This is a genomic window from Streptomyces sp. NRRL F-5755, assembly GCF_001279365.1.
Lineage (GTDB): Bacteria > Actinomycetota > Actinomycetes > Streptomycetales > Streptomycetaceae > Streptomyces > Streptomyces rimosus.
In genome coordinates this window covers 1-57,671 of record NZ_LGCW01000271.1, presented here as the reverse complement: position 1 = coordinate 57,671, position 57,671 = coordinate 1, and the positions used below count along the sequence as shown (strand labels likewise).

The 57,671-nt window shown below is 73.5% G+C and carries 41 protein-coding genes, 1 other RNA gene and 1 pseudogene (1 of these 43 running past the window's edge); 25 read left to right on the top strand and 18 right to left on the bottom strand.

Features of this window, described 5'->3' with window-relative positions:
* Positions 1 to 2,103 carry the 3' portion of a PIG-L family deacetylase gene (locus ADK86_RS25360; protein ID WP_234346024.1) on the top strand. 105 nt of this gene lie to the left of the window's left edge, so the window shows 2,103 of its 2,208 coding nt (coding positions 106-2,208); its start codon lies beyond the left edge, outside the window; it ends in the stop codon at positions 2,101 to 2,103.
* A 218-nt stretch (positions 2,104 to 2,321) separates the two neighbouring features.
* Here ADK86_RS25360 and ADK86_RS44755 read toward each other — a convergent pair.
* From ADK86_RS44755 to ADK86_RS25345, 3 genes and pseudogenes are all read right to left on the bottom strand, one after another.
* A pseudogene (locus tag ADK86_RS44755) lies at positions 2,322 to 2,693 on the bottom strand (GtrA family protein); the annotation flags it as partial.
* Positions 2,690 to 3,661 carry a glycosyltransferase family 2 protein gene (locus tag ADK86_RS25350; protein ID WP_033022740.1) on the bottom strand — a complete coding sequence of 324 codons (972 nt, stop codon included), beginning with the start codon at positions 3,659 to 3,661 and terminating at the stop codon, positions 2,690 to 2,692. The pseudogene ADK86_RS44755 and the gene ADK86_RS25350, both read right to left, overlap by 4 nt.
* A 67-nt stretch (positions 3,662 to 3,728) precedes the next feature.
* Positions 3,729 to 6,653 carry a YfhO family protein gene (locus ADK86_RS25345; protein ID WP_234346023.1) on the bottom strand — a complete coding sequence of 975 codons (2,925 nt, stop codon included), beginning with the start codon at positions 6,651 to 6,653 and terminating at the stop codon, positions 3,729 to 3,731.
* A gap of 247 nt (positions 6,654 to 6,900) precedes the next feature.
* Here ADK86_RS25345 and ADK86_RS25340 point away from each other — a divergent pair, with 247 nt between their 5' ends.
* The 3 genes from ADK86_RS25340 (at position 6,901) to ADK86_RS25330 (ending at position 12,173) form a co-directional block, all read left to right on the top strand.
* The gene (locus ADK86_RS25340) at positions 6,901 to 9,867 is read left to right on the top strand and encodes a bifunctional glycosyltransferase/CDP-glycerol:glycerophosphate glycerophosphotransferase (RefSeq protein WP_234346022.1); all 2,967 of its coding nucleotides are present in this window, start codon (positions 6,901 to 6,903) and stop codon (positions 9,865 to 9,867) included.
* Positions 9,864 to 11,018, top strand: coding sequence for a glycosyltransferase family 4 protein (locus ADK86_RS25335; protein ID WP_053698649.1), 1,155 nt, complete (start codon positions 9,864 to 9,866; stop codon positions 11,016 to 11,018). The genes ADK86_RS25340 and ADK86_RS25335 overlap by 4 nt, the downstream gene beginning before the upstream one ends.
* 66 nt (positions 11,019 to 11,084) lie before the next feature.
* Positions 11,085 to 12,173: a glycosyltransferase family 2 protein gene (locus tag ADK86_RS25330; RefSeq protein ID WP_078952264.1), complete on the top strand. Its 1,089-nt coding sequence runs from the start codon at positions 11,085 to 11,087 to the stop codon at positions 12,171 to 12,173.
* 51 nt (positions 12,174 to 12,224) lie between these two features.
* Here the strand turns inward: ADK86_RS25330 and galE are convergent, their stop codons facing one another.
* Both galE and ADK86_RS25320 read right to left on the bottom strand, forming a co-directional pair.
* Complete coding sequence (galE, locus tag ADK86_RS25325; RefSeq protein ID WP_030653110.1) at positions 12,225 to 13,202, bottom strand: UDP-glucose 4-epimerase GalE; 978 nt, start codon at positions 13,200 to 13,202, stop codon at positions 12,225 to 12,227.
* A gap of 164 nt (positions 13,203 to 13,366) precedes the next feature.
* On the bottom strand, positions 13,367 to 15,013 hold the full coding sequence (locus ADK86_RS25320) for a glycosyltransferase family 2 protein (RefSeq protein WP_234346021.1): 1,647 nt from the start codon (positions 15,011 to 15,013) through the stop codon (positions 13,367 to 13,369).
* A 318-nt stretch (positions 15,014 to 15,331) separates the two neighbouring features.
* On the opposite strand from ADK86_RS25320, the gene ADK86_RS25315 reads away from it, so the two are divergent.
* A complete protein-coding gene (locus tag ADK86_RS25315; protein ID WP_063789082.1) occupies positions 15,332 to 17,635 on the top strand; it encodes a bifunctional glycosyltransferase/CDP-glycerol:glycerophosphate glycerophosphotransferase in 2,304 nt (767 codons plus the stop codon).
* A 9-nt stretch (positions 17,636 to 17,644) separates the two neighbouring features.
* Here ADK86_RS25315 and ADK86_RS25310 read toward each other — a convergent pair whose 3' ends face one another.
* From ADK86_RS25310 to ADK86_RS25290, 5 genes are all read right to left on the bottom strand, one after another.
* Positions 17,645 to 18,613 carry a class I SAM-dependent methyltransferase gene (locus ADK86_RS25310; RefSeq protein ID WP_053698647.1) on the bottom strand — a complete coding sequence of 323 codons (969 nt, stop codon included), beginning with the start codon at positions 18,611 to 18,613 and terminating at the stop codon, positions 17,645 to 17,647.
* Positions 18,614 to 18,763: 150 nt separating this feature from the next.
* Positions 18,764 to 19,645: a carbohydrate ABC transporter permease gene (locus ADK86_RS25305; protein WP_030376343.1), complete on the bottom strand. Its 882-nt coding sequence runs from the start codon at positions 19,643 to 19,645 to the stop codon at positions 18,764 to 18,766.
* Complete coding sequence (locus tag ADK86_RS25300) at positions 19,642 to 20,994, bottom strand: carbohydrate ABC transporter permease (RefSeq protein ID WP_053698655.1); 1,353 nt, start codon at positions 20,992 to 20,994, stop codon at positions 19,642 to 19,644. Before ADK86_RS25300 ends, ADK86_RS25305 begins: the two co-directional genes overlap by 4 nt.
* 100 nt (positions 20,995 to 21,094) lie before the next feature.
* Entirely contained in the window at positions 21,095 to 22,531 is a 1,437-nt protein-coding gene (locus ADK86_RS25295) for an ABC transporter substrate-binding protein (RefSeq protein WP_078952262.1), read from the bottom strand.
* 228 nt (positions 22,532 to 22,759) lie between these two features.
* Positions 22,760 to 26,167, bottom strand: a complete 3,408-nt coding sequence (locus tag ADK86_RS25290; RefSeq protein WP_053698646.1) for an FtsK/SpoIIIE domain-containing protein — start codon at positions 26,165 to 26,167, stop codon at positions 22,760 to 22,762.
* A 480-nt stretch (positions 26,168 to 26,647) separates the two neighbouring features.
* Between ADK86_RS25290 and ADK86_RS25285 the strand changes: the two genes are divergently transcribed.
* The 4 genes from ADK86_RS25285 to ADK86_RS25270 all read left to right on the top strand — a co-directional run bounded on the left by ADK86_RS25285 (position 26,648) and on the right by ADK86_RS25270 (position 32,547).
* Positions 26,648 to 28,399, top strand: a complete 1,752-nt coding sequence (locus ADK86_RS25285) for a serine/threonine-protein kinase (protein ID WP_053698645.1) — start codon at positions 26,648 to 26,650, stop codon at positions 28,397 to 28,399.
* Positions 28,400 to 28,625: 226 nt separating this feature from the next.
* Complete coding sequence (locus ADK86_RS25280; protein ID WP_053698644.1) at positions 28,626 to 29,966, top strand: serine/threonine-protein kinase; 1,341 nt, start codon at positions 28,626 to 28,628, stop codon at positions 29,964 to 29,966.
* A gap of 167 nt (positions 29,967 to 30,133) precedes the next feature.
* Positions 30,134 to 31,246, top strand: a complete 1,113-nt coding sequence (gene prfB, locus ADK86_RS25275) for a peptide chain release factor 2 (protein ID WP_030600186.1) — start codon at positions 30,134 to 30,136, stop codon at positions 31,244 to 31,246.
* Between the two features lie 347 nt (positions 31,247 to 31,593).
* Positions 31,594 to 32,547 carry a hypothetical protein gene (locus ADK86_RS25270; protein WP_053698643.1) on the top strand — a complete coding sequence of 318 codons (954 nt, stop codon included), beginning with the start codon at positions 31,594 to 31,596 and terminating at the stop codon, positions 32,545 to 32,547.
* Positions 32,548 to 32,716: 169 nt separating this feature from the next.
* Here the strand turns inward: ADK86_RS25270 and ADK86_RS25265 are convergent, their stop codons facing one another.
* Positions 32,717 to 32,905 (bottom strand): hypothetical protein, encoded by a 189-nt coding sequence (locus ADK86_RS25265; protein ID WP_003986515.1) that lies wholly within the window; start codon positions 32,903 to 32,905, stop codon positions 32,717 to 32,719.
* A gap of 294 nt (positions 32,906 to 33,199) precedes the next feature.
* Between ADK86_RS25265 and ftsE the strand changes: the two genes are divergently transcribed.
* The 5 genes from ftsE (at position 33,200) to ssrA (ending at position 37,107) form a co-directional block, all read left to right on the top strand.
* On the top strand, positions 33,200 to 33,889 hold the full coding sequence (gene ftsE / locus ADK86_RS25260; protein ID WP_003986514.1) for a cell division ATP-binding protein FtsE: 690 nt from the start codon (positions 33,200 to 33,202) through the stop codon (positions 33,887 to 33,889).
* A gap of 32 nt (positions 33,890 to 33,921) precedes the next feature.
* On the top strand, positions 33,922 to 34,833 hold the full coding sequence (gene ftsX / locus ADK86_RS25255) for a permease-like cell division protein FtsX (protein ID WP_003986513.1): 912 nt from the start codon (positions 33,922 to 33,924) through the stop codon (positions 34,831 to 34,833).
* A 67-nt stretch (positions 34,834 to 34,900) separates the two neighbouring features.
* Positions 34,901 to 36,100: a S41 family peptidase gene (locus ADK86_RS25250; protein ID WP_053698642.1), complete on the top strand. Its 1,200-nt coding sequence runs from the start codon at positions 34,901 to 34,903 to the stop codon at positions 36,098 to 36,100.
* Positions 36,101 to 36,118: 18 nt separating this feature from the next.
* Complete coding sequence (gene smpB, locus ADK86_RS25245) at positions 36,119 to 36,628, top strand: SsrA-binding protein SmpB (RefSeq protein ID WP_053698641.1); 510 nt, start codon at positions 36,119 to 36,121, stop codon at positions 36,626 to 36,628.
* A gap of 109 nt (positions 36,629 to 36,737) precedes the next feature.
* Positions 36,738 to 37,107, top strand: a transfer-messenger RNA (tmRNA) gene (ssrA, locus tag ADK86_RS40205).
* Positions 37,108 to 37,203: 96 nt separating this feature from the next.
* Here the strand turns inward: ssrA and ADK86_RS25240 are convergent.
* Positions 37,204 to 38,499, bottom strand: coding sequence for an MFS transporter (locus ADK86_RS25240; RefSeq protein ID WP_053698640.1), 1,296 nt, complete (start codon positions 38,497 to 38,499; stop codon positions 37,204 to 37,206).
* A gap of 108 nt (positions 38,500 to 38,607) precedes the next feature.
* Here ADK86_RS25240 and ADK86_RS25235 point away from each other — a divergent pair, with 108 nt between their 5' ends.
* Together ADK86_RS25235 and ADK86_RS25230 are read left to right on the top strand one after the other, a co-directional pair.
* Entirely contained in the window at positions 38,608 to 39,579 is a 972-nt protein-coding gene (locus ADK86_RS25235; RefSeq protein ID WP_053698653.1) for a LysR family transcriptional regulator, read from the top strand.
* A gap of 91 nt (positions 39,580 to 39,670) precedes the next feature.
* The gene (locus ADK86_RS25230; protein WP_053698639.1) at positions 39,671 to 40,195 is read left to right on the top strand and encodes a DUF4232 domain-containing protein; all 525 of its coding nucleotides are present in this window, start codon (positions 39,671 to 39,673) and stop codon (positions 40,193 to 40,195) included.
* A gap of 34 nt (positions 40,196 to 40,229) precedes the next feature.
* Here the strand turns inward: ADK86_RS25230 and ADK86_RS25225 are convergent, their stop codons facing one another.
* The 4 genes from ADK86_RS25225 to ADK86_RS42525 form a co-directional block, all read right to left on the bottom strand.
* Complete coding sequence (locus ADK86_RS25225) at positions 40,230 to 40,640, bottom strand: lasso peptide biosynthesis B2 protein (RefSeq protein WP_053698638.1); 411 nt, start codon at positions 40,638 to 40,640, stop codon at positions 40,230 to 40,232.
* Entirely contained in the window at positions 40,637 to 40,894 is a 258-nt protein-coding gene (locus tag ADK86_RS25220; protein WP_053698637.1) for a lasso peptide biosynthesis PqqD family chaperone, read from the bottom strand. Before ADK86_RS25220 ends, ADK86_RS25225 begins: the two co-directional genes overlap by 4 nt.
* A 5-nt stretch (positions 40,895 to 40,899) precedes the next feature.
* Complete coding sequence (locus ADK86_RS25215; protein WP_053698636.1) at positions 40,900 to 42,777, bottom strand: asparagine synthase-related protein; 1,878 nt, start codon at positions 42,775 to 42,777, stop codon at positions 40,900 to 40,902.
* Positions 42,778 to 43,120: 343 nt separating this feature from the next.
* Positions 43,121 to 43,264 carry a lasso RiPP family leader peptide-containing protein gene (locus tag ADK86_RS42525; RefSeq protein ID WP_107088550.1) on the bottom strand — a complete coding sequence of 48 codons (144 nt, stop codon included), beginning with the start codon at positions 43,262 to 43,264 and terminating at the stop codon, positions 43,121 to 43,123.
* Between the two features lie 332 nt (positions 43,265 to 43,596).
* Between ADK86_RS42525 and ADK86_RS25210 the strand changes: the two genes are divergently transcribed.
* Both ADK86_RS25210 and ADK86_RS25205 read left to right on the top strand, forming a co-directional pair.
* Positions 43,597 to 44,997, top strand: coding sequence for a nitrate/nitrite transporter (locus tag ADK86_RS25210; protein ID WP_053698635.1), 1,401 nt, complete (start codon positions 43,597 to 43,599; stop codon positions 44,995 to 44,997).
* 140 nt (positions 44,998 to 45,137) lie between these two features.
* Positions 45,138 to 46,379, top strand: a complete 1,242-nt coding sequence (locus tag ADK86_RS25205) for a uroporphyrinogen-III synthase (protein ID WP_234346020.1) — start codon at positions 45,138 to 45,140, stop codon at positions 46,377 to 46,379.
* A gap of 69 nt (positions 46,380 to 46,448) precedes the next feature.
* Here the strand turns inward: ADK86_RS25205 and ADK86_RS25200 are convergent, their stop codons facing one another.
* Complete coding sequence (locus ADK86_RS25200) at positions 46,449 to 47,225, bottom strand: methyltransferase (RefSeq protein WP_053698634.1); 777 nt, start codon at positions 47,223 to 47,225, stop codon at positions 46,449 to 46,451.
* A 142-nt stretch (positions 47,226 to 47,367) separates the two neighbouring features.
* On the opposite strand from ADK86_RS25200, the gene ADK86_RS25195 reads away from it, so the two are divergent.
* The 6 genes from ADK86_RS25195 (at position 47,368) to ADK86_RS25170 (ending at position 54,789) form a co-directional block, all read left to right on the top strand.
* Positions 47,368 to 48,003 (top strand): CGNR zinc finger domain-containing protein, encoded by a 636-nt coding sequence (locus ADK86_RS25195; protein ID WP_053698633.1) that lies wholly within the window; start codon positions 47,368 to 47,370, stop codon positions 48,001 to 48,003.
* Positions 48,004 to 48,265: 262 nt separating this feature from the next.
* A complete protein-coding gene (locus ADK86_RS25190; RefSeq protein WP_078575623.1) occupies positions 48,266 to 48,850 on the top strand; it encodes a sigma-70 family RNA polymerase sigma factor in 585 nt (194 codons plus the stop codon).
* Positions 48,847 to 49,587: an anti-sigma factor family protein gene (locus tag ADK86_RS25185; RefSeq protein ID WP_030600160.1), complete on the top strand. Its 741-nt coding sequence runs from the start codon at positions 48,847 to 48,849 to the stop codon at positions 49,585 to 49,587. The genes ADK86_RS25190 and ADK86_RS25185 overlap by 4 nt, the downstream gene beginning before the upstream one ends.
* A gap of 256 nt (positions 49,588 to 49,843) precedes the next feature.
* Positions 49,844 to 52,267, top strand: a complete 2,424-nt coding sequence (locus tag ADK86_RS25180; protein WP_078952259.1) for a HelD family protein — start codon at positions 49,844 to 49,846, stop codon at positions 52,265 to 52,267.
* A gap of 501 nt (positions 52,268 to 52,768) precedes the next feature.
* Positions 52,769 to 54,202: an NAD-dependent malic enzyme gene (locus tag ADK86_RS25175; protein ID WP_053698632.1), complete on the top strand. Its 1,434-nt coding sequence runs from the start codon at positions 52,769 to 52,771 to the stop codon at positions 54,200 to 54,202.
* 305 nt (positions 54,203 to 54,507) lie between these two features.
* Complete coding sequence (locus tag ADK86_RS25170) at positions 54,508 to 54,789, top strand: HU family DNA-binding protein (protein WP_004571953.1); 282 nt, start codon at positions 54,508 to 54,510, stop codon at positions 54,787 to 54,789.
* Between the two features lie 501 nt (positions 54,790 to 55,290).
* On the opposite strand, the gene murA is transcribed toward ADK86_RS25170, so the two are convergent.
* Positions 55,291 to 56,637: a UDP-N-acetylglucosamine 1-carboxyvinyltransferase gene (murA, locus tag ADK86_RS25165; protein WP_030600154.1), complete on the bottom strand. Its 1,347-nt coding sequence runs from the start codon at positions 56,635 to 56,637 to the stop codon at positions 55,291 to 55,293.
* 298 nt (positions 56,638 to 56,935) lie between these two features.
* Here murA and ADK86_RS25160 point away from each other — a divergent pair, with 298 nt between their 5' ends.
* Positions 56,936 to 57,526: a YqgE/AlgH family protein gene (locus ADK86_RS25160; RefSeq protein ID WP_030600151.1), complete on the top strand. Its 591-nt coding sequence runs from the start codon at positions 56,936 to 56,938 to the stop codon at positions 57,524 to 57,526.
* Positions 57,527 to 57,671: the final 145 nt, after the last annotated feature.

The following is a 57,671-nucleotide window of genomic DNA, read 5'->3' as shown; positions in this document are numbered from 1 at the left end:
GTCGCCGCGCCGGCGCTGGAGCGGGAGGCTGCCGCGTCCGGTGCGGAGCAGGCGTTCCTGCACGTCATCGCGCACGCCGACGACTCCCTGTACTTCATGAACCCGGCCCTGGAGCAGTCGGTGCGCAGCGGCGCCCGTTCGGTGACGGTGTGCCTGACCGGCGGTGAGTCGGACGGCCGCAACACCGCCGAGCACGGGCGCGGGGACCGGCTGCCGCCGCGCGACCGCGCCGCCTTCGCGCGGGCCCGTACCAACGGGCTGCGGGCCGCGCACGCGGTGATGGCCACCGGCGACCCGCTCAGCCCCTGGGACGTGGAGGCCATCTCGCTGCTGCCCGGCTTCCAGGTCGAGGTGCAGAGCCTGCGGGCCGCGCCGCACAACCAGCTGGTCTTCATGGAGCTGGTCGAGGCGCGTACCGTCTCCGAGCCCCGCGCGCACAGCCTGCGCGGCCTGTGGCTGGGCGCCACCGGCACGCTGTCCACGCTGCGCCCCGAGGCCACCCCCGTACAGCGCACCTTCGAGTACACCCGCGACCAGGTCGTCGATTCGCTGATCGCGCTCCTGGAGCGGGTCCGCCCGACCGTGGTCCGCACCCTCGACCCGAACGCGGTGCACGCCCCGCACCCGGCGCCGCGCACCGACGACCCCAGACTGCGCGGGCTCTTCTACTACGACCACCAGGACCACACGGCCTCGGCGTACTTCGCGCAGGCGGCGCTCGCGGGCTACTGGGGGCGCGAGCACAACCGTCCCACCGTCGTGGAGAGCTACCTCGGGTACGAGACGGAGGCCCTGCCCAACAACCTCGATCTGCCGGCCGCCCGGCGCAAGGCCCGCCTGCTGTCCGTCTACGGCTGGGCCGACGGCCGCGACTGCGGCGACCGGGCGGGCTGCGGCGACCGCAAGGTGGGCGGTTCGGCGCTGGACGGCTGGTCCCGTAACTGGACGCGCAGCACCCGGCTGCGCGCCCCCGGCTCCAACAGCTGGCTGCGGCCCCTGAAGGACGGCCGGCTCGCGGCCTTCGCCGTACTGGACGGGGCCGCGGTGTGCTGGGCCGAGACCGCGCCGGGCAACGGTAGGTTCAGCGGCCCGCACCTGCTCGGCGGCCGGATGTTCCAGGGGCAGATCCACGCCGTCAGCCACCCCGGCGGCGCCCTCCAGCTCTTCGTTTCCCGTACGGTCCTGCCTGCCCGTAACCAGGCGCACCGCCGCGAGCTGCTGACCGCTCTTCAGAACGGCACCGCCCGCGACGGTGTGCCGACCTTCGGCGCGTGGGAGTCGCTGGGTGTCCCGGACGCCGCGCCGGTCAGGTCGCTGGAGACGGGCTTCCCGGCTGCCACCGTCGATCAGGAGGGCACGGTGCATGTCTTCGCCCGCGACTGGCAGGGCGGCGTCGGCTACCGCAGCGGCGCGCGCGGTACGGACTGGTCCCTGTGGCGGCGGCTGGCACCGCCGACGGTCCCCGGCGGCCCGGCGGGCCGGGTGCCGGGCGTCGTCGACGGGCTGGACGCGTGCGTGGACTCCGAGGGGCTGGTGCACGTCGTGGCGCCGGGCAAGGAGGTGCACCACTGGGTCTCGAAGGAGCCGGGGGAACTGCCCGAGCCCACCGGCGGTACCAGCCTGCCCGACCCCGCCGGGCCGCTGAGCCTGGTCCCGCTGGGCGACGGCGCGGTGCGCCTGGCCTACCGGCAGAGCGCCACGGCGCGGGTCCTGCTCGCCGAGCGGCAGGGGTCCGCGTCCTGGCGGCTCGCGGCCCGGTACGAGCCGGTCGGCGGGTACGGGCGGGTGGCGGCGGCGGCCGTCGGCAAGCCCGCCCGTACGGTCGTGCTCGCGGCCCGGGACGGTGCGGGGGAGCTGCGGTACGCGCTCAACGACGCGGACCAGGACGGGCCGGGGCGTTGGCAGACCGGAAAGGTGCCGCATTCGGGTGCGGCGGCCATCGGACAGGACCCCGACGGGCGCGCCGTCCTGGCCGTCCTCGGCAACGACGCGCGGCTGCACGCGGTGCGGCAGCGGGACACCGGGGCGGACGGCCCGTTCCAGAAGTGGACGGTCCAGCAGCCGAGACGGGGTCAGGCCGGCCCGCCGGACCGCACCGGCTGAGTCTCGTCCCCCGTACGGCCGTCGTCCCCCGTACGGCCGTCATCGCTCGTACGGCCGTCAACACCCGTATGGCCCCCGTCCTCACCGGTCCGACAGGAGGCGCCGCCTGCACGGCCACCGTCACCTGCACGGCTGTCATCCTCCGTACAGCCATCGCCCCCCGTACGGCCGCCCCCCGTCCCGCCTTCCACACCCCCCACGGACGCCGCAACCCGCCCCGGCACCAAGATGCGCGTCGAGACCAGATAGGTGAACGGGATCGCCAGTACCGCCGCGAGCAGCGGCGCGATGCGGGTGCCCAGGCCGCACCAGTTCACCAGCACCACCAGGCCCGCGCTCTGCACCACGTAGTTGGTGACCTGGGTCAGCGGGAAGAGGAGGAACTTCTTCCAGCTGGGGCGGGTGCGGTAGGTGAAGTAGGTGTTCAGGAAGAACGAGCCCACCATGCTGAAGAGGAACGCGATCGTGTAGGCGGCGAAGTACGGCAGCCAGGGGTGCAGGGCCAGGTAGCACCCGTAGAACGTGAGGGTGTTGACGCCGCCGACGACGGCGAAGCGCAGCAGCCGGGCCAGCTGGGGGAGCCGGTTCATCGACGGGCCCGGCCCGCGACCCGGGCCGTGGGGGTGTGGGCGGGTGTGGTCCCGTTGGTCTCCTTGACCAGGAAGTGCGGGCGCCGCTTCGTCTCGTAGTAGATGCGGCCGATGTACTCGCCAATCAGGCCGAGCATCACCATCTGGAGGCCGCCCAGGCCCACGATGATCGCCACGAGGGTGACATAGCCGGGCGCGGTGATCCCGCCGACGACCGCCGCGCCGATGATCCACAGGGCGTACGCGGCGGCCAGCGCGGCCAGGCTCAGGCCCGTGTAGATCGCCACCCGCAGCGGGCGGCTGTTGAACGAGATCATGCCGTCGATGCCGTAGTTGACCAGGGAGCCGAAGCGCCACTTGGTCTCGCCGCCCTCGCGCCGGGCGTTGCGGTAGTCGAAGGTGACGGTGTCGAAGCCTATCCAGGAGAACAGCCCCTTGGAGAAGCGGTTGTACTCGGGCAGCGAGACCAGCGCGTCCACGGCGGTGCGCGACAGCAGCCGGAAGTCGCCGACGCCGTCGGTCAGTTCCACGTCCACCCACTTGTTGATCGCCCGGTAGTACAGCCTGCTGCACACGCTGCGCAGCGGCGCGTCGCCGTCCCGGCTGCGCTTGGCGATGACCTGGTCGTGGCCGAGCTGGTAGAGGTCGAGCATCTTCTCGATCAGCCGGGGCGGGTGCTGGAGGTCGGCGTCCATGAGGATGACGGCGTCGCCGGTGGCCTCCTTCAGGCCCGCGAGCATCGCGGACTCCTTGCCGAAGTTCCGGCTGAAGGAGAGGTAGCGGGTGGTCGGCCGGTAGCGCTGGGCGAGGGTGCGTATCCGGTGCAGCGTGCCGTCCGAGCTGCCGTCGTCCACGTAGCACAGCTCGTACTCGACGGCGAGTCCTCCGAGCACCTGGCGGATCTCCTCGTCGAAGCGGCCGATGACTTCCTCTTCGTTGTAACAGGGGACGACGACCGAGAGCTTCATGAAGGGGCCCTTTCGCCGGGGCGGAGCGCGGCGCGGTGAGACCACCACGCCCCAAGCAGCAATTCTACTAATGAGATGAGATGTCACGATTTGGGCGAACGGGTTGGGCGTGATTCCCGGCCCGGCGGCACGCTCGGTCCCCGCCCCACCGCGGCGCCCGGTCCCAGTTCCGGTACCGGTCCCGGCTTCGGCCCTGGACCCGGCCCCGCCGCCCCCGTGCGCCGCATGTGACGGCCACGGCGGCCAGTGCCAGCACGGCGCCGCCGCTCGCCGCCAGGCCCGGCAGCAGCCCCGGCGGGCGGTACGAGCAGTCCAGCCGCGAGGCGCCCGGCCCCAGCGGTACGGCGATCAGGCCGCCGAACGTGCGCGGGGCGCGGGCCGGGCCGCCGTCCACCCGGCAGCTCCAGCCGGTGACGGCCGGTACGGCCAGGACGGCGGTACCGGTGCTGTGCGCGGGCAGCTCGGCGGACAGCCCGTGCCCGCTCGCCGAGAGCCGCACCGGGCCCTGCGCGCGCAGCTTCGCCACGGCGGCGGCGAGCTTCTTCGGGGCCAGGCAGCCGAGCGGGTGTTCCGGGATGCGCTGGGCCTTCGGGTTGCTGAAGGAGACTGTCAGCCGCCCGTCGGCGGGGACCCTGCCCAGCCCCCTGATCGGATTAGCGGTCGTCTCCCGGCTGCCGAACCCGGGGGAGGTATGGCCGGCCGCCCGCACCTTGCCGTGGTACCAGGGCGCGTACCAGAAGACGTCCGAACCGGGCGCGCACTGGACCGTGAATACGGCGGCCCCGCCCCGGCGGGTGGCCGGCAGCCGCCACTCCCCGTCCACCAGGCGCGGCACCGGCCGCACGGACACGGCGGAGGCACCGGGCACGGCGGGACCGCTACCAACAGGGCCGGGCACGGCGGGACCGCGACCGACAGGGCCAGGAACGGCAGCCCCCGGCGCCGCAGGCCAGCTCCCCTGGGGACGGCCCTCCTGAGAGCCCCCCGGCCCCGACACCGAATGCCCTCCCGCCGCCGGACCGCCTCCCGAGCCCCCGCCCCCGTCACCCGTCAGGCGCAGCGTCGGCACCTCGTACACGCGCGCGCCCAGCAGCCGTTCCTGGCGGGCGAAGACCGTGCCGCCGCCGACCCGCGGATCGTCGCGCACGTCGATGCCCCGCGCGGCGGCCCCGTGCCGCCGCTGGTCGAGGTCGTCCGCCTTCAGGCCGGGCCGTACGGTCAGCAGCGGCGCGGCGGCGGCCCGCCCCACGTCGACAGGGCCGGCCTGCGGGCCGGTCTGGAAGCTGCTCACGCCCATGATCGCGCGGCTTACGGGGTCCTCCAGGCTGCGCGTGTGGCGGCCCTGGATGTACCAGCCGCCGCCCAGTTCGCGCAGCGTGCGCGCGGTGTGCTCCGGCAGGTAGCTGCTGTAGTACGCGCCGCCCTCGCCGCCCAGCAGCAGCGGGTCGTTGTTGGCGAACTCGTGCGGTCCGGGGTCGGTGCGGGAGTGCGGCCAGTCCGCGCGCTGCTGGATGCCCCGGTGTGCGGCGAGGGCCCGCTCGTTCAGCGTGATCTTCGGCCCCCACCATTCGATCTTGTCCCGGGCGGCCGTCACGGAGAACGCCGCATACGCAGACCCGAGGAAGACCGCGCAGGTCAGCGAGGCGGCGACGGCGATCCGGGCAGCGCGTCGAGCCCGGTGCCGCGCCAGCACCAGCAGCGCAGCCAGCACCACCGCGCCGCACCCCGGCACCAGGATCCAGGTGGCCGGGCCGACCGCGCTGCGCCCGTGGCACAGCGCGGCGAGCAGGGCCACCAGCACCGCGCCGGCCGCCAGCTCGCGCGGCCGCGGCCGGTGCGCCAGCGCCAGCCAGGAGATGATCACGAGCAATGCGCTGAGCACGAAGGAGGCCCGGTACGGGCTCCCGTTGGGGACCGCCAGCCCGTGCCAGAGCAGCAGCGTCGGCTTCCACACGAAGGAGACCGCGACACAGGCGGCCAGCGCGTACCAGGCGACGCGGGCGCGTACCGGGACGGCGCGGACGAACGGGAAGGCCGCCACCAGCAGCAGGCCCAGCATCCCGATGAACAGGTGCGGCGCGGGCACCGAGCCGCGCCCGCCGGGCAGCAGCTCCGCGAGGACGTCCAGCGTCGGCGGGCGGCCCCGGAAGACGGCCTCCGGGGCGGGCCGGGACGCCTTGCTGGCCGCGAGGGTGACGGTGACGGCGGGCGCCGCCAGGAGGATGCCGGTCAGCGCCATGGTGGCGGCCCGGGCCAGGGCGCGCAGCCGGTGCCGTACGGACAGATCCGTGGCGAGCAGCAGGCGTACGGCGAGTACGAGCGCCATGGCGAGGGTGGCCATCGCCGCGGTGTAGAAGTTCCCGGCCCAGGCCACGCCGACCAGCAGCGTGCCCACCGCCCAGCGGCGCCGGTGCAGGCACCAGTCGGCGGCGATGCCGATCAGCGGCAGGGAGACCAGGCCCCACATCCACATGGGGTCGGCGGCGCCGTCGCTCACCACCCAGGCGCAGGTGCCGTACCCCACCGCGAGCAGCGCGCGCAGCCAGGCGGAGCCGGGGTGCAGCCGCCCGAGGAAGACCGTCATCAGCGCCGTGCCGAGCCCGATGCAGCCGAGCGTGACGAGAAACACCGGCAGCTCGGCCAGCTCGCGCGGGAACAGCCCGACGAGCCAGGAGAAGGGATTCATCAGATAGGTGAGGAAATCGGCCAGGAAGGGGACGCCGTAGCCGCTGTTCCAGTTGAAGGCCAGGTCACCGGTGCCGGTGCCGTGCATCAGGTCCCACAGATGGACGTGGAAGGGGACGAACTGGTTTCCGAGGTCATTGACGGCACGCGAACGGGTACCGAACGGATAGCTGCCCAGCATCGTCATACCGAGGCAATAGGCGCCCATGGCCAGCAATGCCGCGAAAGGCGGCGCGAACCGGGGTGCGGTCAGCGTCTTGATGGTCACATTCACGGGGCGCCGCGCTTCCCTGCTCACCTGCGTCATGAACGAGTAGATGCCGCTTTCAGGCGATGGGTTCCCTATGTCGGAAATGCCGTAACCCGGTTCCCGATGCGGGTGATCGTCCCCGGGCCGAGAGTCCCACGGTAAGCCAAATGTCCGCAATAATGCGGTTTGACAAGAGGAAGGTCCGGCGGCGAACGTGCGCTCGTGCGCCGGTCGGCGGCGTGCCGGGCCGGTCGCGGACCAAGGTAGCTTTGGGGTCTCGCAGCGCTATGAAAAGAGGATTGGGGTGCCCGTGCCTGACGTCTCCGTAGTCGTGATCGTCTACAACGACGCCGACCGGCTACCGACGGCCGTCCGGTCCGTACTGGACCAGACGCTCCACGGAGTCGAAGTTCTGATCGTCGACGACTGCAGCACGGACAGATCCTTCGAGGTGGCCCAGCAGCTCGCCGCCGCCCACCCGGACCGGGTCCGGGCGCTCCAGCTGCCCGAGAACAGCGGCGGCTGCGGCGCGCCCCGCAACCACGGCGTCCAGCACGCGGCCGGCTCGTACGTGATGTTCCTGGACAGCGACGACGTGCTGGAGCCGAACGCCTGCCGCAACATGCTGGAGGCGGCCGAGCGGACCGGCGCCGACCTGGTCTCCGGCATGTGCGTACGGGTCAACGTCGACTCGCGCAACCAGAAGCAGACCGAGTGGTACCCCTGGCTCTACTCCCGCACCCGCACCATCGAGTCCGTCTCCGAGCTGCCCGACCTGCTGGTCTTCGACACGCTCTCGACGAACAAGTGCTACCGGCGCGAGTTCCTGCTGGAGGCCGGGCTGGTCTTCCCGGTCGGCATCCACTACGAGGACCTGCTCTTCTCCGCGCAGGCGTATGTGGCCGCCAAGCGCATCACGCTGATCCCCAACCACGTCTACTTCTGGAACGTCTTCGAGAAGGCGGCCACGAAGTCGATCAGCAACCGGCGCCACGAGATCGCCAACTTCGCGCACCGCATGGAGATCCACCGCCGGGTGGACGAGCTGCTGGAGCGCGAGGGCCTGGCCGAGCTGAAGTTCCACAAGGACGTCAAGTTCCTCAAGCACGACCTCGTGCTGCATCTGCGTGATCTTCCTCTGCTGGACGAGGACTACCGCCGCGAGTTCGCGGCGATGGCCAACGGCTACCTCGCCGGCATCTCCCCGGAGGCGTACGAGCGGGTCCAGCCCATCCAGGCCATCTGCGCCTACCTCCTGGCCCAGGAGGACTGGCACAACCTGATGCCCGCGGTGGACACCCTGATCAACCGCGACAAGCTCTCCTCCCCGCTCGCCGAGCGCGACGGCCGCATCTACTGGTGCGCCGAACACCTCGACGACCCCGAGGGCCGCCGCGTCCTGGACGTCACCGACGCCGGCTACCACACCCGCTCGGTCGGCAAGCTGTTCCTGCGCAACCAGCTCACCTCCTACGAGGACGACGGGCGCGGCACGGTCAGGCTGGCCGGCACGGTCGTCAACCCGCTCGGCAAGGTCACCCCCGGCACGCCGCTGCGCGGCCGGCTGGAGCTCAAGGCCCGCCGCAAGAGCCTCCAGGCGTTCTCCTTCCCGCTGACCTCGCTGCGCATCGCGGACGACGGCCTGCACTGGGACGCCGAACTGGACCTGGCCCGCCGGCTGCGCCCGCTCGGCGTCATCGACGCCGTCTGGGACGTCCGGCTGATCCTGGACGTGGACGGCGTCACCACCCGTACCCGCCTGACCGTCGGCGGCGTCGACCTGGACAGCGCCCACGCGCTGCGGGTGCGCCCCCGCCTCACCCGGCTGGTCTCCGACCGCGTCGAGCCCGCCACCTCCAAGCGCGGCCACCTCACCTTCGTCCTGGACGCCCAGGGCAAGGCGGCCAGGCGCACCAACGAGATGCTGCGGCAGGCGCTGCGCAGCCCCGCCGCCGACCTCGCCAAGAGCAGCGTGCGCAAGGCCCGCAAGGCCAAGCGCGACCTGAACTCCGGCGAGACCAAGCTGCGCGTCTACAACGAGGTCTTCAGCAAGCTGCCCGTCCACAAGGGACTGGTCGTCTTCGAGAGCCACCTCGGCAAGCAGTACAGCGACAGCCCCCGCGCCATCTACGAGGAGATGCGCCGCCAGGGCGTCGACTTCGAGGCGGTGTGGGCCTACGACGGCAAGAAGCCGGACGGCTTCCCCAAGGACGCCACCCTCGTCAAGCGCTGGAGCTGGCCGTATCTGCGCGCCCTCGCCCAGGCCGAGTTCTGGATCGACAACCAGGGCTTCCCGCTGCGCCTGAACAAGCGCCCGGAGACCACCTACATCCAGACCTGGCACGGCTCCGCGCTCAAGCGCATGGGCTTCGACGAGCCGCGCATGAAGCTCAAGACGCGGGCCGCCAAGGACGAGTTCCAGAAGGTCCTGGACCGCTTCGACCACTTCCTGGTCCGCTCCGAACACGACGTACGGACCCTGGCCCGCGCCTTCCGCCTGCGCGACGAGGTGCTGCTGCGCAGCGGCTACCCGCGCAACGACGCGCTGGTCGCCGCGCGGGTCGCCGAGGAGGCGAGCGGTGTGCGCGAGCGCGGCCCGCTCGCCGAGGAACTGGGCATCGGCGCCGACAAGACGGTGCTGCTGTACGCGCCGACCTTCCGCGCCAACCCCAACGGCTCGGTCCGCGGCTTCGAGCTGCCCTTCGACGTGGACGAGTTCGCCGAGCGCTTCGGCGACCGCTTCGTGCTGCTGATGCGCTCGCACTACCTGAACAACGTGGTGCTGCCGCCGTCCGTACGCGGCAAGGTCATCGACGTCACCGGGCAGCACGACATCACCCCGCTGCTCCAGCTGGCCGACGCGATGATCACGGACTACTCCTCCGTGATGTTCGACTACGCCCTGCTCGACCGGCCGATGCTGTTCTTCGCGTACGACTACGACGAGTACGCCAACGAGGCCCGCGGCACCTACTTCGACCTCAAGGAGAAGGCGCCGGGCCCGGTGCTGGGCACCGCCGAGGAGCTGTTCGAGGCGATCGACGGCCTGAAGGCGGCGGACGACGGGCACCGCGAGGCCCGGCGCCGCTTCACCGCCGAGTTCGGCGAGTACGACCAGGGCGACGCGGCCCGCATGATCGTCGAGCGGTTCTTCGGCGGCGCGCCCGCGGGCGCGGACCGCGGCACGGTGCGGGGCGGCGCCCTGCCCGGCCCCACCGTCATCACCGGCTCCGCGCCGAGCGGCGCTTCCGTGAAGGGGGAGGCCCGATGACCGGGCGTGACATCTTCTTCGTCTCCAACAACGTCGACGAGATGGGCGGGGTGACCACCTGGTCGCACCAGATGGCCCGGCTCTTCGCCGAGCGCGGCCACCGCGTGCACGTCATCGGCGTCGTACCGGCTCCTGAGGAGCTGCGCGCCGACCTCGGCGCCGACCTGCCGTACGAGACGACGACCCTGTACGACGTGCACCCGCCGAAGGCCGTACCGGCCGCCCGCGGCATCAAGGGGCGCCTGAACATCGCCGAGCAGCGCCGCCGGGCCGCCCGCCAGGCCGGCATGGAGGAGCAGGCCGCCAAGCTCAGCGCGCTGTTCCGGGCCGCGCGGCCGGGCGGCATGGTCATCGTCACGCAGGTGTGGGCCATGGAGTGGGTGGCGCTCGCGGACACCGCGGGGCTGCCGGTGGTCGGCATGACCCACGAGTCCTTCGACGCGTGCCGCAAGTCCTCGCGCTTCAACCGGGTCAAGAAGTACTACAAGGACGTGGACCGGCTGCTCGCCCTCACCCGCGAGGACGCCGACCTGTGGATCCGGCAGGGCATGGACAACGCGGACTTCATGCCCAACCCGCTGCCGGTGACGCCCGAGGTGCCCTCCGACCGCACCGCCAAGGTCGTCGCCAGCATCGGCCGGCTCTCCGACGAGAAGGGCGTCGACCTGCTCCTGGACACCTGGGCCACGGTCGCGCCGGGCCACCCCGACTGGACGCTGAGGATCTACGGCTCCGGCGAGGACGAGGAGATCCTGAAGAAGCAGGCCGACACGCTGGGGCTCGCGGACTGCGTGGAGTTCATGGGCCGCACCGACAACGTGGCGGGCGCGCTGCGCGGCGCCTCCGTCTTCGCCCAGTCCTCCCGGGCCGAGGGCTTCCCGCTCTCGCTCATGGAGGCGATGGCCAGCGGCGTGCCGTGCGCGGCGTTCGACTGCGCGCCCGGCGTCCACGAGATCATCCGGGACGGCGAGGACGGCCTGCTGGCCGTGGTCGGCAACACCGCCGAACTGGCCCGGCACATCGACGCGCTGATCTCCGACAAGGAGCTGCGCGACCGGCTCGGCACGGCGGCGCGGGAGAACGTACAGCGGTACTCCACCGACCGCATCGTCAAGCGCTGGGAGGAGCTCTTCGCTCTGCTGGAGCGCTGAGGCCCGCCGGACCGGCCCCGCCCGCGCGCGGGGCCGGTCCGTACCGGACGACGGAAGAGGCACACCGTGGCAGCAGACCGTCCGCCCGCCTCCGACGGCCAGGGCACCGGCCCGGTCGTCTCGGTCGTCGTGCCGGTGCACAACACCCGCCGCTACCTGGAACGCAGCCTGGGCTCCGTGTTCGACCAGAGTCTCGGCCCGGACGCGGTCGAGGTGATCGCCGTGGACGACGGGTCCGACGACGGCAGCGGCGCCTGGCTGGACGACGCGGCCCGTACGCACCCGAACCTCACGGTGGTCCACCAGCCGCCCTCCGGCGGCCCCGGCCGGCCCCGCAACGTCGGCATGGACCGTGCCCGCGGCCGCTATCTCTTCTTCCTGGACTCCGACGACCACCTCGGTACCGAGGCACTGGAGCGGCTCACCGCGCTGGCCGACACCTACGGCTCGGACATCGTCTACGGGCGCATAGTCGGCGCGGGCGGGCGCGGCGCCCCCGTCGACCTGCACACCACCAGCCCGCGCGTCACGCCCTTCGACTCGCCCGTCTACTGGACGCTGGCCGCCTACAAGCTCTTCCGCCGCGCCTACGTCCAGGAACGCGGGCTGCGCTTCGTCGAGGGGCGGCTGCGGGCCGAGGACCTGCCCTTCGGCATCCGGGCCCTGCTCGGCGCCGGGACCGTATCGGTCCTGGGCGACTACGACTGCTACTACCTCCAGGGCCGCGACGACGACAGCAACGCCAGCCGCCAGGACCTCGACTGGGTCGAGCACCTCGGCTACATCGGCACCGTGCTCGAAGAGGTCGCGGACCTGGTGCCGCCGGGCCCGGACCGCGACACGCTCATGGTCCGCCACTTCCACGGCGAGATCCTCGCCCAGTTCGCCGAGCCCTACCTCGCCCGCGACGCCGAGGGCCGCCGCGCCATGGCCAAGGCCGCCCGCCCCCTGGTCGACGCCTACCTCACCGACCGTGTACTGGCCGCCCTGCCGCCCCGGCTGCGGCTGCGCGCGCAGTGCCTGCAAAGGGGCGCGGTGGACGAGCTGACCGAGGTCGTACGGGCGGACATCGAGGGCGGGCCGACCGGGACCGTACGGGCGGAATCCGAGGGCGAGCCGGGCCCGCCGCCGGACGGCGCGGACGGCCGCGCCTGAAACGCCGCACGCCCCCGGCGGAACCGGGGGCGTGCGGGGAGCGTTCTCGGATCAGGCGCTCGGGCGGTGGTGCTGCCAGCCCTGCCAGGCCGAGGTGATCATGTCGCGCACGTTGTAGCGGGCCTTCCAGCCCAGCTCGTCGGCGATCCGGTCGGCGGCCGCGACCACCCGGGCCGGGTCGCCGGCGCGGCGCGGGGTGACCTCCGGGGTGGCGTCCGGGTGACCGGTGATCTCGTTGATCAGGTCGATCATCTCCTTGACGGAGACGCCCTCGCCGCGGCCGATGTTCAGCGTCAGATCGCGCACCGGGCCGGGCTCGGCCAGCTTGCGGGCGGCGGCCAGGTGGGCGTCCGCGAGGTCCGCGACGTGGATGTAGTCGCGGATGCAGGTGCCGTCCGGGGTCGGGTAGTCGTCGCCGAAGATCCGCGGCGCCGCGCCCTCGGTGAGCTTCTCGAAGACCATCGGCACGATGTTGAAGACGCCGATGTCGGCCAGCTCGGGGGTCGCGGTACCGGCCACGTTGAAGTAGCGCAGGCACGCGGTGTTGATGCCGTGCGCCTTGCCCGCGGCGCGCGCCATCCACTCGCCGACCAGCTTGGTCTCGCCGTACGGGTTGATCGGCGAGCAGGGGGTGTCCTCGGTGACCAGGTCCACGTCCGGCATGCCGTAGACGGCCGCGGAGGACGAGAAGACGAACTGGCCGACGCCGCCCGCGGCCATCGCCTCCAGCAGCGTCTGCAGGCCGTGCACGTTCTCGCGGTAGTAGTGCAGCGGCATCTCGACGGACTCGCCGACCTGCTTCTTCGCGGCCAGGTGCACCACGCCGGTGACGCCGTGCTCGGAGATCGTGCGGTCCAGCAGCGCGCGGTCCAGGGTGGAGCCCTCCACCAGCGGGACGCCCTCGGGAACCCGGGCGGCCACGCCCGTGGAGAGGTCGTCGAGCACCACGACCCGCTCGCCCGCCTGCGTCATGGCCCGTACGACGTGGGCGCCGATGTAGCCGGCGCCGCCCGTGATCAAGTAAGACATCTCGCCATCCTAAGGTGGTCGTTGTGCGTCGGGTGGAACAGGGACGGACGCCGGAGGGCGCCTTCCCGGGGGCCGTACGGCGGCCACCGGCGCGCTGACCGGGGCCGTCCCGGTGCTGCCGCCGGACCGGGCCCGCCGCCGTCGGCCGGGCCGCTGTGATGCGACTAACGGCCCAGCTTGCGGGCCGCGATGTGCCAGGCCGCGCGCAGGCCGGACGCCATGCGCAGGGCCAGCGCGCCGCCGGTCGTCGCGTACGGCTGCACCAGCAGCAGCCCGTGCCGGCCACTGGGCAGTGCGTGTCTGCGCAGCCCGGAGCCGACGGCGCGCAGCCCGCCCTCCAGGACGGAGCCGTCCGCGCAGCGCACACGGGCGGTCAGGTCCCAGGGGACGGGCGTCGCGGCGTCCTTGTCGCCGCGTCCGAGCAGGGCGCCGAGGTCGAGGGCTGTCTCGGCCGTCCAGACCGTGCCGGAGGGGCCGGGCGTGAGCGTGGCGGTGTGTACGGGGCCCGGCCGGCCGTCCGCCCGGCGGCGCAGCTCCACCTCGACGGCGGTCGGCCCGGCGTCCTTGACGCGTCCGTACAGGTCGTGCACGCGCAGCCGCAGCACGCAGCGGGTGCCGAGGACCGGCTCGGCGTCGATGGTCACCGGCAGCTCGGCGGCGGGCAGCGCGTCCAGGCCGTCCAGCTCGATCCCGGGCAGCTCGCGCGACCACACGGGCCGCCCGCCGTCGCGTACGTACGGCGGCAGCAGGCGGGCGGGGCGGGCGGCGAGCTGGGTCAGCCGGTCCGGGTCCACCGGTGCCTCGCAGGCCAGCAGCACCCGCGCCAGCCAGCGGGCGGGCGCGGTGGCGGCGAGCAGTTCGCTCTCCTCGAAGCCCGCCAGGTACGCGCGGGTCAGCCGCCACCACTCCTGCCGGTAGTCCGCGCTCCGGGTGTGCAGCTCGCGGACGTACATCCGCAGGTCGTGGTCGAGGAACTTGGTGCGCGCCGCGTGCGCGAGCCGCTTGTGCCCGGCGTCGGCGAGGATGCGCACGCTGGTGCGGTGCGCCTCGATACGGGCCTCCCAGTTGGCCACGTCGCGGCGGTCCAGCGAGATCGACTGCTTGGCCGCGGAGCGCCGCACGTGCCAGATGTAGACCTGGTCGGGGACGACCGCGAGGCTCGGCGCGGCGGCCAGCACCCTGGAGGTGAAGACGAAGTCCTCGTAGGTGAAGCGGCCGTCGGGGAAGAGGATGCCGTGGTCGAGCAGGAACGCGCGGTCGTAGAGCTTGTTGACGCACAGGGTGTCGCCGACCAGCTCCGGGTGCGCGGCGACCGGCGTGTGCACGGCGGCCTCGCGGTAGAGGTCCGGCTGCCAGGGCACCTCGCGCGGTCCGGGCAGCTCACGGCGTACGCACAGGCCGGCCGTCACCGGGGTGCCGTGGCGCAGCGCGGCGCCCAGCAGCGCGTCGACCGCGCCGCCGGGCAGGATGTCGTCGCTGTCCAGGAACATCACGAAGCGGCCGGTGGCGGCCCGCAGCCCGTCGTTGCGGGGCGTGCCGCAGCCGCCGCTGTTGTCCGCGCGGTGGATCACCCGCAGCCGTCCGTGCTCGCGCGCGAGGTCGTCCAGGACCGGCCCCGTACGGTCGGTGGAGGCGTCGTCGACCGCGATCACCTCGGCGACCGCGTCCCCCTGCGCGAGGGCCGAGCGCACCGCCTCGCCGACCAGAGCGGCGTCGTTGTAGGCGATGACGATGACGCTGACCTGCGCGGACGGTGTGACGGCAGGCACCGGCCGCGGCTCGTCTGCTTCCTTGACAGTCACTACATCCATATTTCGTGTCGGTGGTGATCGGCGGCGGACGCCCGTGGCCCCCGTCCCGCCCGTAAGGAGTCCGGAAGTCGGCCGAACGGTTGCATACGCGCCCCTGCTGCGGGCCATCTTGCCGTCCTGCGCCCGGCGGCCGGGCGCGGGCCCCCGATACCGGCTTCCCCGCACGGTACGGGCCCCGGCTCGACGCGCCGGGCACCCGGGGGCACGGCGGTGCGCTGAACGGGTGACAGTCGAGGTCGACAGCAGGTAGCGCGCTGATTACGCTCTGTGTCCGGCTGTCGCGTACGTCGGTCCGCGCGCCCCGACCTTGGGAGAGCCATGCCCCGGTTCAGCGTCATCGTCCCCGCCCGCGGCGTCCAGGGATATCTGCGCGCCTGCCTGGACTCCGTACTGGAACAGGACCGCCAGGACGGGGAGCTGCTGGAACTGATCGCCGTCGACGACTGCTCGGCGGACGCCACCGGCGCGATCATCGACGAGTACGCCCGCCGCGACCCGCGGCCGGCCGCCCTGCACCTGCGCCGCCCGAGCGGCGCAGGCCCGTCCCGCAACGCCGGCGCCGCGCTCGCCCGCGGCGACTACCTGCTCTTCCTCGACGGCGACGACACGCTGGCCCCCGGCGCGCTGGCCGCCGTCGACGCCCGGCTGCGCGCGTGCGGCGATCCGGACGTCCTGCTGTGGGACCACGAGCGGACGGATGTGTGGGAGCGGCGGCGGCCCAGCGGCGACGGCGACCTCCTGCGGGCCGCGGGCGAGGCGGTCTTCGACGTCGCGCGGCAGCCCGCCGTGCTCGGCGTGGCGCCCGCCGCGTGGAACCGCGCGGTACGCCGCGACCACTGGACCGGCCGCGGCCTCGCCTTCGCCGACGGACCGTACGAGGACATCCCGTACGTGTACGAAAGCCTGCTCACCGCCCGGCGCGTCGCGGTGCTGGACCGCGTCTGCGTCACCTGGCGCGAGCGGCGGCGGGGCAGCGCCGCCACCACCCCGGGACCCCACCATCTGGTCGCCGTCGAGCGCTACGAGGAGCTGTTCGACCGGCTCGACGGGCTGCTGCCGGAGGCGGGCGACGGCGAAGGCGAGGAGCGGGCGCCGGGGGAGGAGGACGGCGGCCGGCTGCCGCTGCTGACCGTGCTGCACGCCCGTATGACCGAACGGCTGCTGGCCGTGCTCGACGACCCCGACCGCATCCTGCCCGCCGACCGCGCCGCCTTCTTCCGCGCCGCGAGCCGCTGCATCCGGCGCCACCGCCCGGCCGGGGCGCCGCTCCCGGCGGGGCTGCGCTCCTACCGCGCGTACCGGTCGCTGCACGGCGCCCGGGACCTGCGGCGGGAGCTGGCCAGGGAACTGCGGGACCGCGGCGGGGCCGCCGCCCGCACGGCCGGCCGGCGCTACTACGGCCTGCGGCGGCACGCCTCCCTCGACCCCGACCTGGTGCTGTACGGCGCGGGCGGCAACCGCGCCGTGTCCGGCAACCCGTACGCGATCCACCGCAAGGCCCAGGAGATCGCGCCGCAGCTGCACGGCGTCTGGGCCGTCCACGAGGACGCCCGGGACGCCGTCCCGGCGGGCGCGGACCACGTCACGGTCGGCTCCCGCCGCTACTGGGAACTGCTGGCCCGCGCCACCTACCTGATCACCGACGGGGACTTCCCCGGCGCGGCCCGGCGCCCCGGACAGCTCTGCCTCCAGACCCACCGCGGCACCCCGCTGGCGGCCACCGGCCTGGACACCCACCGCCTCCCGGCCGCCGGACCGGGACCCGGCCGCGTCCTGGAGCACGCCGACCGGTGGGACTTCTGCCTGGCCGCCAACCAGTACGCAGGGGAGATCTGGCAACGCGCCCACCCCAGCGGGTACGAGACGCTGGCCAGCGGCTTCCCGCGCAACGACCGGTTCGCCACCGCCACCGCCGCCGACGTGCGCGCGGTGCGGGCCGCGCTCGGCGTCCGGCCCGGCGCGACCGCGGTCCTGTACGCGCCCGCCCACCACGACCTGCCCGGCGATGCCGCCCCACTCCTGGACATGGCCCGCCTCGCCGCGGCCCTCGGCCCGCGCTTCCAGCTCCTGGTCCGCGCCCGCCCGTACGGCCCCTGGCCGCCCGCCCTCCAGGAAGCGGGCACGGTCCTGGACGTCTCCGGCCACCCGCACGTCGAGGACCTGTGCCTGGCCGCCGACGCGCTGCTGAGCGACTTCTCCCCGGTCCTGTTCGACTACGCCAACCTGGACCGGCCGATCGTCGTGCACACCGCCGGCTGGGACGCCTTCCGGCTCACCCGCGGCGCCTACGTGGACCTGCTGTCCGGCGAGCCCGGCGACACCCCGGGCGTGCTCGCGCGGGACGAGGCGGCCGTCGCCGGGGCCTTCCACTCCGGGCGCTGGGACGGCCCGCCGGCGGCCTCGCTGCGGGCCGCCTTCCGCGAGCGCTTCTGCCGGTACGACGACGGGCTGGCCGCTGAGCGGGTGGTGCGCCGGGTCCTGCTCGGCGAGGACGACCTGCTGCCGCAGCTGCCGCCCGGCGAACGCCGGACCGCGCCGACGCCCCGCGCCGCGGAACGGGCCCTGGCCCAGGAGGACGGTGCGACGCGTACCCTCACGGGGCCCGGCGCCGTCGTCGGCTGAGCGGCCCGCTCAGCGGGCCGCGGAGCGGCGGCGGGCGGCGACGACGGCCTTGGTGATGAAGGGCGGCAGGACGTTCACCGCGAGGCGGCGGGCCGGGCTGCGGCGCGGGCGGCCTGCCGGGCGGGTCGCGGCGGAGCGGGCGGCCTGCGGGGCGGAGGCCGTGGTGGCGGGGGCCGCCGGGGTCGCGCCGCGCCGGGCCGCCGGACGGTGGCGGGAGACCGGGTGCGCGGGCTCCTCGGCGCCCTTGGCGCTCAGCCGGATCAGCGGCGCGCCGTTCACCTCCTGCACCTCGTGCCACATCCCCTCCCGGCCGGTCAGCCAGGCCAGCAGCGCGGCCTGCACGGGCGCCGGGTCGCCCCATGTGCCGTAGAACTTGGTCGGGGTGATGCACACCGGGCGCAGCGCCTGGCCGGTGACGGCCTGCCAGGTGGCGGCGGCCACCCCCGGGCAGTGCTCGGCGCGGAAGTCGTCGAGGACGACGATGCCCTGCGGCGTGAGCAGCTCGCGCACCGTGACGATGTCGCCGTGCACATGCTCGTACAGGTGCGAGGCGTCGATGTGCGCGAAGCGGCAGCTGCCCGGCTTCACATGGTCCGCGACACTGGAACTGAGCCCCTGCACGATCTCGGGCAGCTCGTCGTGGAAAGACAGGTAGTTCGCCTCGAAGGCGCGCCGCGTCAGCGTGGAGTAGGACTTCGCCATCTCCTTGGAGTTGGACGCGTCCTCGGCGGGCGAGTCGAACAGGTCGCAGACCGTGAAGCGGTCGCCGGGGCGCAGCCGCGCGCCCATGAAGATGGCGCTCTTGCCCATGTAGGCGCCCAGTTCGAGCAGGTCGCCCGGCTCGTCCCGCTCCTCCTGGCGGGCCAGGAACCAGTCGAACAGCAGCTGGTCGGCGGTGAAGAACCAGCCCTTGACGTCGGACAGCCGCTCGGGGCGCGGGAGGTGTCCGTCACTGAGGTCTGCGGTACGGGCAGTCATGTGCGGTCCGTCTCCAGACGGTCGAGGGGCGTCGTCGGCGTGGCCGCCAGCGTGGAGCAGCAACGTGAACGGAAAGTGGCGTACGGCACAGCGTTCCCTTACGTCACCGCGCCGGTTGCCGTACGCCACACCCCTCCCGTAGGACGGCCCTCACTTCACCGCGCCCGCCATCACCCCGGAGACGAACTGCCGCTGGAAGGCGAAGAAGACCACCAGCGGGATCACCATCGACAGGAACGCGCCGGGCGCCAGCACGTCGATGTTGTTGCCGAACTGCCGTACCTCCTGCTGGAGCGCGACCGTGATCGGCGGTTTGCCGCTGTCCGCGAAGATCAGCGCGACCAGCAGGTCGTTCCACACCCACAGGAACTGGAAGATGCCCAGCGACGCGATGGCGGGACCGCCCAGCGGCAGCACCACCCGGGTGAACAGCCGCAGCTCGTTCGCGCCGTCCAGCCGGGCCGCCTCCAGCAGTTCGCGCGGGATCTCGGCGAAGAAGTTGCGCAGCAGGAACACCGCGAAGGGCAGCCCGAAGGCGGTGTGGAAGAGGATCACCCCGGGCGTCGTCTCGAACAGGCCGATCGCGCCGAACAGCTTGGCCACGGGGATCAGCGCGACCTGTACGGGCACCACCAGCAGGCCGACGACGACCATGAACCACCCGTCGCGGCCGGGGAAGTCCATCCAGGCGAACGCGTACCCGGCCAGCGCCCCGATGACGACCACCAGCACCGTCGCCGGGACGGTGATCAGCGCGGTGGTCAGCAGCGAGTCCATCACCTTGGCGTTGTCCAGCAGCGCGCTGTAACTCGCCCAGGTGAGCTGGGCGGGCTCGGTGAACACCGTCCACCAGCCGGACTCGGCGATGTCCTGCGGCGAGCGCAGCGAGGACAGCAGCAGCCCGACGGTCGGCGTCAGCCAGAACAGCCCGATCAGGACCAGCGCGACGCGCAGCACGCCGCCGCCGGTGCGGGCCGCGATCCGCGCGGGCAGCGACTGCCTGGCCCGTACGACGCCCTCGGCGGTCGTCATCGGCTCCGCTCCTTCCGTAGGCGCCGGAGATTGACGTACATCACCGGCAGCACGAGCAGCAGCAGGAACACCGCGATGGCACTGCCGAGGCCCTGGTCCACGTCCGTGCCGAAGGACGACTGGAAGAGCTGGAGCGCGAGCACGTTGGCGTCCTTGAGACTGGACCCCGGCGCGATGATGTAGACGAGGTCGAAGATCTTCAGCACGTTGATCATCAGCGTGACCAGGACGACGACCAGGACGGGCGCCAGCAGCGGCACCGTCACCCGGCGGAAGACCTGCCACTCGTTGGCGCCGTCCACCCGCGCCGCCTCCAGCAGCTCCCGCGGCACGCTCGCCAGGCCTGCCGCGATCAGCACCATCGCGAAGCCCGCCCACATCCAGATGTACGAGCCGATGATGGCCGGGGTCACCAGGGCCGGGCCGAGCCAGTTCACGCCGTTGTACGCGGCGGCGAAGTTCGAGGCCGGCAGCCGCAGCTTCGCGCCGTCCGCCGCGGCGGGCAGCGAGAACCGCCCGTCCGGCCCCGTGGTCGTACTCGCCACGGTCCGGCCGTCCTTGACCGCCTCGACCGTCAGGCCCGGCAGGCCCTTCTCGGTGCGGTCGATGATGTTCGGGTGGCCGCCGCCACCGCGGGTGAAGTCCAGCCAGGCGGTGCCGGTGACCTTGCCCGGCTCCGGGCGCGCGGCGGTCGCCGGGTGCGCGGAGCCCAGGTCGCCGGGCTGCACGGCCACCAGCGGCAGGTTCGCCGGATCGCCCGCGCGCACCGGCTTCTTGGTGGTGTACGCGCCGCCGGACGCCGCCAGCCCGGCGCTGGGCCGCGGCTTGGCGCCCGGATACGGCGCGGGCTCCGCGAACGTGTCGTGGACGGAGACCCATACGGCGTTGGCGACGCCGCGCTCCGGGTCCTGGTCGTACACCAGCCGGAAGATGATGCCCGCGGCCAGCATGGAGATCGCCATCGGCATGAAGACGACCAGCTTGAAGGCGGTGCCCCAGCGGACCCGCTCGGTGAGCACCGCGAAGATCAGGCCCAGCGCCGTGGCGACGGTGGGCGCCACCACGACCCAGATGACGTTGTTCTTCAGGGCGATCCGGATGCGCTCGTCGGTGAACAGCTCGCCGTAGTTGTCCAGCCCCACGAAGCCGTTGCCGGAGGCGTCGAACAGGCTCCGGTAGACCGAGAAGCCGATGGGGTAGACCACCAGCGCCCCGAGCAGGACCAGGGCGGGCAGCAGGAAGGCGGCGGCGACCCACGGGCGGGTGCCCGCCACACTCTTGACCCGGCGCAGCGTGCCGGTGCCCGGGCGGACGGGGCCGGCCGGCCCGCCCGCGGTCGCAGCGTTCATGTCGGTCCCCCGGTCGGTGCGGTGGGCGGCGGTGCGCACCGCCGCGTGCGGTGCGCGGCCGCGGGCCGGCGGGGCCCGCGGCCGTACGAAGGGTGCCGGGTCAGCTGCCGTACGCCTTGGCGGCGTCCTGCTCCAGCTTCCTCTGGGTGCCCGCGATGTCCTTCGGGTTCTTCAGGAAGTCCTGGAGGTCCTTCCACTCGCCCTGCCCCGGCTTGCCGCCGAAGCTCGCCGGCGCCTGGTCGGACATGTCGAAGCGGAAGTCGTCGCCCGCCTTGATCAGCGCCGTGGCGATCTCGCGCATCGTGTCGTTGGCGTATGCCGCCTTGTCCAGCTCCTTGTTGGGCGAGATGTACCCGCCGGCCTGCGCCCAGATCTTCGCGGCGTCCGTGGACGCGAGGAAGGTGAGCAGCGCCTGCGCGCCCTTGGTGTCCTTCAGGGCCACCGCCGCGTCGCCGCCGGTCACCACCGGCGACCGGGAGCCCACCGCGGGGAACGGGAAGACCTTGGCGTCCTCGCCGACCTTGGCCTTGGTCTGCGCGATGTTGGTGGCGGCGAAGTCCCCCGCGGAGACCATGGCGCTCTTCGGCTGGTCGCCGCCGCTGAAGACCTGGGTGACCGAGGTGGGGAACTGCGTCTGCAGCGCGCCGCTGTTGCCGCCGGTCAGCAGGCCGGGCCTGCCGTAGAGCTGGGCGAGCGCGGTCAGCGCCTTGGTGACGGACGGATCGGTCCACTTGATCTTGTGCTGGGCCAGCAGGTCGTACTTCTCCGGACCGGACTGGGAGAGATAGACGTTCTCGAACCAGTCGGTCAGCGTCCAGCCGTCCGCGCCGCCGACCGACACCGGCGCCACCCCGGAGTCCGCGACGGTCTGCGCCGTCTTGAGGAACTCGGCCCAGTCCTTCGGCTCGGCCACCCCCGCGTTCTCGAACGCCTTGGTGTTGTACCAGATCAGCGACTTGTTGCTGGCCTTGTAATACACACCGTACTCGGTGCCCTTGTACGAGCCCAGCTCCCGCCAGCCCGGGGAGAAGTTCTTGGCGAGCTGCTCCTTGGCGTCGGGCCCCAGGGGCTTGAGCCAGCCCTTGCGGGCAAACTCCCGCAACACGCCGACCTGCGGCGGGAACGCGACGTCCGGCGGGCCGCCGCCGGCCACCTTCGAGCCGATGAAGCCGGCCATGTCGTCACCGGTGGGTACGTAGCTGACGCTGGCGCCGGTGCGCTTTTCGAACTCGTCGAGCACCTTCAGGAAGCTCGCCCGCTCCGGGCCCGTCCACACCGCCGCGACCTGCAACTTCTGGCCGTCCAGCTTGGGGAGCTGGACGGAGGTCCCGCCGCTGGGCCCGCTGCTGCCCTCGCTCTTGCCGCCGTCGCCGCCGTTGCCGCCGCACGCCGTCAGCGTCAGCGCGCCCGCGGCGGCGAGTGCCAGGGCGGCGCGGGTGGTCGCCGCGGTGCGGGTGCGGGCGGCAGGCGTGCCGCCGGTCGTGCTGCCGGGTGTCGCGATGCGCGCGGCGGCGCGCCGTATGCGTGAAGTGCCCATCCCCGTAAGCCCCTCCCGTGCGGTGCACTTGAGCGCCGAATGGCGGCCCCCGCACGCGCGGCGCGGCGCGGCCCGCCGCGCTCAGGTCTACGCCCGGATCACCGGCCCCGCAATACCGCCTCCCGCCCCAACTGGCCTTTCGTGACCGGCCCGTTACCCCTCGCGTACACCTCGCGGGCGCGCCGCGGGCGGCCCGGACCGGTTCGTACGGCGGCCGGGGCGGCCCGGTCAGAGCAGCGGCGGTACGGCGGGCGCGCCGCAGGACTGGGCGGCCCGCTGCAGGGCGCTGGCCAGCAGCGCCAGGTCGGTGGGGCCGTTGCCCAGCTCGCGCAGCGGGCGGCGGGCCGGCGGGTCGCCCATCCGCTCCCATTCCAGCGGTACGACCGTGGGGCGGAGCGTGGACGTGCGGGGTATCCGCCCGGTCACCCGGCCGGCCTGGAACGGGGTGACGGAGGAGTCCGCCGCGCGGTGCAGGCGCCCGCGCCCCGGCGGCACCGGTTCGGCCGCGTCCGCCGCCGGGCCCAGCTCCACCCGCAGTCCGGCCGCCCGGTCCGTGGCCGTGTCGCTCGTACGGTCCGGGTGGCCGGTGGCCGCTATCAGGTGCACGCCGAGCGCCGCGCCCTCCCGGGCCACTGCCTCCAGCGCGCGCACCACCGACCCGGCCGCGGGGCGGCCCGTACTGCCGAGGGCGGGGGCGACCAGCGCGTCGAAGTCGTCGACCAGCACGAACAGCCGGGGCATCGGCGCCGTCTGCGCCGCCTGTGCCTCGCCGCCGGGCCCGGGGACACTGCGCGCGCGCAGCCGCAGCGTGCCGGTGGACGAGCCGTCCCGCTCGGCCAGGGAAGAGCCGGACGCGGCCTCGGGCGAGCGGCGGGGGGCCGGGGTGCGCGGCGCCGGCAGGTGGGCGGCGCGCCACTCGGCGAAGTCCGTGCCGGCCAGGGTCTCGGCGCGGCGCTTGAGCTCGGAGCTGAGCGCCTGCGCGAACTGCCGCATACGCACCGGGTCGGAGGCCGTCAGATGGGTGGTCACATGCGGCAGGTCCGTGCACAGCCGCAGACCTTCGCCGCGCTCCGGGCCCGCGCCGTCCACCAGGACCAGGGAGAGCAGGTCCGGGCGGTCGGCGGCGGCGAGCGAGGCGGCCAGGGAGCGCAGCAGCTCCGTCTTGCCGCTGCCCGGGCCGCCGGTCACCAGCAGATGGCAGGCGTCGGCGGCGAGATCGGTGCAGACCGGGCCGTGCGGGCCCGCGCCGAGCACGGCGGCGGCCCCCGGCAGGCCGGTGTCCGAAGCGGCGCCCGACCGGCCGGTGTCGGAGGCGGCGGCCCAGCGGGCCATCAGCGAGGCCGGGGTGGCCCGCGCCAGGCCCAGCTCGTCCAGCAGCCGGGAGGCGTCCGGCAGGGGGACGGCCGCGCTGCGCGCCGGGCGCCCCCCGAGGCCGGTGCCCGTGTCGGCCTCGCGCAGCGGCGCCAAGGCACGCGCGAACCGCTCGGCCCAGGCGCCGGAGACCGCGTCGACCGCGGCGACGGTGCCGTTCGGGCCCGTGCCGGGCTGGACGACGCGCAGCGCCGTGGCGACGTCGCCGCTCAGCACGGCGACCGCGCCGCACTCGCCGAAGGCGGGCGACGCCGCGCGGGCCGCCTCGTACGTCGAGGCGAGCGGGAAGGCGGGGGTGGCGGCCGGGGTCTCGGCCAGGCACAGCACATGGATGCCGGCCGCCGGGCCGCTCGCCGCGAGCCGGGCGGTCGTTTCGCGCAGCGCCGGGGAGCCGGGGTCGCCGTCCACGATCAGGAGGGTGTACGGGCCGTTGTAGCGGGCGGCGGCGGAGGCCACGGCGGACCGCTCGGCGGCGGCCCACTGCGGGCCCAGCGGGCCGTCGTCGAGGCGGCGCGCCAGCTCGGCCGTACGCGCGGCGGCCTGCTCCTTGTCGTAGGCGAGCAGCAGCCGGCAGTCCTGGGAGTGGGCCGGGCGCACCTGGGGGAGCCAGCCCAGCCAGGACCAGTCGGCCAGCCGGTCTTCGAGGGAGCGGGCGCGGTCGGTGCTCAAAAGCACGATTTCGAGGGTGGCGGGGGAGTGCAGCGCGGCGAGCTGGGCCACGGCGGCGCGGGCCAGGCCGCCGAGCCGGGTACGCGGCCCGGCCAGCCCCAGGGCGCCCGCCTTGCGCAGCTCGACGGTCACGGGCGCCGCGGACCGGCCGCCGTCCTGCGGGGCCGTGCCGAGCCGGACGGTGAGCGCGTCGGGGTGGTCCGGACCGCGCTCCCACAGCCGGGGTCCCGGACCGAGCGCGGTCAGCAGGATCGTCGCCGGGTCGGGCCAGCGCTCGTCCGCCGCCTCCGGGCTCAGCCGCTCGGCCGCGGGCCGGTACGTCTCGTCCGCCGGGGCTCCGGCGGCCTCCCGGGACTGCCGCTGCTGTTCTTCCCAGACCGTCGGCGCGGGGGCGGGCGCCTGCCCGGGGTGCTCGGCGGCGGGCCGGGCGCCGGTCAGCCGCCGCGCCCAGGCACCGAGGCCGCCCCGGCGCGCGGCCTTGCGCGGGTCTTCGCGCGGATCGTCGGGGGGGTCTTCGAGGGGACCGCCGTCCGGGCCTTCGTGCGGGCCTCCGGGTGGGCCTTCGCGCAGGCCGGCGGGGGCGAGGCCCTGCCGGCCGCCGTGGGTCTGCCCGTCGCCGTACGGCTCGTACCGCTCCTGGGGGCTGCCGGGATACGGGGTGCCGCGCAGGGGGGTGCCCCGGCGCCCCGGGCTGTCGTACGAAGCGGGCAGCTCCTCCCGCGGATGCCCGGCACCGTACGGGGCGGCATACGGGCCCGCGGCCTCCGGGGCGGCCGGGGGCGCGGCGGGGGAGCGGTGGTCCGGTGACGCGGGACGCGGGGCGCCGGACCGGGCGGCGGGGACGCCGGGGCGGAGGGGACCGCCGCCGGCCCCCGGGGCGTCCTCCGGCTGGGAGACGCGCAGCCGGCCCTCGCCGTCGGGCGCGCACACCAGGGCCGGGTCGGGCTCGGCCGGGGCGGGCGTCAGACGCAGCGCGGACTCGCCGATGCGCAGCAGCGCGCCGGGCGGCAGCGGCACCGGGCGCTCGCCGACCTCGGCGCCGCCGACGGCCGTGCCGTTGGTCGACCGGAGGTCGGCGACCAGCACCGAGCCGTCCGGTTCGACCGTCACCGCGCAGTGCAGCCGGGAGACGTCCGGGTCGTCGAGGGGCACATCGGCCTGCGCCGAGCGGCCGACGCGGATCGCGCCGCCCTGGCCGTGCAGGAGGTGGACGCCGCCGGCGTCGGGCCCGGAGACGACCCGCAGCCGGGGGGCGCCGTGCGGCAGGCCGTGCGCGGGGGCGGGGCCGGGGGCGCCGAGCGAGAGCACCGCGCCGTCTATCAGCGGGGGTTCGCCGACCGCGGCGCGCTGCGGGTCCAGGCGGTCGGTGCCGGCGTACAGCACGACGGGGCCGCCCGCGGCGCCCGCAGCGCCGCCGCCCTTGCCGCTGCTGCCGCTGCCGGAGGCGCCGATGTCCGCGCCGGACCCGGCGACGGCCGCCGCGAGGCCGCTCGCGACCGTGGCGAGCGCCGTCCCGGCGGGGGCCGTGACGAGGACGTCACAGGCCCGCGTGGGGTGGCCGCTGCGCGGCGCGAGGACGGTCAGCCGGATCTGCATCGCCGTCAACGGTCCCTTCCGCCCGGACCGTTCGGCGGGGGCCCCGTGACCTCCCCCACCGCACCCGGGCACTTCGGCACGTACAAGTCCCGACGCGGGGAGCACCGGGCTCCCGCGCCGCACGCGCGCGACGGGGGCCCCGCACCCCCACCGCTCCCGTGCTGGGTGCATCCTCGCACCTGCCACTGACAACACGCCCGCCGACCATCACTCAGTGATCTTGATTGGTCGGCACCGGACGCAAAACCACCTGATCGTGCCCTGCGAAAGTCCAATTTTCGATCATCGGTGCTCGCTGTTCGGCCTGACGTGGACATCGATCCGGAACCGCCGGCAACCATCTGTCCTGAATGCGCGTCTTTCCTGCAAGCCCCGCCCGATCGTCCCGGCGTACGGCCGGTACGGCGGCACTACAGTGGGGCGACGGGCCGCGGCGACCCACCGGGCCCGGCAAGGATCGACCACCACCAGGGAGCGCACGTGCGGCCGGTAGGCAGCAAGTACCTGCTTGAGGAGCCGCTGGGACGCGGTGCCACGGGCACTGTCTGGCGTGCCCGGCAGAGAGAGACGGCGGGCGCCGAGGCCGCGGTGGCCGGCGAGCCGGGCGAGACGGTCGCGATCAAGGTCCTCAAGGAGGAGCTGGCGCACGACGCGGACGTGGTCATGCGCTTCCTGCGGGAGCGCTCGGTCCTGCTGCGGCTGACCCACCCGAACATCGTGCGCACCCGCGACCTGGTCGTCGAGGGCGATCTGCTGGCGCTGGTCATGGACCTGATCGACGGCCCCGACCTGCACCGCCACCTCCGCGACAACGGCCCCTTCAGCCCCGTCGCCGCGTCCCTGCTGACCGCCCAGATCGCCGACGCGCTGGCCGCCAGCCACGCCGACGGCGTGGTGCACCGCGACCTGAAGCCCGCCAACGTCCTGCTCAAGGGCACCGGCGAGGGCGACACCGCCGAGCTGCACCCGATGCTCACCGACTTCGGCATCGCCCGCCTCGCGGACTCGCCGGGACTGACCCGCACCCACGAGTTCGTCGGCACCCCCGCCTATGTGGCGCCCGAGTCCGCCGAGGGCCGCCCGCAGACCTCCGCCGTGGACATCTACGGCGCCGGCATCCTGCTGTACGAGCTGGTCACCGGCCGCCCGCCGTTCGGCGGCGCCAGCGCGCTCGAAGTCCTGCACCGCCACCTCAGCGAGGAGCCGCGCCGCCCGTCCACCGTCCCCGAGCCGCTGTGGACGGTCATCGAGCGCTGCCTGCGCAAGGAGCCGGGCGAGCGGCCCAGCGCCGAGAACCTGGCCCGCGCGCTGCGCACGGTCGCCGCGGGCGTCGGCGTGCACGCCACCCCCGCCCAGGCCGAGGCCGCGCTCGGTGTCGCCGCCCTGCTCGCGCCCGACCCGTCCCCCGCCACGGTGCCCGGCACCGGCGCGGACGGCTCCGGCGACGCCGACCCCACCCAGGTGCTGCCGTCCACCGGCGGCGCGGGCGCGTACGACCCGGCCGCGGCGACCGCCGTACTGCCGTCCGCCGGCGGCCAGGGCGGCGGCCCCGACGCCGACCCGACCCAGGTGCTCGCCTCGGGCTCCGGCGGCCAGGGCCAGGGCTTCGGCAACGGCCAGGGCGGCGCCGATCCGACCCGCGCGATGCCTCCCGTACCGCCCGGCCCGCCCGGTGGTCAGCAGGCCGACGGACCGCATCCCTGGGAGTCCCAGATGCGGGCCGCCCGGGACCGCAACGAGCAGACGCAGTACCTGGACCCGGGCGAGGACCCGCTGCGCCGCCGCCCGCAGCGGCAGCCCGCGCAGCCGCCGCAGCGCCCCCAGCAGCAGCCCCCGCGCTACCAGGAGCCGTACCAGCAGCAGGCCCCCGCGCCGTATCAGCAGCAGGCCCCGGCGCCCTACCAGCCCCCGCAGCGCCAGCCGCAGCAGGCGCCGCGCCGCCAGCAGCCGCCGCCCCGGCGCCACGAGCCCGAGCCGCCCCGCGAGCGGGAGCCCCGCCCGCCCCGCGAGCCGCGCCGGCGCAGCGCCAACCCGATGCGCATCCCGGGCCTGGGCTGCCTCAAGGGCTGTCTGTTCGTGCTGGTGATCCTCTTCGTCGGCGGCTGGGCGGTCTGGGAGTTCTCCCCGCTCCAGGAGTGGATCGGCACCACCAAGGGTTACTTCGAACAGATCGGCGACGTCATCGGCGGCGTCCGGGACTTCGTCAGGGACATCGGCAACTGGTTCAAGTGACGGCTGCGCGCCGGGCCGTACGGACGGCTCCGGCGCACGCCCGGGTGGCGGCCCGCCGCGCACGGCGCGCGACCAAGGAGATTTGTCGACTTCCAAAGGGCGATTTCCCCCACAGAAGTGCCGCCCCGGGCGATCCTGGGCACGCAACCCCCTGCGACCCGCGTAGCTTTGACGCCACCTTCAGCCCCCTGAGGACGCTCAGCGGGCCCGACACGTCGGAGCAGTCTTGGCACGGAAGATCGGCAGCCGGTACACCACCCACCAGATCCTTGGTCGCGGCAGCGCCGGCACGGTATGGCTGGGCGACGGACCCGAGGGGCCCGTCGCCATCAAGCTGCTGCGCGAGGACCTCGCCGCCGACCAGGAGCTGGTCGGCCGCTTCGTGCAGGAGCGGGCGGCGCTGCTCGGCCTGGAGCACCCGCACGTCGTCGCCGTGCGCGACCTGGTGGTCGACGGCAACGACCTCGCCCTGGTCATGGACCTCGTACGGGGCACGGACCTGCGCACCCGCCTGGAGCGGGAGCGCCGGCTCGCCCCCGAGGCCGCCGTCGCCATCGTCGCCGACGTGGCCGACGGCCTCGCCGCCGCCCACAAGGCGGGCATCGTGCACCGCGACGTCAAGCCGGAGAACGTCCTGCTGGACATGCAGGGCCCGCTCGGCCCCGGCGGCGCCCACCCCGCGCTGCTCACCGACTTCGGCATCGCCCGCCTCGTCGACGCGCCGCGCCTCCACCAGGCCCCGGCCGGCGGGCCGCGCTCGGCCAAGGTGATCGGCACCCCCGACTACCTCGCCCCCGAGATCATCGAGGGCCTGCCGCCGCGCGCGTCCGTCGACGTGTACGCGCTCGCCACGGTCCTCTACGAGCTGCTCGCGGGCTTCACGCCGTTCGGCGGCGGCCACCCCGGCGCGGTGCTGCGCCGCCACGTCACCGAGTCCGTGGCGCCGCTGCCCGGCATCCCGGACGAGCTGTGGCAGCTGCTCCTGCAGTGCCTGGCCAAGGCGCCCGCCTCCCGGCTGCGCGCCTCCGAACTGGCCTCCCGGCTGCGCGAGATCCTGCCGGGCCTGGCGGGCCACCCGCCGCTGGACATCGACGAGCCGGACGACGAAACGTCCGAGCAGACCGGGCAGGAGTCCGGGGAGGGCGCCACCGGACCGTACGCGTCCGGCGCGGCGACCGCCTCCGGCCCGTACGAGGAAGCCCTCTACCCGCCGGTCGCCCCGGGCGGCACCCGGCCGCGCGGCGCCGTACCGCTCGTACACGGCTCCGCCGCCCCCGACTCGAACCGCGAGACCCACACGAGCATGCGCGTCCCCGGCCCGGACGAGCTGGCGGGCGGCGCCCACGGCACGGCCCGCGCGCCGCGCGCCGCGGGCGAGCGCCGGGCCGGGTCGGCCCGGCACCGCGAGGCGGTGCGCCGCCGCCGGGTCAAGCTGGGCCTGGCCGCCGCTGCGGTGGTGGCCGCCGCCGGGATCGGCGGGTGGTTCGCCGCGCAGCACGGCGACTCCGGCGACGCCAAGCCGGGCGTGCATCAGTCCGAGACGTCGGCCCCCCGGCCCGTGCGCTGAGCCCGTAGGCCGTACACCTTGAGGACGGCCGTCCGGCCCCCGCGCGGGACCGGACGGCCCGTACCGGCGCCGCCGCACCCCGCCCCACCTGCGGCCACGCGCCCCCGCCCGGGACGCCGCGCGAGGGTCGGGACATGGATGCGGCGGCAGCCGTTAGGCTGGTGTGCGTGGCAGTCGTCGATGTATCCGAAGAGCTGAAGTCCCTCTCCTCGACCATGGGGTCGATCGAGGCCGTCCTGGACCTCGACAAGATGAGGGCCGATATCGCTGCGCTTGAGGAGCAGGCCGCGGCGCCGTCCCTGTGGGACGACCCGGAGAACGCGCAGAAGATCACCAGCCGGCTGTCCTACCTCCAGGGCCAGCTGCGCCGGGCCGAGGAGCTGCGCGGCCGGGTCGACGATCTCGGGGTGCTCTTCGAGCTCGCCGAGGCCGAGGGCGACGAGGAGGCCCGCGCCGAGGCCGAGGGCGAGCTGGCCGACGTCCGCAAGGCGGTCGACGAGCTGGAGGTGCGCACCCTCCTGTCCGGCGAGTACGACTCCCGCGAGGCCGTCGTCAACATCCGCGCCGAGGCCGGCGGCGTGGACGCCGCCGACTTCGCCGAGAAGCTCCAGCGCATGTACCTGCGCTGGGCCGAGCGGCACGGCTACAAGACCGAGCTGTACGAGACCTCCTACGCCGAAGAGGCCGGCATCAAGTCGACCACCTTCGCCGTCCAGGTGCCGTACGCCTACGGCACGCTCTCCGTCGAGCAGGGCACCCACCGCCTCGTGCGCATCTCGCCCTTCGACAACCAGGGCCGCCGCCAGACGTCCTTCGCGGGCGTCGAGGTGCTGCCGGTGGTCGAGCAGACCGACCACATCGACATCGACGAGTCCGACCTGCGGGTGGACGTGTACCGCTCCTCCGGCCCCGGCGGCCAGGGCGTCAACACCACCGACTCGGCGGTGCGCCTGACGCACATCCCGACCGGCATCGTCGTCTCCTGCCAGAACGAGCGCTCGCAGATCCAGAACAAGGCGACCGCGATGAACGTCCTCCAGGCGAAGCTGCTCGAACGCCGCCGCCAGGAGGAGCAGGCCAAGATGGACGCGCTCAAGGGCGACGGCGGCAATTCCTGGGGCAACCAGATGCGTTCGTACGTCCTGCACCCCTACCAAATGGTCAAGGACCTGCGTACCGAGTTCGAGGTCGGCAATCCGCAGGCCGTGCTCGACGGCGACATCGACGGCTTCCTGGAGGCCGGTATCCGCTGGCGCAAGCAGCAGGAGCAGGGCAAGTAAGGAGCGGCGGAAAGCCGTCCGAATATCCGGTGAAAAACAACTGCCGCTTTTTGGGCGGCAGTTGTTTTTTGCTGCCCGGTACCTCTGTGGCAATTTGGTCACAGTCATACGTCCATGGACCCCGCAACTCCTCTCAATTCGGTCATCGCACCTTTATTTGACCTTGACGATGATGTGAGAACTGGGAAGGGTGGTACGCGGCATGCGTATGTCTCGGGGCGTGTGCGGGAACGGGGATCTGAGTGCGGCGGCCGCCGGGCGGCGCCGCGACTCGTGTACCCGGGTCGGCCGCCGCCCCGAACAGCGATGCTCCACAGACGAGTAGAGCTACTGGGGGTAGCAGGCACATGACGAAGAAGACGCGGCTGCGCGTAGCGCGCATTGCGGCCGGCGCGGTGATCGCGGCCGGTGCGTCGCTCACCGCGGCTGGGGCCGCCTCGGCGGTTGGTACCGAGCAGACGGCGGGTTCCGGCTCCGGCGGCCTGTTCGGCGGCATCGGTGACATCTTGGGTGGCGGCGGGGACTCCAGCGGCAGCACCGGTGGCGACACCTCCGGCGGCACCCTGATCTCCGGTGGCACGCAGTCCGGCGGTACGCAGTCGGGCGGCACGGAGTCCGGTGGTACCCAGTCCGGCGGTACGCAGTCCGGTGGTACGCAGTCCGGTGGTACGGAGTCCGGTGGTACCCAGTCCGGCGGTACCCAGTCGGGCGGCACGGAGTCCGGTGGTACGCAGTCGGGCGGTACGCAGTCCGGTGGTACCCAGTCCGGTGGTACGCAGTCGGGCGGCACGCAGTCCGGTGGCACCCAGTCCGGCGGTACGCAGTCCGGTGGTACGCAGTCGGGCGGCACGCAGTCCGGTGGTACCCAGTCCGGCGGCCAGTCCGGTTCGCAGACCGGCGGCTCCCAGACCGGCGGTTCGCAGTCCGGCGGCAGCCAGACCGGCGGCACCCAGTCGGGCGGCCAGTCCGGCTCCCAGACCGGCGGCAGCGACTCCGGCGGTTCGGACGACACCAGCGGCGGCAGCTCCGGCGGCAGCACCGGTGGCAGCGACGACGGCACCGGCACCGGTACGGACAACGAGGGCACCGCGCCCATCGAGCAGCCCGGCGAGGGCAACGAGCAGATCGTCAACACGCCCGGCCAGCCGAAGCAGCAGGCCAAGGGCGGCGAGCTGGCGGAGACCGGTGCCTCCGGCACCACCTTCCTGCTCGTCGGCGCGGCGACGATGATCGCCGGTGGCATCGGCTTCCGCCTGATGCCGCGCCTGATCAACAAGGGCGGCGGCGCGGCCGCGGCCTGACACCAGGCCCCGCCCCGCACCCGGGGCAGCGCATGACGAAGGGCCCGGAGCGCACTCGGCGCTCCGGGCCCTTCGGCGTTCTCGTCGGCATCGGTACGCGCACTGCCGCTCACCCGGAGCGACGCGCTGCACACGAGGCGTCAAGGGACCCGCACTTGGCGGTCCGCGCTCACGCGGCCTGGTGCACCAGTACGGCAAGCGCGATGAGCGCCACCAGCAGCGCCACCAGCGCCGCGGGCGTCACCTGGCCGAACAGCCCGGTCTCCTGCAGCCGTTCCCTGCTCGCCCGGCACACGGGGCAGCGGCCCTCGTTCACAGGGGCCGCGCAGTTGGCGCACACCAGCCGGTCGTACGTCATGCGACCTCCTCCTCAACCGCTGCAACGCGCAGGCAACCACGATGGTTCCCTTACCACTGTGCCAGCTCGGCGGCAGAACGGCGCGCCCCGGTCACCTTCCGGCCTTTTCGGCCGCATCCACCGGGCCGGCGGGCCGGAATGTGTTCGGTTTGTCCCCGTAGATGCCGTGAATAAACGCACCAACCCCGAACGGCGACTGCGCCTTCGCGCGAGACTCGCGTATGGTCACGCTCACCGACGGGAGCCACGACAGGGGCATCCCGTGCCGCTACCCAGGTCGACCGTGGTGCATCAGTGATCCGATTCGACAACGTCTCCAAGACCTATCCGAAGCAGAACCGCCCCGCCCTCAGGGATGTCTCCCTGGAGATCGAGCGCGGCGAGTTCGTCTTCCTGGTGGGCTCCTCGGGCTCCGGCAAGTCCACCTTCCTGCGCCTGCTGCTGCGCGAGGAGCGCGCCAGCCATGGCGCCGTGCACGTCCTGGGCAAGGACCTCGCGAAGCTCTCCAACTGGAAGGTGCCGCAGATGCGGCGCCAGGTGGGCACCGTCTTCCAGGACTTCCGGCTGCTCCCCAACAAGACGGTGGGGCAGAACGTCGCCTTCGCCCTCGAAGTCATCGGCAAGCCGCGCGGCCAGATCCGCAAGACGGTTCCCGAGGTCCTCGACCTCGTCGGCCTCGGCGGCAAGGAGGACCGGATGCCGGGCGAGCTGTCCGGTGGTGAGCAGCAGCGCGTCGCCATCGCGCGGGCGTTCGTCAACCGCCCGCTGCTGCTCATCGCCGACGAGCCCACCGGCAACCTCGACCCGCAGACCTCGGTCGGCATCATGAAGCTGCTGGACCGGATCAACCGCACCGGTACGACCGTGGTCATGGCCACCCACGACCAGCAGATCGTCGACCAGATGCGCAAGCGGGTCATGGAACTCGAAAAGGGCCGGCTCGTACGCGACCAGTCGCGCGGCGTGTACGGCTACCAGCACTAAGCGTGTACGGCCCCCAGCACTGAAAGGACGCCATGCGCGCCCAGTTCGTCCTGTCGGAGATCGGCGTCGGTCTCCGCCGGAATCTCACGATGACCTTCGCGGTCATCGTCTCCGTCGCCCTCTCGCTCGGCCTGTTCGGCGCCTCGCTGCTGATGCGCGACCAGGTCAGCACGATGAAGGGCTATTGGTACGACAAGGTCAATGTCTCCATCTTCTTCTGCAACAAGAACGACAGCGAGACCGGCGCCCACTGCGCCAAGGGTCCCGCCACCCAGCAGCAGAAGGACGACATAAAGGCCGAGCTGGACCGCCTGCCGATCGTGCAGAACGTGCAGCACGAGTCCAGCGACCAGGCGTACAAGCACTACAAGGAGCAGTTCGGCGACACGCCCATCGCGGGCCTGGTCACCCCGGACCAGATGCCGGAGTCCTTCCGGGTCAAGCTCAAGGACCCCACGAAGTACGAAGTGATCAAGTCGGCGTTCTCCGAGCGGCCGGGCGTGCAGGAGGTGCAGGACCAGCGGGACACCGTCGAGCCGCTGTTCAACCTGCTCAACGGCATGAACATCGCCGCGCTGGTGGTGATGGCGCTGATGCTGCTGGTGGCGCTGATGCTGATCGTCAACACCGTACGGGTGTCCGCGTTCAGCCGGCGCCGGGAAACCGGGATCATGCGCCTGGTGGGCGCGTCGAGCTTCTACATCCAGATGCCGTTCATCCTGGAGGCGGCCATCGCGGGCCTGCTCGGCGCGGTGTTCGCCTGTGTGCTGATCGTCGGCGGCAAGTGGGTGCTGATCAACAACTGGCTGGCGGCGCGGATCCAGGTCATCCAGTTCATTGGCTGGGATTCGGTCGTGGCGGTGCTGCCGCTGGTGCTGCTGATCGGTTTGTTGATGCCGGCGCTCGCCGCGTTCTTCGCGCTCCGCAAGTACCTCAAGGTGTGACGTATGCCAAGAGCGCCGTACGGTCAACTCCCCGTACGGCGCTTCTTTCTGGCCTACACTCACCGGCATGACGGGCCCGTGTTTGTTCGCCCGGCCCCGCCGCAGCCGCCGCGGGGCGGCCCTGACGTTGGTCTTCGTCAGCGTCCTGGCCACCGGCGCCGCGGCGGGCACCTGGGAGGAGAGCGGGCGGCGGCCGGAGGAACGGCGGATACCGGAGCGGGTGGCCGCCGAGGCCGACAGCGTCCACCGGCAAAAGCGCGCGGACCGGCACGCTGCCGGACCGGCCGCGGCCGGTGCCGGCACGGCGGGCGAGGTGGTCGGCCGCAGCGGCGACCGCTGGTCGACGGCGTTCTCGGCGCGCGAGTACGAAGAGTTCCAGCAGGAGCTGGACGGCGCCTATGTGGGCGTCGGCCTGTGGCTGCGGCAGGCGGCGGACGGCCGCGTCCTGGTCTCCCGGGTGCGGCCCGGCGGCCCCGCCGCGGCGGCCGGCATCCGGCCCGGTGACGAGCTGCGCGCCGTGGACGGCGCGGCCTCGCGCGGCGCCCAGGTCACCGACGTGGTGGCGCGGCTGCGCGGCAACGCCGGCGCGGCCGCGGAAGGACATCCGCCGGGCGCCGGGAGCCGCGTCGAGCTGGAGCTGCGCCGCGGCACGCGGCAGTGGGCCGAGACCCTGCGCCGGGCCCGCCTGAGCGACCGGAACGTGATCACCGACCACCCCGACGGCCCGGACGGCCCCACCCGCATCAGGGTCGGCGCCTTCAGCAGCGGCACCGGCGAGGAGATCCGCCGGGCGGTGCGCGCCGCCTCCCCGCGCGGCGGGGTGCTGCTGGACCTGCGCGGCAACACCGGCGGCCTGGTGCGCGAGGCGGTCACCGCCGCCTCCGCCTTCCTGGACGGCGGCCTGGTCGCCACGTACGACGTCCACGGCAGCCAGCGCGCCCTGTACGCCGAGGGCGGCGGCAACCCGCAGATCCCCCTCGCGGTCCTCGTGGACGGCGGCACGATGAGCGCCGGCGAACTCCTCGCCGGGGCGCTCCAGGACCGCGGCCGTGCGGTCGTGGTCGGCACCCCGACCTTCGGCAAGGGCTCGGTGCAGCTGCCCAGCCGGCAGCCGGACGGCTCGGTCGCCGAGCTGACCGTCGGCCGCTACCGCACCCCCTCGGGCCGCACGGTGGACGACCGCGGCATCACCCCGGACCTGATCGCCGAGGACGACGCCCAGGCCCGCGCCCGTACGGTATTGAGTGGCCTCGGGGGCGGGGCGTAGTGCGAAAATGGCGCCACTATGGCTAAGGCGAACAAGAAGAAGGACAAGAAGGACGACGGGTCCGGCCGCAAGCTCATCGCCCAGCACAAGAAGGCGCGGCACGACTACCTCATCCTGGACACCTATGAATGCGGGCTGGTGCTGACCGGCACCGAGGTCAAGTCGCTGCGTCAGGGCCGGGCGTCCCTGGTGGACGGCTTCGTGCAGATCGACCGCGGCGAGGCGTGGCTGCACAACGTGCACATCCCGGAGTACGCCCAGGGCACGTGGACCAACCACAGCGCGCGGCGCAAGCGCAAGCTGCTGCTGCACCGCCTGGAGATCGACAAGCTGGAGTCGAAGTCGCAGGAGACCAGCCACACGATCGTGCCGCTGTCGCTGTACTTCACGAACGGCCGCGCGAAGGTCGAGATCGCGCTCGCCAAGGGCAAGAAGGAGTACGACAAGCGCCAGACGCTGCGTGAGCAGCAGGATCGCCGTGAGGCCCAGCGGGCGATCTCGGCGGCCAAGCGGCGCGAGCGGGCCTGAGCGTCGCCGGTCCCGGCCGCCGGAATACGCTGGCATCGTCGCGCGTTGGTCACGTACGATGGGCTACGCACCGCACGCCGGTGCAGGCACCACCTTGATAAAACAACATGGGGATGATCGGTTTCGACAGCGGATGTCGAAGCAGGGGAAGCGAGCCGAGGAAGCGGCAATGATCTCGTAAACCATATGTCGCAAAAAATAATCGCCAACACCAAGCGCGATTCCTTCGCCCTCGCTGCCTAAGTAGCGACCTGCGAAGTGTCAGCCCGGGGATGTTCCCGACCCGGATCCTGGCATCAGCTAGGGAACTAAACTTCTAGGTCCGGTCACGGGACCTAGGAGGAAATCACACAGTGACTGAGCCCGTCGGAGACTTGTCCGCGAGATCTCCGGGGCCGAGAAAATCGCAGCGGACTGCGCTCGGAGAAGCCCTGTTTCCGCACCGTTGGACGCGGGTTCGATTCCCGCCATCTCCACTCGACGGAGAAACCGGAGGCCCCGGCCCCCGGACCCGTCACCCCATGTGAGGCGAAGGCCCCGCTGCCCCGGCAGCGGGGCCTTCGCCGTTCCGCCGTTCATGCCGGACGCCGGGCGGCCCGTACGGCGTGGGCGGTGCCGGCCGTCGCCAGCGCCAGGGCGGCGGCCGCTGCGGGCACGCCGTACCCCGCCGCGGTCCCTTCCGGCAGGTGCTGTACGGCCCAGCCGCCCGCCGCCGAACCCGCCGCGATGCCGGTCAGCAGCGCGGTGACGGCCAATGTCATGCCCTCGTTCAGCCGTCCCTGCGGCACCCGGGACTGGATCAGCCCCATGCCGGTGACCATGGTCGGCGCGGTGGCCATCCCGGCGAGCAGCAGGGCCGCCGCCAGGAGGAGCCCGCCGCCCGCGCCCGCGGCCGTAAGGGGCAGCCACGTCAGCGCGGCCATCACCGCGACGCACCGCAGGAACCGGCGCCCCGCGGGCCCGGCCGGGCGCAGTACCCCGTACAGCAGCCCCGCCGCACAGGACCCCGCCGCTTGGAGGGCCAGCAGCGCGCCCGCCACCGCGCGCTGCCCGTGCGCGTCCGTGAAGCCGATCGTGACGACCTCCAGCGAGCCGAAGACCGCGCCGGTGGCGAGGAAGGTCAGCAGGAGCGGCAGCAGCGCTGTGACGAGCTGCCCGGCGCCGCGCCGGTCGGACGCCGGTGTGGCCGGTGGCTCGGTGCGGCGCTGGGCGGCGAACAGCAGCACCCCGCTCAGCAGCAGCACCGCGCCGGTCAGCGTGCCGGCCTCCGGGAACAGCGCGGTGCACAGAAAGGCCGCCAGCACCGGCCCGAGCATGAAGCACACCTCGTCGGCCGCCTGCTCGAAGGAGTTGGCGGTGTGCAGCGCGCGCGGGTCGTCCCGCAGGAGGTGGGCCCAGCGCGCGCGGGCCATGCCGCCGGTGTTCGGCGTGGTCGCGGTGCAGGCGTACGCGGCGAACAGCGTCCAGGACGGCGCGCCCAGGTGGACGCAGAGGACCAGGGCCAGCGAGCCGAGAACGGCGAGCGCCGTCGCGGGCACGGCGATCCTGGCCTGCCCGTAGCGGTCGACCAGCCGCGCCGTCCACGGCCCGGCCACCGCCGTCGCCGCCAGCCCGGTCGCGGTGACCGCCCCGGCCAGCGCGTACGAGCCGCGCGACCCGGCGATCATCAGGATCGCGCTGACGCTGAACATGCCCATCGGCAGCCGGGCGAGCAGGTTGGCGGCGGTGAAGGCGCGGGCGCCGGGGACGGTGAAGATCCGTCCGTACGGCCCGAGGACGCGCCGGAGCACTGCGGGGCAGCGGCGGCGCGGACGGCGGACGGGGCGGACGGGCGGGGCGGTCACGGGCCGGGAGGCGAGGAAGAGGATCACCCGACTACGGTCGCGGCGCGGCCCGTTCCCCGTCCAACACCTGATCCGCGCGCATTCACGCACCCCTGTTGTCAATCACGGTCGCGCGGCCGGTGGCACGATGTGCCCGTGCCCCGAGACCTCGACCCGCGCCTGCTCCGCGCGTTCACCACCGTCGCCGACGAACTGCACTTCACCCGCGCCGCCGCCCGCCTCTACGTCGCCCAGCAGGCGCTCAGCCGCGACATACGGCGGCTGGAACAGGAGTTGGGCACGGACCTCTTCGACCGTACGACGCGCCGGGTCGCTCTCACCGAGGACGGCACCCGCCTGCTCCCGTACGCGCGCCGGGTGCTGGCCGCCCACGACGACCTGGCCGCCGCCTTCCGCCCGCCCGAGGACCGGCCCCTGCTGGTGGATGTCGGCGTGCCCATCGGCACGGCGCACACCGCCCTGGAGGAGGCCCGCCGTCGCGCCCCGGACTGTGAACTCGTCGCGCGCTTCCACAGCGGCCTGACCGGAGCGGCGGCCGAACTCGCCGCCGGGCGGCTGGACGTCTCCTTCGGCCGTTTCGCCGGACTGCCCGCGTCACTGCGGTCCCGCCTGGCACACCAGCCCGTACGGTACGAGCCGATGGCCGTCCTGCTGGACGCCGGTCACCCCCTGGCGGCCCGCCCCGCCGTCCCGCTGTCCGCGCTCGCGGGCGAGACCCTGTACGCCGCCGCCGGGAACCCGCACACCGCCGAGTGGACCGACCTCGCCGCCCGCCTCTTCGCCGGGCGGGGCATCGCGATGGCGGAGCCGTTCCCGGAGATCGACGGGGAGGCGGAGTTCCTGCGGGTGGTCCGCAAACAGGGCTGGTCGGTGCTGGCCAGCGTCGAGTTCATCGATGTGCCGGGGATGGTGCTGCGGCCGGTCACCGACCCCGTACCGCTGTCCCCGATATCCCTGGTGTGGCGGCGCGGCCTGCGCCACGCGGGCCTGGACGCGCTGCGTACGGCATGCCGGGAACTGGCCGCCGGACGCGGCTGGCTGCGGCGGCCGGACGGCCCGGTGTGGCTGCCCGAGGAGGACGCGGCCGTCATGGCGCAGGAGGGCTGATGGCCGAACTTTTGCCGTATAAGCAACCTATAAGCCCGGGAACCCCTCCTTACCGACGGCAAGAACCATAGCCGGACTGTTGGGGGTCCCCGTGCGAAAGCGTCCGCTGACCGTGGCGGCTCTGGCCGTGCTCGTGCTGAGCGGCGGCTTGGTCGCCTGTGACGATCCGCGTGTCGACGCGTTCCAGGCGAACTGTACGACCAAGGACCTGAAGTGGAAGGTGACGGTACTGAAGAAGAAGGCCCGCACCGCGCACCGGGAGGCCCGCCTCTCGGCGGTCAACACCGGCGCGAACGGGTGCGTCTTCCGCGGCTACCCGGACTTCATGGTGCACTCCGGCAAGGCATGGCAGGCGGACGCCGTGGGCCAGGGCCGGACGCGCCCGGTGAGCCTGCCCAGCGGTAAGGGCGTGGTCGTCGACCTGCGCTACCGGGACGCCGAGGTGAAGCCCACCGAAGACGGCGGCTGCTGGGCCAAGGGCGACGACGTCGTGGTGGGAGCGCCCCGTGACGGCGGCCGGACCGCGATAAAGGCCCAGGACGAGAAGGGCCGGAAGACCGACATGGTCCTGTGCGACTACCGCATCTCCATGGCGCCCCCGCGGGCGGCCGGCTGACCGTCCCGCGCCCGCGCCGGCCGGACCTGGCCGCTCAGCGCGGGACGCGCAGCAGCGGCCGGTAGAGCCGGGTGTCGTCCGGCTCCCCGACGGGACGGCCGTCCACCGCCACCCACGCATGGGCGCGGAACGGTTCCGTCCGCACGCCCGTGCACCACTGTGGCCACCGGCCGCGCAGGCGGCACAACAGGACGGTGGCCACGGAGCGCTGGAGACAGCCGTTGCCCGCGCAGCGCACGCTGACCGTGACGACGGCGTGCCGGGCGCGGGCGGCCTGCGGCTCGGTGGCGGGGCGGGCTCCCCGGCGTACGGCCTCCAGGACGCGGCAGAGCGTACGCGGCGAACGGGACACCAGGACGCGGGCCACGGCCGCGCAGCCGAGGGCGGCGCAGCGCTCCGCGAAGGACAGCCGCGCGCGCTCGCCCAGGGCGACGGGCACGCTCACCAGGTCACCAGCTTCGCCGACTGGAGCGACTCCAGCAGCGCCACGGCGTCCGCGGCCACCCGGTGGGCCGCCGAGGGGTGGCGGCTGCGCAGCGCGTCGGCGGCCGACGCGGTGGTGCCGCCCGCCAGGAGGTGCTCCAGGACGAATGCCCCGGTGTCGTTCATCTGCCAGTAGCGGCCCGTACGGGCGTTGAGCAGCACCATCCCTCCGGGGGTGCGCACACTGCTGACGTGGGGGGCGAGGGTGAACGCCATCGGGCTCAGGCTCCTTCCGCGGCGGGAACGGTGGGACGGTCCGGTACGGGGGCCTGCGTCTCCTGGAGGGAGCGCAGCCAGTACTCGGCCGCCAGGGTGGGGTCGAGGGGTTGCAGGAGGTGGGAGTGGGGCTGGAGCGAGGTGAGGGCCGTGTGCAGCACCTCGGGGCGGATCAGGCCCAGCCCGGCCAGCCGCGAGTCGTCGCAGAGCGCGGTCAGCGCGCGGCGGTGCCGGCGCAGGCCCGCGTAGACCTCGGCGCTGTGCTCGCCCTTGGTGCCGCGGGTGCGCAGCGCGTCCGGCAGGATGCCGTCCATGGCCGCGCCGAGCAGGGGCTTGTACGAGCCGACGGCGACCTGGTCCACGAGGCGGACGGTCAGCGCCGCCTCGATGACGTTGTCGTCCAGGAACGGGGCCTCGAAGGCGACGCCGTGCCGGCCGGTCAGCGCGGCCGCGCCGCGCACGATCTCCCCGGCGCGCGCGGCGGCCCGCAGCGTCTCGTGCTGGGAGCGCAGCGGCGCGAACGGCTCGGGCTCCCCGGCGGCGGCCTCGCGCACCAGGCGGCGGACCGTGGCCACCGCGTCCGGATGGGCCCACGCCGGCATGCTGGGCACGACCTCCCAGTCGGCGCCGCTGACGCCGGACCGCACACCGGGCACGATCCGGTCGGCGCAGGACTCCAGCCACTGGGGATACGGGGCGCCGCCGAACAGCGTGCGCAGGGTGTCGACGAGCGTCCAGCGGCCCAGGCGGCGGGCGGCGCACGCGCGCCGGGCGGCGGAGCGGAAGTCCGTACGGGCGAGGGAGTTCAGCGCCACCGGGCGCGGCGCGAACAGTTCGTCGCCGCCGACGCCGACCAGGTGGACCCGGGAGCCGCGGGCGGCGACGAGCCGGGCCTGATGCGCGAGGCGGACGCTCTCGCGGACCACGGCGAGCGGGCCGGCCGGGTCGGCGTGCGCGGACCGCGGGGGCGCGTACCAGGTGGGCGCTTCGGTGTGGGGCAGCGGCAGGTGTTCCGCCGAGCGGAGCAGGGCCGCGCCGCGCTCGCTCCAGACGTTGTCGTCGTTGGCCTCGTCGCGGCACACCCAGGCCGTGGTGATCAGCCGGGTGTCCTCGCGGGCGGCCAGGAAGCACAGGCTGGTGGAGTCCATGCCGCCGGACAGGTCGGCGCTGAGCGTCGGGTGGCGGGCCCGGGCGCGTACCGCCTCGGTCAGCGCGTCCCGTACGGCCTCGGCGGCGTCCTCCAGCCAGAGGTCGGGGCGCGGGGGATGCCACCAGCGCGTGATGCCGTGCCGGCCGTCGGGGCCGAGGGTCAGGCAGTGGCCGGGAGGCACGGCGTGGACCGCGCGCCAGGCCGGGCGGTGGGCCAGGGGGAACGGCGGGAACGGGGTGAGCAGCCGCAGCGCCAGGGTGTCCGCGTCGACCGAGCCGAGGCCGGGCGCGCCGGTGGGCAGGCCGGCGGCCGCCGCCTCGCGGGCCAGCGCGGCCAGGTCCTGCGGATGACTGCCCGCGACCGTCACGCCGTTGATGCCCGCGTGGTGGACCTGCCGGATCGTCGAGAGGCTGCCCTGGCAGCGGATGTGCGGGCCCATCGCGGCCAGGAGGAAGAAGCTGCCGGGGAGTTCGCGGACCCGGCTGTCCAGGTCGTCCGGGCCGCGCAGCCGGCGCAGCAGCCGGTCCAGGGTCCCGGCGTCGGCCGAGGTGGTGCCGAAGAGCAGCAGCCGGTCCGGTCCGGCCTCGGCCGCCACGACCTCGTCATCGGCCCAGTGCCCCATGATCCAGGGGCGCCCGGAGGGGTGGCGCACCGTCCGCACGGTGGGGTCGCGCCTCAGACACAGGCACAGCGGATCGGTCGCGGGATGGTCGGGGAAGATGAAGAGATCCACGATGACTTACCACCCCTGGGCGTGCGGTTCGGGTGTGTGGCGGTTGGTCGGTTCGGTCCGGTCGTTCCGGTTCGGTCGTTCTGGTTCGGCGGGGACAGGGGCGGCGCTCCGGTTCGGTGGATACGGGGACGGGACGGGCGGGCCGGACGTGGCGGCCGGTGTGCCGCGGGGCGGCTGGGCCCGCGGCGCCGGACGGCCGGCCGCCTCGGTGGGGGCGGCCCCTGCCGGGACGGGCGGTGCACGCCCGGGCAGGGACCGCCGGTCTGGGGCGGGGCCGCGACGCCACCCGGCCGGGAATGCGGGGAGGGATGGCAGGAGGCGTCGGCGGGCCCGCACCCGGGCGTCACCAGAAGGTGCTGTGCAGGCCGCCCCAGCTGTCGGCGAGCTCACCGTGGAAGCCGAGCGTCCGCTCGGCGAAGTCTCCGGCGTCGGCCAGCTCGGGTGGTTCGTACTCGGCCGTCTCGTTCGCTTCCGGCGCTTCCCGCATCGGTTCGGTCCCTTCTCCTAGCCGTGCCGCTCGCCTAGCCGTGCCGCACGGTCGAACACACAGGGTGCTCGTGCGATTACGCAGCGCTTTCGGGGACGATGCTGCCAGCGTCCACGCCCCCTGCCATTGCCCCTAACGAGTGATGTCGGGGGCGTGCGGGGTGCATTGGCGTAACCTCCGGCGGTTGTGCGCCGCCGGAGTGCGGACCGCTCACCGCGCGCTCCCAGGCGCGGTGAGAGCAAGGTTTCGCGGTGGTCACGTACCGCCACAGAAGGGAAACGCGCCCTCCCTAGCGTCCAGGTACGGCGACATACCGCGAGCTGGGAGGCGCGATGACAGACACGGGAACGGCCACGGACGGATCTCCTCCGCATCTCCCCGCGCGGGGAGCGGGCCGCTGGATCGAACGGTGGGACCCGGAGGACGCGGCGTTCTGGGCGGAGCACGGGCGGCGGATCGCCCGGCGCAACCTGGTGCTCTCCATCCTCTGCGAGCACATCGGGTTCTCCGTGTGGAGCCTGTGGTCGGTCCTGGTGCTGTTCCTGGGGCCGGAGTACGGGATCGACGCGGCCGGGAAGTTCTTCCTGGTGGCGGTGGCGACGCTGGTGGGGGCCGTGCTGCGGGTGCCGTACACCTTCGCGGTGGCGCGGTTCGGCGGGCGCAACTGGACGGTGTTCAGCGTGGCGCTGCTGCTGGTGCCCACCGCCGCCGCGGCGTTCGCCCTGCGGCCGGGCACCCCGTATCCCGTCTTCCTGCTGGTCGCGGCGCTGGCCGGGGTCGGCGGCGGCAATTTCGCCTCGTCCATGACGAACATCAACTCCTTCTATCCGCTGCGGAAGAAGGGCTGGGCGCTCGGCCTGAACGCGGGCGGCGGCAACCTCGGCGTGCCCGTCGTCCAGCTGCTCGGCCTGCTCGTCATCGCGACCGCCGGCGCGTCCCACCCGCGGCTCCTGCTCGCCGTCTACCTGCCGCTGACCGCGGCCGCCGTGGTGCTGGCGGCACTGTTCATGGACAATCTGCGGCCGGTGCGCAACGACACCGGCGCGGCCAGGGAGGCCGCCCGCGACCCGCACACCTGGATCGTCTCGCTGCTCTACCTCGGCACGTTCGGCTCCTTCATCGGCTACGGTTTCGCCTTCGGCCTCGTCCTCCAGACCCAGTTCGCGCGCACGCCCCTCCAGGCGGCGTCGCTGACCTTCATCGGGCCGCTGCTCGGTTCGCTGGTACGGCCGGTGGGCGGCCGGCTGGCGGACCGGTACGGCGGGGCCCGGATCACCCTGGTGAACTTCGCGGCGATGGCCGCCGCGACCGGCGTGGTGATCCTGGCGTCCGCGCGGCACTCGCTGCCCGTCTTCCTCGCCGGCTTCGTCGCCCTGTTCGCGCTGTCCGGGCTCGGCAACGGGTCCACGTACAAGATGATCCCCGGCATCTTCCACGCCAAGGCGCTGGCGAAGGGCCTGACGGGGGCGGCCGCGGCGGCCCACGGGCGGCGGCTGTCCGGCGCGGCGATGGGCCTGATCGGCGCGGTCGGCGCGCTCGGCGGGCTGGGCATCAACCTCGCCTTCCGGGAGGCGTTCCAGGCGGCGGGGACGGGCATCCCGGCGTTCGTGGCCTTCCTCGGCTGTTACGCGCTGTGCTCCGCGGTGACCTGGACCGTATACCTGAGGCGCGCGGCGCCCACCGGGCCCGTACGGGCACCGGAGGCGTCCGAGCCCGCGCTCGCCGAGGTGTGACGCGCGGGGCGGCGGGTGCCGGCAGCGGTCCGTAACAGCTGGGAAATACTGCGGGAGCGAGCCTGTCACCGGCGGTTGGCAGGCTCGGATCTCCACCGGTGCCCGGCGGCACCGGAGCCGGGACGAGCCAGGGACGGACGATGGACGAGGGCGAGCACGAGCACGACGCGCGGCGGGACGGCGGCGTGCGGCACGGCGAAGGGGACGGCGAGCGGCAGCGCGACGGCCGGGCGCGGTCCGGGGCGGCCGGGCCCGAGGTCCGGCCGCTGGACGGGTTCACGGTCGGGGTGACCGCGGCCCGCCGCGCCGAGGAGCTGGGCGCGCTGCTCGAACGGCGCGGTGCCCAGGTCGTGCACGCCCCCGCGCTGCGCATCGTGCCGCTGCCGGACGACGCGGAACTGCTCGCCGCCACCAAGGACCTGATCGACCGGGCGCCCGACGTGGTGATCGCGACCACCGCGATCGGCTTCCGTGGCTGGATCGAGGCCGCGGAGGGCTGGGGACTCGGCGCGGCGCTGCTCACCCGGCTCGGCGCGGTCGAACTGCTCGCCCGCGGCCCGAAGGTCAAGGGCGCCATCCGCGCCGCCGGGCTGACGGAGACCTGGTCGCCGGCGTCCGAATCGCTGGCGGAGGTGCTGGACCGGCTCCTGGAGGAGGGGGTGCGCGGGCGGCGGGTGGTCATCCAGCTGCACGGCGAACCGCTGCCCGGCTTCGTCGAGTCGCTGCGCGCGGGCGGCGCCGAGGTGGTCGGCGTCCCGGTCTACCGGTGGATGCCGCCCGCCGACATCGGGCCCGTCGACCGGCTGCTGGACGCGGCGGTCGGCCGCGGCCTGGACGCGATCACCTTCACCAGCGCGCCGGCCGCCAGCTCGCTGCTGCGCCGTGCGGAAGAGCGCGGCATGCGCGACGAACTGCTGAACGCGCTGCGGCACGACGTCATGCCCGCCTGTGTCGGACCGGTCACCGCGCTGCCGCTGGAGGCCCACGAGGTGACCACGTACCAGCCGGAACGATTCCGGCTCGGCCCGCTCGTCCAGCTCCTGTGCCAGGAACTGCCGCACCGTACGCGCCCGTTGACGATCGCCGGGCGGCGGCTGGAGCTGCGCGGGCAGGCCGTTCTGGTGGACGGCGACCTGCGGCCCGTCCCCCCGGCCGGGATGGCGCTGCTGCGCGCGCTGGCCCGCAGGCCCGGCTGGGTGGTCTCCCGCGCCGATCTGCTGCGCGCGCTGCCGGGCGCCGGACGGGACGAGCACGCTGTGGAAACGGCGATGGCCCGGCTGCGCAGCGCGCTGGGAGCGCCGAAGCTGATCCAGACAGTGGTCAAGCGGGGGTACCGGCTGGCGCTGGACCCACGGGTCGGGGCCAAGTACGGCGACGCGTGACGTAGTGCCTCGTACGCCCGCGTCCGGGCCCCGTCCCGTAAGGCCGTGCCCGGACGCTCGCCCGTGCCGTTACGCCGGGTTCGTCACCCGGATCTTCGACTGGCCGTGCGGCCGGGTCTCCCAGTCCTCCATGAACCTGGCCTCCAGACCATGCTTGCGGGCCAGCGCGAGCAGCGTCTCGGTGCGGTAGTAGAAGTCCTCGCGCAGTACCTGGTGCTCGGCGCCCTCGGTGCGGTCGAAGGTGAAGTCGAAGAACCCGCCCGGCGCCAGAATGCGGCCGACGTGCCGCAGACCCTGGTCGATGACGGACAGCGGCGAGTGGGAGAAGACGCTGTGCGCGTGCACCACGTCGAAGTGCGCGTCCGGCAGGAAGTCGAAAGTCAGGTCCTGCGTGACCGTCAGGTGCGGCAGCTTGTCCTGGAGTTCGTAGGTGACCAGCGTCTTCTTGGCGGAGACGAGGATGTCGGGGGAGATGTCGATGCCGTAGTAGTTGCCGCTGTCGAGGTACTGGATGAAGCGCCAGCCGGCCCGCAGGTTGCCGCAGCCGATGTCCAGCATCCGCATCTCCGGCCGCAGGCCGTGCTCCTTCAGGTAGCCGAACTGCATCTCGCCCAGCGCCAGCCAGCGTTCGTGGTTGCGGCTGCCGACCGCCGCCTCCGGGCTGCGGCCGGCGTCGGAGGCCATCACGGCGCGGTAGTACGCGATGTGGTCGGGGTGCTTCAGGCGCAGCCAGCCGTCCCGGGCGGTGCGCTTGAGGTACGGCGCGATGCGATCGGGGTGGCTGATCGCGTAACGGACCTTGTGCGACAGGCTGGCGCGGTTCTTGATCAGGGTCTTGGCCGACATGCCCCGGACTATACAACAGCTGTATACATGCGATGTATAGATGTTGTGCGGCGTGGCGCGCGGCGGTGCCGAGGGTTCCGGCCCCGGGCCGTGCCGGGCACTCTGATAGGGCATGGGTTGTCTCCTAGAGAGTGACGGGCACATGGCGGCGCCTTTTGACCTGCGGTTCGACTGCGGGCGGATCTGCCTCGACCTGATGGCCACGACCGGCCGCTCCGCCGAACGCCTGGCCGGTCCCGAACACTTGGCGGCCTGGCTGGTGGGTTCGGGCGTCGTCCCCGGCAGCGCCCAGCTCGGCGCCGTCGACCGCGGCTGGGTCGTACGCTTCCGGATGCTGCGCGAACTGCTGCGCCGCGTCGTCCACGACGAACTGCGCGGCCGGGCCGCCGAAGCCGACCTGCGCCTGCTCAACGCGGCCGCCACCGCCGCGGTGCCGCCCGCCCGCGCCGTACGCGCCGAGGACGGCGCCCTGGTACGGGCGTTCACCGGGCCGCCCGACTGCGCCGGGCTGCTGGCGGCGGTCGCGCGGGACGCCATAGGGATGCTGACCGACGCGGCGGAGCGCGGCCGGCTGCGGCAGTGCGAGGGCGAGAGCTGCACGCTGGTGTATTTGGACACCTCGCGCGGCCGGCGGCGCCGGTGGTGCTCCAGCGAGGTGTGCGGCAACCGGGAACGGGTGGCGCGCCACCGCAGGCGGGCCACCCGAGGGGCCGACGGCGCGGTTGCGGAAGCGAAGGCGCAGGCGGTGGGCGGGGCGCCCGTCGCCGGGGTCCGCTGAGCGCGGTCCGCACGGGTCCGCGTACGGGCGCGCGGCGGCCCGTGCGCGCAACCCCTTCACCCCGCACCGAATCCGCCCGTACGGAACTGAGTCGGCGCCCCTCCGTACCCGTACTGCTGGCTGAACGGGCCTGGCCCGGTACGGGATGCGAGACGAGGAGGCCGGACATGCGCGAGCCCAGCCGTGGGCGGCGGGACGAGGTGAACGACGGTGCGGATGGCGACTGCTGTGACACCGGCGACGCACGCGGGTGCTGATACGCATGCGCAGCGATTGTCCGATCCGCGCTATCGACCCGGGAGTTGGCGTGCGCAAGGATGCCGTCGTGGCAGACAGTACGGCGCCGGACGAGGAGCTGATGCGGGCCCTCTACGAGGAGCACGCCGGCCCGCTGCTCGCCTTCGTGCTGCGCCTGGTGGCCGGCGACCGGCACCGGGCGGAGGACGTGGTGCAGGAGACCCTGCTGCGGGCCTGGCGCAACGCCGACCGGCTCCAGCACGCGACCGGCTCCATCCGCCCCTGGCTGGTGACCGTCGCCCGGCGCATCGTCATCGACAGCCACCGCAGCCGTCAGGCCCGGCCCCAGGAGGTCGACGCCGCCCCCTTGGAATCGATGCCGGCCGCCGACGAGATCGACCGGGCCCTGCGCCTGATGACGATCACCGAAGCGCTCGGCGACCTCAGCCAAGCCCACCGAGAGGCCCTGATAGAGACCTATTTCAAGGGACGTACCGTCAGCGAGGCGGCCGAGGTGCTGCACGTGCCGGCCGGGACCGTGCGGTCCCGTGTCTTCTACGCGCTGCGCTCCCTGAAGCTCTCGCTCGAAGAACGAGGAGTGACGGCGTGACGCGGCCCAGCGAACCCGTGGAACACACCGACGTCGGCGCCTACGCGCTGGGCGTCCTGGACGACGCCGAGGCGGCCCGCTTCGAGGAGCACCTGGCCGGCTGCGACCGGTGCGCCGCCGAACTGGACGATCTGATGGACCTGCCGCCCCTGCTCGCCGAGGTCAGGGAGTCCGCGCCGGACGCGGAGGCGGTCGTCGCGGTCCCCGGCCCCGCCGTCCTGGAGGGGCTGCTGGCCGAGGCCGGCGCGGCCCGCCGGGTCCGGCGGCGGCGCCGCCTGTACCTGGTCGCCGCCGCCGCGGTGCTCGTCGCCGGCGGCCCCCTCGCCACGTACGCGCTGACCTCGCAAGGCGCCGAGGAGAGCCCCGAGCACCTGGCGAGCTACGCCCGCACGATGTACGAGCACGGCGAGAAGGCCGGCACCGTCGACCCGGTGACCAAGGTCGCCGCCAGCGTCTCCATGGAGCGCAAGCCCTGGGGCACCCACGTCGCCCTCCGGCTGGGCAACGTCCGCGGCCCCCTGACCTGCGACCTGGTCGCGGTCGGCAAGAGCGGCGCCGAGCAGACCGTGACGACCTGGGCGGTGCCCCCGGGCGGCTACGGCCTCAAGGACGGCGCCGCCAAGTGGAACAAGGAACCCCTCTACACCCACGGCGGCTCGGCCATGAACCGCTCCAACATCGACCGCTTCGAAGTCCGCACCCTGGACGGCAGGCGGCTGGCCCAGATCAAGGTCTGACCGGCCACGCGCCACCGGCCGCCGCCCGCGCGGAGCCTGCGGCCCCGCCTCCCGGCCCCTTTCCTCTTTCCTCCCGGACCAGGGCCCACCCCTGCCCCCATAACAGAACGGAGCCGCTGATTCCGTGCGCAAAGGCCACCCGGGCTGCCCGGTTTGGTCCCGCCCGGTGGTGATTTCGTCCTTTGGGTCAGGTGCGCCCGGTGCCCGGTTCGCGTACGGTTGACGGCTGCCCTACGCACAGAAGAAGGGGGCCTGGGTGGCCGCGCAGAATGCCACGCACGCGCCGGACTCCGTCGACGACGCCCTGCCGGACAGCATCCGCGACCGCGAGATCGCGTCCGAACAGGAACACCTCGACCGCGTCTACCAGCGTCTTGAGGAGAAGATCCACGAGGCCGAGTTCCTCATGGACGACGCCGCCAAACGCGGCCAGGTCGGCACGCCCGGCGCGCTCGCCGAGCGGGACGCCCAGGTCTTCCAGGCCGGCGCCCACCTGAACCGGCTCAACTCCGAATACGAGGACTTCCTCTTCGGCCGGATCGACCTGCTCCTCGGCAAGGATGGCAAGAAGGGCCCGGACGGCGCGTACACCTCGGTCGAGCCCGCCGACGGCGCGATCGCCGACGGCCGCGCCGAGATCGCCGAGACCCTGCACATCGGCCGCCTCGGCGTGCTGGACGCCGACTACAGCCCGCTGGTCATCGACTGGCGCGCGCCCGCCGCCGCCCCCTTCTACCGGGCCACCCCGGTCGCTCCCGGCCGTGTCGTACGCCGCCGGGTCATCCGCTCCAAGGGCCGCCGCGTCCTCGGCGTCGAGGACGACCTGATGCGTCCGGAGATCACCGCGACGCTGAACGGCGCGGAGCTGCCCGCGGTCGGCGACGGCGCGCTGATGGCCGCGCTGGGCCGGGCCCGCAGCCACACGATGCGCGACATCGTCGCCTCCATCCAGGCCGAGCAGGACATGGTCATCCGGGCCCCCGCCGCCTCCGTCACGGAGGTCGAGGGCGGCCCCGGCACCGGCAAGACCGCGGTGGCGCTGCACCGCGCCGCCTACCTCCTCTACCAGGACCGCCGCCGCTACGCGGGCGGCATCCTCATCGTCTCCCCGACGCCGCTGCTCGTCGCGTACACCGAAGGCGTCCTGCCGTCCCTCGGTGAAGAGGGCCAGGTCGCCATCCGGGCGCTGGGCTCCTTGGTGGACGGTGCGGAGGCCACCGCGTACGACTCCCCGGCCGTGGCCCGCATCAAGGGTTCCAGCCGGATGCAGAAACTGCTGCGCAAGGCGGCGCGCGGGGCCCTGGAACTGGCCGGGACGGCGTCCGCGGGGGCCGCCGGCACCGCGCCGGCCGACGGCCAGCTCGCCTTCGGCGAGGAGGACGAGGAGACGGCGACCCCCGCGGGCCCGCCGGACCGGCTGCGGGTGGTCGTCTTCGGCGCCCGTATCGAACTGGACGCCAACGAGCTGCACCGCATCCGGCAGTCCGCCCTCGGCGGCACCGCGCCCGTCAACCTGCTGCGCCCGCGCGCCCGCCGCCTCATCCTGGACGCCCTGTGGTCGAAGTCCGGCGGCCCCAAGCGCTACACGGACCCCGAACTGGCCGCCGAGGCCCGCCAGGCGTTCGACGACGACATCATCACCGAGGACGCCTTCCAGGACTTCCTGGACGCCTGGTGGCCGGAGCTGACACCGCGCGGCGTCCTGGCCGCCATGGCCGACGAACGACGGCTGGCCCGCTGGTCGCGCCGGGTGCTCAACCAGCGCGAGGCGCGCCGGCTGGCCCGCTCCCTGGGCCGCCTGGACGCCAAGGGCCAGGGGCCGCTGTCGGTGCACGACGTGGCGCTGCTGGACGAGCTCCAGCAGATCCTCGGCACGCCCGCCCGGCCCGTGAAGCCGCGCGAGGCCGACCCGCTGGACCAGCTCACCGGTCTGGAGGAGCTGAGCACGTACGCCGACCGGATGTCCGGCGGCGGGCGCAGCCGCCGCGAGCGCCTGGAGGAGGAGCGCACGGACTACGCCCACGTCATCGTCGACGAGGCGCAGGACCTGACGCCCATGCAGTGGCGGATGGTCGGCCGCCGCGGCCGGCACGCGACCTGGACGGTGGTCGGCGACCCGGCGCAGTCGTCCTGGTCCGACCCGGACGAGGCCGCCGCCGCCCGCGACGAGGCGCTGGGCACCCGCCCCCGCCGCCGCTTCACCCTCACCGTCAACTACCGCAACCCGGCGGAGATCGCGGAGCTGGCGGCGCGCGTGCTGGCGCTGGCGATGCCGGGCATGACGGCGCCGGAGGCGGTCCGCTCCACGGGCCTGACCCCGCGCTTCGTGGTCGCCGACGACGCCGACCTGGCCGGTTCCGTACGGGACGCGGCCCGGCTGCTGCTCGACGAGGTGGACGGCACGGTCGGCGTCGTGGTGGCGATGGACCGCCGCGCGGAGGCCCGCCGCTGGCTGGCGGACCTGGGCGACCGGGTGGTGGCGCTGGGCTCGCTGGAGGCCAAGGGCCTGGAGTACGACGCGACGCTGGTGGTCTCGCCCGCCGAGATCGCCGACGAGTCGCCGGCCGGGCTGCGGGTGCTGTACGTGGCGCTGACCCGGGCCACCCAGCAGCTGACCGTACTGTCCGGCGCGCGGGACGAGCCGGACGAGGACGGGGTGCCGGACCTGCTGAGGGACTGAACGGCGGATACTCCGCGGGGCCGGGCGGGGGAGTCCCGCAGGGCCGTGCGGGGGGAGTCCCCGCGCCGCCGGGAAAGAAGGTGGCGGGACGGGATTCGCTTCCAGGGATGGTTTGTTAGCCTTGATGGTGGCACCGGCCCGATCCAAGCCCCCGGGCCCAACCATAGTCGCTACGAGCGACCACTTGCCGCGAGGCGAGCATGGCGGGTCGGTGTCATTGAAGCACCCCGACGGGCGCCTTCCGAGCATTTCGGAAGGCGCCCGTCGCCGTTCGTACGCGGCCGCGCCGCCGTTCGCGCACCGTTCATCCGCGGTTGACGGCCGGGTCTTCCGCCCGCCGATGTTCTCTCGTAATGTGGAAGAACCTTTCCGGAAACGGGGGCTGGTTACCGTGTACCGGCTGGTAGGTGGGACGATCGGTCCTCGCGCTCCGGCCCGGTCCCCTCGCGGACCCCGGAGCGGCGCGCAGAGAGAAACAAGGGAAAGCAGAGGAAGTCGGCCATGGCAACGGCGCCTAGCGTCTCGTATTCGATGACGGTGCGGCTGGAGGTCCCCGCGAGCGGTACGGCGGTCAGCCAGCTCACCACGGCCGTGGAGTCCTCGGGCGGCTCCGTCACCGGCCTCGACGTGACCGCCTCCGGCCACGAAAAGCTCCGTATCGATGTCACCATCGCCGCGACCTCCACCGCCCACGCGGACGAGATCGTCGAAAAGCTGCGCGGCATCGAGGGCGTCGCGCTCGGCAAGGTCTCCGACCGTACGTTCCTGATGCACCTCGGCGGCAAGATCGAGATGCAGTCCAAGCACCCGATCCGCAACCGTGACGACCTGTCCATGGTCTACACCCCCGGCGTCGCCCGGGTCTGCCAGGCCATCGCCAACAACCCCGACGACGCCCGCCGCCTGACCATCAAGCGCAACAGCGTCGCGGTCGTCACCGACGGCTCCGCCGTGCTGGGCCTGGGCAACATCGGCCCCAAGGCCGCGCTGCCCGTCATGGAGGGCAAGGCGGCCCTCTTCAAGCGCTTCGCCGGCATCGACGCCTGGCCGCTGTGCCTGGACACCCAGGACACCGACGCCATCGTGGAGATCGTCAAGGCCATCGCCCCCGGCTTCGCGGGCATCAACCTGGAGGACATCTCCGCGCCCCGCTGCTTCGAGATCGAGGCCCGGCTGCGCGAGGCCCTGGACATCCCGGTCTTCCACGACGACCAGCACGGCACCGCCATCGTGGTGCTCGCCGCGCTGACCAACGCGCTGCGCGTGGTGGGCAAGAAGACCGAGGACGTCCGGGTCGTGATGTCCGGCGCCGGCGCCGCCGGCACGGCCATTCTCAAGCTGCTGATCGCGGCCGGCGTCCGGCACGCCGTCGTCGCCGACATCCACGGCGTGGTGCACGCGGGCCGTAAGGACCTCGTCGACGCCGATCCCGACTCACCGCTGCGCTGGATCGCCGACAACACCAACCCGGAGGGCGAGACCGGCACCCTCAAGGAGGCCATCGTCGGCGCCGACGTGTTCATCGGCGTCTCGGCGCCCAATGTCCTCGACGGCGACGACGTGGCCAAGATGGCCAAGGGCGCGATCGTGTTCGCACTCGCCAACCCGGACCCCGAGGTGGACCCCGCGATCGCGCGGCAGACCGCCTCCGTCGTGGCCACCGGCCGCTCCGACTTCCCGAACCAGATCAACAACGTGCTGGTCTTCCCGGGCGTCTTCCGCGGCCTGCTGGACGCCCAGTCCCGTACGGTGAACACGGACATGATGCTGGCCGCGGCCGGTGCCCTGGCGGACGTCGTCCTCGACGACGAGCGCAACGCGAACTACATCATCCCCAGCGTCTTCAACGAGAAGGTCGCGGGCGCGGTGGCCGGTGCGGTCAAGGAGGCCGCGAAGGCCGCGGGGGAGGCTGTGACGGCCGCCACGACGGCCTGACGCCCGGCGCGTCGCGTGCCGCCGGGCCTGTGGGCCCCCCATAGGGTGGCGGGCAGCAAACGGTCGCCGCCCTGCGGGCCGGCCCGGTGAGGCACGGTGCGGGACGTCACCACTATGAGGCAGTGGCGCTTTTCGTGTGACCCTCCTGGGTGCCGGATTGGCTTTACCGCCGCAGGTGGGGGCAGGATGCGTACCCGGGCGCGAGGGTCTGTCAGCAGACCCGGGTCCGGGCACCGTCCAAGGGCCCTGGCAGCATCGGCTTCGATCTCACGCCTCATTGGCAAGAAGAACACGGGAGTACAAACATGAACCGCAGTGAGCTGGTGGCCGCTCTGGCCGACCGCGCCGAGGTGACCCGCAAGGACGCCGACGCCGTTCTGGCCGCGCTCGCCGAGACCGTCGGCGAGGTCGTCGCCAAGGGCGACGAGAAGGTCACCATCCCCGGCTTCCTGACCTTCGAGCGCACCCACCGTGCCGCTCGCACCGCGCGCAACCCGCAGACCGGCGACCCGATCCAGATCCCGGCCGGCTACAGCGTGAAGGTCTCCGCGGGCTCCAAGCTCAAGGAAGCCGCCAAGGGCAAGTAAGCCGCCGGGGCCGCAAGGCCCCGGTCACCAAAGGCGTGCGGGCGGCCGTTCCCCTCGGGGGAACGGCCGCCCTTTGCCGTGTCCGGAGCCCGCGGCGGGCCCCAGGAGGGCCGGAAGCGGGGCCTGTGGGGCCCTTGCGCCGTCTGTGGCTCTGTAGCCGCATCCGGGGCCGTGTCTGTGGCTCTACAGGGCCGTAGAGGGCATTCAGGGGTTACGGGGATGCCGGGCGGGGGCCGGGCGGGGGTGGGGCGGTGGCCGGCACCGGGACGGTCGGCCCGTTCCGCACCCGGGCCGTCCGGTCATCTCACCCGCCTCCCATCGCGTCCGCATCCCGTCGCAACCGCAACGCGCCGGAGCGGAGGGAGCCGTCGGGACCCGACCGAAAGACCCGGCTTCAACCATTCGCTCAAGCAAACAGGTGAATGCGTGCGCCGATGCACGAAAGGGCGGCCACCCGAGTGGGTGGCCGCCCCTTGTGTCCTGAGCCGTCCGGCGCGCCCGTCAGGCGTCGAGCGCCCCGTTCGGCAGCTCCACGTGCGCCCCCAGGCTCACGAGCTTCTCCATGAAGTTCTCGTAGCCCCGGTTGATCAGGTCGATGCCGTGCACACGGGACGTGCCCTGCGCCGCGAGGGCGGCGATCAGGTACGAGAAGCCGCCGCGCAGGTCAGGGATGACCAGGTCGGCGCCCTGCAGCTTGGTCGGCCCGGAGACCACGGCCGAGTGGAGGAAGTTGCGCTGCCCGAAGCGGCAGGCGCTGCCGCCCAGGCACTCGCGGTACAGCTGGATGTGCGCGCCCATCTGGTTGAGCGCCGAGGTGAAGCCGAGCCGGGACTCGTACACCGTCTCGTGGACGATGGACAGGCCCGACGCCTGCGTCAGGGCGACCACCAGCGGCTGCTGCCAGTCGGTCTGGAAACCGGGGTGCACATCGGTCTCCAGCGCGATCGCGTCCAGCGAGCCGCCCGGGTGCCAGAAGCGGATGCCCTCGTCGTCGATCTCGAAGGCGCCGCCGACCTTGCGGTAGGTGTTCAGGAAGGTCATCATCGAGCGCTGCTGCGCGCCGCGCACGTAGATGTTGCCCTCGGTGGCCAGCGCCGCGGACGCCCAGGAGGCCGCCTCCAGGCGGTCCGGGATGGCGCGGTGGTTGTAGCCGCCCAGTTTGTCGACACCGGTGATCCGGATGGTCCGGTCGGTGTCCATGGAGATGATCGCGCCCATCTTCTGCAGTACGCAGATCAGGTCCTCGATCTCCGGCTCCACGGCCGCGTTCGACAGCTCGGTGACGCCCTCCGCCAGGACGGCGGTCAGCAGCACCTGCTCGGTCGAGCCGACGGACGGGTACGGCAGGCGGATCTTGCAGCCGCGCAGTCGCTGCGGGGCTTCCAGATACTGGCCGTCCGCCCGCTTCTCGATGGTCGCGCCGAACTGGCGCAGCACGTCGAAGTGGAAGTCGACCGGCCGGCCGCCGATGTCGCAGCCGCCCAGGCCCGGGATGAAGGCGTGGCCGAGGCGGTGCAGCAGCGGGCCGCAGAAGAGGATCGGGATGCGCGAGGACCCGGCGTGGGCGTCGATGTCCGCGACGTTGGCGCTCTCCACGTGCGACGGGTCGAGGATGAGCTCGCCCGCCTCGTCGCCGGGGCGGACCGTGACGCCGTGCAGCTGCAGCAGGCCGCGTACGACGCGTACGTCGCGGATGTCGGGCACATTGCGCAGTCTGCTCGGGCTGCTGCCGAGCAGGGCGGCGACCATGGCCTTGGGCACGAGGTTCTTCGCGCCGCGAACCCGGATCTCGCCCTCCAGCGGGGTGCCGCCGTGGACAAGCAGTACGTCGTCGGTAGAGACGGTCATGGATCTCGCGTTCCTGGAGACGGACAGGGGGCCAAGGGGAAATGGTAAGCGCGCCGGAGGGGTTGCCCGTAGGCCGGAGCCGGTCCGGGGCATGTAATGGCTTTGTCACAACACCCTGCGCTACCGTCCGCCTTTGTTCTGTAATCGACATTCGGGATGGTCCGTACGGGTGTGTCCCGGTGTGCCGCCCGCGGCGCGGAACCGTGCGCCGGGGCTGCCGTCGTACGCCCTGCGCTGCTCTCGTGCGGGTACCGCTGTTGACTCCCCGCCGCGGTGCGATGTGCGGGATCATGTCCCCATGACCGAGGTGTCCTCGCTCACCGGCCGGCTGCTCGTCGCCACACCGGCGCTCGCCGACCCGAATTTCGACCGTGCGGTGGTGCTCCTGCTCGACCACGACGAGGAGGGGTCTCTCGGCGTGGTCCTCAACCGCCCGACGCCCGTGGGCGTCGGCGACATCCTCGAACCGTGGGCGTCCCTGGCCGGCGAGCCCGGCGTGGTCTTCCAGGGCGGCCCGGTCTCCCTGGACTCGGCCCTCGGCGTGGCCGTGGTGCCCGGCGGCCCGGAAGCGCCGGAGAGCACGCCGGGCGGCGACGGGCCGCTGGGCTGGCGCCGCGTGCACGGGGCGATCGGCCTGGTGGACCTGGAAGCGCCCCCGGAACTCCTCTCCACGGTCCTCGGCAGCCTGCGCATCTTCGCCGGCTACGCGGGCTGGGGCCCCGGCCAGCTGGAGGAGGAACTGGTCGAGGGCGCCTGGTACGTCGTCGAATCCGAACCGGGCGACGTCTCCTCCCCGGACCCGGAACAACTCTGGCGAGCGGTCCTGCGCCGCCAGCGGAACGAGTTGGCGATGGTGGCCACGTATCCGGACGATCCGTCGCTGAACTGATGGGCTGTACGTGAACGGGTGGGCTGCCGCGGGGGGAGAGGGGGCTGGGGCGGGGGTTCCGTGCGGCCACCCCTGGGTAAGCCCCCGCTGGGGGGATGTGGCGGCACGGCCTGTAGGCGGGCCGGTTTGCCTGCGACTCCATCCC

What these genes read in the sequence shown, in the direction of transcription:
- ADK86_RS25350 (WP_033022740.1), bottom strand. Translation starts at nt 3,661, where the DNA reads ATGAAGCTCTCGGTCGTCGTCCCCTGTTACAACGAAGAGGAAGTCATC.
- ADK86_RS25345 (WP_234346023.1), bottom strand. Translation starts at nt 6,653, where the DNA reads ATGACGCAGGTGAGCAGGGAAGCGCGGCGCCCCGTGAATGTGACCATC.
- ADK86_RS25335 (WP_053698649.1), top strand. Translation starts at nt 9,864, where the DNA reads ATGACCGGGCGTGACATCTTCTTCGTCTCCAACAACGTCGACGAGATG.
- galE (WP_030653110.1), bottom strand. Translation starts at nt 13,202, where the DNA reads ATGTCTTACTTGATCACGGGCGGCGCCGGCTACATCGGCGCCCACGTC.
- ADK86_RS25320 (WP_234346021.1), bottom strand. Translation starts at nt 15,013, where the DNA reads ATGGATGTAGTGACTGTCAAGGAAGCAGACGAGCCGCGGCCGGTGCCT.
- ADK86_RS25315 (WP_063789082.1), top strand. Translation starts at nt 15,332, where the DNA reads ATGCCCCGGTTCAGCGTCATCGTCCCCGCCCGCGGCGTCCAGGGATAT.
- ADK86_RS25310 (WP_053698647.1), bottom strand. Translation starts at nt 18,613, where the DNA reads ATGACTGCCCGTACCGCAGACCTCAGTGACGGACACCTCCCGCGCCCC.
- ADK86_RS25305 (WP_030376343.1), bottom strand. Translation starts at nt 19,645, where the DNA reads ATGACGACCGCCGAGGGCGTCGTACGGGCCAGGCAGTCGCTGCCCGCG.
- ADK86_RS25300 (WP_053698655.1), bottom strand. Translation starts at nt 20,994, where the DNA reads ATGAACGCTGCGACCGCGGGCGGGCCGGCCGGCCCCGTCCGCCCGGGC.
- ADK86_RS25295 (WP_078952262.1), bottom strand. Translation starts at nt 22,531, where the DNA reads ATGGGCACTTCACGCATACGGCGCGCCGCCGCGCGCATCGCGACACCC.
- ADK86_RS25290 (WP_053698646.1), bottom strand. Translation starts at nt 26,167, where the DNA reads ATGCAGATCCGGCTGACCGTCCTCGCGCCGCGCAGCGGCCACCCCACG.
- ADK86_RS25270 (WP_053698643.1), top strand. Translation starts at nt 31,594, where the DNA reads ATGACGAAGAAGACGCGGCTGCGCGTAGCGCGCATTGCGGCCGGCGCG.
- ADK86_RS25265 (WP_003986515.1), bottom strand. Translation starts at nt 32,905, where the DNA reads ATGACGTACGACCGGCTGGTGTGCGCCAACTGCGCGGCCCCTGTGAAC.
- ftsX (WP_003986513.1), top strand. Translation starts at nt 33,922, where the DNA reads ATGCGCGCCCAGTTCGTCCTGTCGGAGATCGGCGTCGGTCTCCGCCGG.
- ADK86_RS25250 (WP_053698642.1), top strand. Translation starts at nt 34,901, where the DNA reads ATGACGGGCCCGTGTTTGTTCGCCCGGCCCCGCCGCAGCCGCCGCGGG.
- smpB (WP_053698641.1), top strand. Translation starts at nt 36,119, where the DNA reads ATGGCTAAGGCGAACAAGAAGAAGGACAAGAAGGACGACGGGTCCGGC.
- ADK86_RS25220 (WP_053698637.1), bottom strand. Translation starts at nt 40,894, where the DNA reads ATGGCGTTCACCCTCGCCCCCCACGTCAGCAGTGTGCGCACCCCCGGA.
- ADK86_RS42525 (WP_107088550.1), bottom strand. Translation starts at nt 43,264, where the DNA reads ATGCGGGAAGCGCCGGAAGCGAACGAGACGGCCGAGTACGAACCACCC.
- ADK86_RS25210 (WP_053698635.1), top strand. Translation starts at nt 43,597, where the DNA reads ATGACAGACACGGGAACGGCCACGGACGGATCTCCTCCGCATCTCCCC.
- ADK86_RS25205 (WP_234346020.1), top strand. Translation starts at nt 45,138, where the DNA reads ATGGACGAGGGCGAGCACGAGCACGACGCGCGGCGGGACGGCGGCGTG.
- ADK86_RS25200 (WP_053698634.1), bottom strand. Translation starts at nt 47,225, where the DNA reads ATGTCGGCCAAGACCCTGATCAAGAACCGCGCCAGCCTGTCGCACAAG.
- ADK86_RS25195 (WP_053698633.1), top strand. Translation starts at nt 47,368, where the DNA reads ATGGCGGCGCCTTTTGACCTGCGGTTCGACTGCGGGCGGATCTGCCTC.
- ADK86_RS25190 (WP_078575623.1), top strand. Translation starts at nt 48,266, where the DNA reads ATGCGCAGCGATTGTCCGATCCGCGCTATCGACCCGGGAGTTGGCGTG.
- ADK86_RS25175 (WP_053698632.1), top strand. Translation starts at nt 52,769, where the DNA reads ATGGCAACGGCGCCTAGCGTCTCGTATTCGATGACGGTGCGGCTGGAG.
- ADK86_RS25170 (WP_004571953.1), top strand. Translation starts at nt 54,508, where the DNA reads ATGAACCGCAGTGAGCTGGTGGCCGCTCTGGCCGACCGCGCCGAGGTG.
- murA (WP_030600154.1), bottom strand. Translation starts at nt 56,637, where the DNA reads ATGACCGTCTCTACCGACGACGTACTGCTTGTCCACGGCGGCACCCCG.
- ADK86_RS25160 (WP_030600151.1), top strand. Translation starts at nt 56,936, where the DNA reads ATGACCGAGGTGTCCTCGCTCACCGGCCGGCTGCTCGTCGCCACACCG.